Source organism: Paracoccus sp. IB05, from assembly GCF_016405985.1.
In the GTDB taxonomy this organism is placed as follows: Bacteria; Pseudomonadota; Alphaproteobacteria; order Rhodobacterales; family Rhodobacteraceae; genus Pseudogemmobacter.
Window position 1 is genome coordinate 1 of sequence record NZ_JAEFCF010000019.1, and the last position, 56,046, is coordinate 56,046.

Here is a 56,046-nt window from a genome sequence, read left to right on the forward strand (position 1 = left end):
TGACCCGAGCCGCGAAACTCAAGCTCGCGGCGGTCCAGACCAGGGGAGCAGAGCAAGAAGCTCATACAGACCCTGTTGATCAATGTGCGAAATCGGCCTGGGCCACGAACATATTGCCCCAGGCGCGGTCGATCAGCTCGGGGGTCATCTGGTTCGGGATGCCTTCGAACTGACATATCGAGATCATCTGATCGATCAGGAAGGTCGGCTGATAATTTGCGAAATTCATGTCGATGGTCGGATATTTGACCTTCAGGAGATACATCAGCGCTTTTTCATCCAGCGGCATTTTCTTTTTGCGTGCGACCATCGCGAAGATCTTCAGGAACATCTCCTGGCTCGGGCCATTGATGATGATCTTGAAGAAGATCCGGCGCAGCGCCGCGCCGTCGAAGATCTGGTTGGGGTGGAAGTTGGTCGAGAAGATCACCAGCGTGTCGAAGGGCACGGTGAATTTCTCGCCCGATTGCAACGCGAGGATATCGCGGCTTTCCTCCAGCGGCACGATCCAGCGGTTGACGATCTTTTGCGGGGGCTCGGCCTGGCGGCCAAGGTCGTCGATGATGAAAATGCCGCCGGTCGCCTTCAGCTGCAACGGCGCCTGATAGGTGCGCGACACCGGGTTATAGGCGAGGTCGAGCATATCAAGCGACAGCTCACCCCCGGTGATCACCGAAGGCCGCTCGCAATAGACATAGCGGTTGTCGAAACGGTTCGAGGTGCGGCGCAGGCTGTTCGGGTCGTCGACCGCGGCCTCGGCTGCGGCATGGACGATCGGGTCATAGACCGAGATCACCTGGCCGGAATATTCAATCGCACGCGGCACATAGACCTTGTCGCCAATCGCCTTGCGGATTCCGTGCGAGATCGAGGATTTGCCATTGCCGGGCGGGCCATACATCAGGATCGAGCGGCCCGAAGTCACGGCCGGGCCTAAATTGCCGATCAGGTCCGGGGGCAGGATCAGCCCGCCCATACCGGCCATCAGCTGGTCACGGTTGAGCGAGATATTGCGGATCGACTGACGTTTGATCTGTTCGCCATATTGATCCAGCGGCACCGGCACCGCGCCATAATATTCCGACTGGGCCAGCGCATCCAGCGCGCGTGCCTTGCCGGCATCGGTCAGCTGATAGCCCATCTCATTGCCGGCATTGGCATGCATGGTGCCGGTCGCCTCCAGAAGGCGCTGGCTGCGGGCCAGATCGATCAGCTCCTGGGTCAGCGGCACCGGCAGCGAGATCGCCTGACTGATCCTGGAACAGAGATCAAGATTGGTGCGGAACATGGTCTTCAGCAGGATGTCGCGCAGCATGACGATGCCAATGCCGGTATCGGCCAGCGAACGCGGCGAAGGCGGTGCCTGGACGCCGGAGGTGACGCCATCTGGATTGGTCAGCTGCACATTCATCTTCCGCGCCCCTGTCTGTCTCTGTCCCACAGCCGGTCTGCGCCTTTGGCACTGCCGGAAAAGCAAAGGGCCGCCCCGGAGAGAGCGGCCCGTTATCGCAGCAGTTTGCAGGGAATAATGTCAGCCTTTGGGCAGGAAGGCGGCGAGAAGATACAAAATCAGCATCAGCGCCAGCGCGAGCCCCATCGGGAATTTCTTCGAGGACCAGCTGACCCAGTCGGGCGAGGCGCGCCGCACCAGGGGGATCATCCGCGCGATGCGCTGGCCCAGAAGGGCGGCGATCGAGCAGCCCGCATAGAGCATCGCGATCAGCCAGGGGTCGCCGCCGGAAAACACTCCGGCCATTGCGGCGCCGAATTTGGCATCCCCGGCGCCGAAAAGGCCGACCGCATTGCCGAAAAAGCCGAAGACCAGCACGATGGCCATGATCGCCCAGCCCCAGAGCCAGCTGTGCAGCCCAAGCGCCGGCCAGCCGACCACCGCATAGGCCGCGATCATCGCAAGGCAGGCATTGTTGCGGATCTTCATATATTTCAGGTCGGTGTAAGAGACCCAAAGCGCAATCGGCAGGCAGAAGGGCAGGAACCACAGGGCCTGAGTGATGGTCGGTGTTGTCATGGCTCAGTTGGTCACATTGTTGTCGAGGGCGGCAAGGCTGCGGGCTGCGGCCTCGAAATGTTGCGGATGGGTGTCGACAGCCTGCTGCAAGAGACCCTTGCCGACCGAGACATCGCCTTGTTTGATCGCGGCCAGCGCCATGGTATAGAGCAGCTCGGCCCGTTCGGTCTGGGTCATCTCGATCACCGGCAGGTCGTATTTGCGCTGTGCGGCGCGCGACATGACGAGGTTGTTTTTGGCGGTGAACATGGTCGGATCATAGATCAGCGCCTGGCTGAACAAGCGCTCGGCACCGCCAAAATCCTTGCGGGTCAGTTTCGAGAAGCCCCAGTTATTGTAGATGCCCGAGGGTTTCGTGGTCAGACCGGCCGCGATTTCATAGAAACTGTCGGCCTTTTTCCAGTTCTTGTCGCTGTCGGCGACCATGGCCTCCAGCCGGTAGCGGTCAAAGGTCTCATGGGTGGGCGGAATGGTCGCAAGCGTCGCCTTGGCCCTGGCCCATTCATTGGCGCGGATCTGCGCATCGGCCAGCATCACCTTGTCTTCGGGATTATTGCCTTCCATGGTGACGATCCGTTCCAGCACCTGGGCGGCTTCCATCGGCTTGCCGGCGCGCACCAGCGATTTGCCAAGACCGCGCATCAGATCGATCCGGCCCGGATCCTTTTGCAGGGCGCCCTGGAAATAGGCCACGGCCTCATTGGGGTCGCCGACCGTGAGCATGATGTCGTTGAGGTTCGATTCATCAATGACATTAACGTCTTTGAGCGCGCGCTGAACCTGCGCGTCGGAATTCTTCTGGCATCCGGCAAGAAGAACTGCGCCGCCGAGGCACAGTGTCACAAAAACCAGGTGGCGCATTTTGCGTCCTTTTATCTTTTACTGCCCAATTCAGGCCTGGTTCCAGCCTTTGCCCGACGCCTCAGAGCTCTGTCAGAAGGACATATTGCCCCTTCTCGCGGCGCACGAGCTGGAATTCGCCCTTTTCCTCACTGGCGTCATCATACACCCTGTTTTCTGTCCGGGCGATAGCGAGTTTCAGATTGTCGCGTATCGAGTCCGATTGGCCACTGTCCAGCGCATAGGCCTGCTGGAAGACAAGCCGCGCTTCGCCGAGCTTGCCGCGCTCCATCAGCACGACGCCAAGGTTGTTCAGGGCAGGGACAAAGGTCTCATCCTGTTTCAGCGCATTGCGCAGCACCTGTTCGGCCTGGCCGAGCCGGCCAAGCGCCAGATTGGCCGAGCCGATGGCGGAGAGCGTATCGACGCTGATCCCGTCTTCGGCGGCGGCGCGGTAATAGGCTTTCAGCGCCAGCTCCGGCTCGCCCGCCGCCATCAGGCGATGCCCGACAATCAACCCGTCTACCGCCGTGCCTTTTGGATTCACCCCGAAAGGCGTATTTCGCGACGCAGCAGGGCCGCCCGTATTTCCACAGGCGGCCAGCAGGGTCGTGATCAGCAAAACAGTGACCGAAAATCTCAAACCAACACGCTCAATCCCGATCTCACTTGCCGCCCATTTGCCCCAGCATGGTCACGATACCCCAGACCGAAGGCCCGATCAGGATAATCAGCAGCGGCGGAACTGTGAACATCATAGTTCCCAGCGTGAGCTTCGTGGGCAGCATATTTGCCTTTTCTTCGGCCCGCATCACACGCTTGTCCCGCATATCGGCAGAATAGACACGCAGGGCTTCGGCGACGGGCGTCCCGAAGGTTGCCGATTGCACCAATGTGGTCACGAAAGAGGCGACATCCGGGATGCCGACCCGGTCCGACATATCACGCAACACCTGGGTGCGTTCCTTGCCGGCCTTGACCTCCTGGGCCACCAGGTCGAATTCATCGGCGAGGGCAGGGTAGCCGGCGCGGCTTTCGCGGCCAACGCGGATGATCGACTGGTCAAGCGACTGACCGGCCTCGACGCAGACCAGCATCATGTCCAGCGCATCGGGAAAGCCCTGGATGATCTCGGTCTGGCGCTTGCCGACCCGCTTTTCGACCCAGTAGACCGGCAGGTAATATCCAAGAACCCCGGGCAGCGCGCCATATATCAGCAAGGTGGTGGTCGAGGTCTCATCGGTCGAATTGGTCAGCGCGAAGATCACAGCCAGCACCAGGCCAACAAGGCCCAGCACCATTTTGGCGGCATGGAACAGGCGCACCGCGCCTTTGTCGGGATAGCCCGCGCGCATCAGTTTCAGCCGCAGCGCAGAGAGTTCTTCGGCCTTTTGCGGCTCCAGCAGATGGGCGTATTTCTCAAGCCGGTCACCCGCGCTCATGCGGCGCAGGCGGCTTGATTTGCCAGCGTCGGCAGCCGCGTCCCGGATGCCCGCCTGGACACCAAGTTCGGCGTAACGGTCGCGCTGCTTTTTCATCATCGTCGGCAGGGCGATGAGCACCAGCACGATCCCGAGCCCGGCGATTGCGATCAGCGGCCCCAGCGGCCCGAGCAGTCCCGTCAGCACAGAGTTGATGGAGTCGAACATGATCGTGCCTCAGACCTTGATGTTGACCATGATCTTCATGAAGATCACGTTGATGATGAGGAAAGCGCAGACCACCAGCGCCGCGGGAACGAAAACCGGGGTTCCCATCACGCCGTCATAATAGTTCGGCTGGATCACGTTGATCATGATCAGCGCGAGGATCGGGAAGGCCGAGAGGAACATGCCCGACCATTTCGCCTCGGCGGTGATGGCGCGCACCTTGCGGAACAGTTTGAACCGCGCCCGCACCACTTTCGACAGCCCGTCGAGGATCTCGGCCAGGTTGCCGCCCGATTGTTGCTGGATGGTCACCGCGACGGCAAGGAAGCGCAAATCCTGGCTGTCCATCCGTTCGGCAAAGTTCTTCAGGCTTTCGGACATATCCGCACCGTAAGCGGCCTCGTCAGCGATCACCCCGAATTCGGTGCCGAGCGGGTCGGGGACCTCTTTCGAGACGATATTGACCGCCGCCGAGAACGGGTGACCGACGCGCAGAGACCGCACCATCAGGTCGATGGCATCCGGAAGCTGCTCTTCCATCAGGTTCATCCGCTTTTTGGCCTTGCCATTGACCCAGACATAGATGCCCCCCACGCCCATCCCGATGGCGGCAAGGATCCGGACCCCGAATTCGGCCGAGGTGCCGATGGTCAGCAGCAGGAAGGCCACAACCCCAAGCGCCCCCATCAGCCCGATCAGCTGCACCGGCGAGAAAGCGATATTCGCGCGCTGCGCCTTTTTGGCAAGGATCGAGTAAAGCGGGATATTCCTCGAGTTCAGGTGCTGGTTCATCTCCTTGCGGAGCTGGGCGAGCACCTCTTCGCGGTTGCCGTTCTTCTCAAGCAGCGTCAGCCGGCGCGAGATGCGGCTGTTCAGCTTGATCGATTTGCCGAAGACCGTGAGGTAGATCCCCTCGACCAGCACAAGGACGGCAACGAAGATCATTACATAGATGAGGGGCGCAATCGAAATGGTCATGGCCTGGCCTTACGCGATGGGTTCGTAGATGGATGCGGGCAGATCGAAGCCCCAGGATCGGAACCGATCCGAATGGGCCGAACGGATGCCGGTGGCGTTGAAACGGCCGATGATCTTGCCCGATGGCTCGACGCCGAGGCGTTCAAACCGGAAGATCTCCTGCATCGAGAGCACTTCGCCCTCCATGCCGGTGATTTCGGTGATCGAGGTCATGCGGCGCGAGCCGTCCTGCAGACGCGAGGCCTGGACGATCACGTTCACCGCCGAGGCGATCTGGCTGCGCACGGCTTTCAGCGGCATCTCGATCCCGGCCATGGCGACCATGTTTTCCAGACGCGAGATGCCGTCACGCGGGTTATTGGCGTGGATCGTGGTCATGGATCCGTCATGGCCCGTGTTCATCGCCTGGAGCATGTCGATGACCTCTTCGCCGCGGGTTTCCCCCACGATGATCCGGTCAGGCCGCATCCGAAGCGCGTTCCTCAGACAGTCGCGCTGCGTCACAGCGCCCTTGCCCTCGACGTTGGCGGGGCGGCTTTCCATCCGGCCGACATGGACCTGCTGAAGCTGAAGTTCCGCCGTATCCTCGATGGTCAGCACGCGTTCGGTATTGTCGATGAATGAGGACAGCGCGTTCAGCGTGGTGGTTTTCCCCGAGCCGGTGCCCCCTGAGACGATGATGTTCAGCCGCGTTGAGACGGCGGCCTGGAGATAGGCAGCCATTTCCTCGGTAAAGGCGCCGAAGCGCACGAGGTCTTCGATCTTCAGCTTTTCTTTCTTGAATTTCCGGATGGAAACCAGCGAGCCGTCCACCGCAACCGGCGGCACCATACAGTTGAACCGCGATCCATCCAGCAGTCGGGCATCGCAATAGGGGTTCGATTCATCGACGCGCCGGCCCACGGCGGACACGATCTTGTCGATGATCCGCATCAGATGGCGTTCATCCCGGAAGGTGATGTCCGACAGTTCCAGCTTGCCACCGCGTTCGACGAAAACGCGGAAGGGGCCGTTCACGAGAATATCGTTGACGGTCTCGTCCTTCAGCAGAGGCTCCAGCGGACCAAGCCCCATGACCTCGTCATAAAGCTCCTGCACCAGGATGGCGCGGTCACTGGTGTTCAGCGCGACGGAAAGCTCATCCAGCGCCTCGGAGGTCTGGGTCGAGATCTCTGATTTCAGGCTTTGCTCGGAGGCATGTTCCAGCGCCGAGAGGTTCAGGTTTTCCAGGAGGCGTTTGTGGATCTCAAGCTTGAGTTCCATCATCCGGTTGCGGCGTTTGGCCTCTTTATCGACCTGTGCGGCCTCGGCCGGCGAGGCTCGTCCGCCCATCATCGAGGTCGGGCGCGTCACCTTGACGGTGCCGGCGGCGGTGGCTGCGGCGGGCGCCCTGTCCGCCGGACCGGCAGGCGCGGCGGCCTTACCCGGGGCAGCATCTTTTTTGAAACGGCTGAACATGACTGCGTGCCTTTGGGAAAAAATTACGACCGGGCGCTGGCCTGGACCCTGCTGAGCTCGAACAGCGATTTCGCGAGCTTTTGCAGTTCCTTGCGCAGCGGGTTCTTGGCAGAGCTTTCGGCCAGCGGCAGGCCGTGGTCATTGGCCTGCGTCACTGCAGCCCCGCCATCGGGAAGCTGAACCTCGATCTGGATATCAAGGCTTTCCGACATCCGCTTGACCCGCGCCTTGGCGGAAAGATCGGTAAATTTCGGCGCCTTGTTCAGCACATAGCGCAGTTTCTCATGCGGCAGCGCCTCGGCCTTCAGCGCGCGCACAAAGCGCAGGACGTTCTGCGCCGATCGCAGATCGAGATCGAGCAGCGCGAAATAGATATGGGCGCGCGACAGCACGGCTTCGGTCCAGGTCACAACCGTTTTCGGCATGTCGATCAGCACGAAATCGAAATTCGCCACCGCCATATCGATCAGCCGGCCGAGATCCTCGCCCGAGATGATATCCAGCGGCAGCATTTCGGCAGGTGCGGTGAAGACGCAAAGCCTGTCATTAAAGGTCTGCATCGACTTGATCAGCAGATCGCTGTCGACCTGGCCCGGATCGGTGAGGATCTCGAAGATCGCATCCTTGCGCGGCAGGTCGAGATAGGTCGCGATCGAGCCATACTGAAAATCGAGATCCATCAGGCAGACGCGCGGCGGGTTCAGCTTATCGGCATTGGCCAGCTCCCAGGCGAGGTTCGCCGCGAAGGTGGACGACCCCGAGCCCCCGGCCATGCCATGGATCGGCAGCACGAGGCCATTGCGACTGCCATTGGCGCGGAAGGCGGGCGCGGTGCCCGCATCCTCCACCAGAACAAGCGCATTTCCGGTTGCGGCAGGGGGGGCTGCACGGGCGGTGGCTGCCTGTGCTGCGGCGGCATTTGCTGTGGCGGCGGCTTCGGCGGTGGCAGCCGCGCGAAGGCGGCTGATCGCATCATGAAGCGCGCCATCGGGAAGCGGGTAGGGGACAAAGTCATCGGCGCCGAGACGCATCAGCTGATGCAGTCCGGTCGGGCTGAGCTGGTTCGCGACGAGGATGACATGGGTCCTGGTGGCCCGCGCCGCCCGGATCACGCCGGAGATCAGCGAGAGATCCCCTTCGTCATCGGCATCCAGCGCAATCGCAATGAATTCCAGTTCGGACGCTTCAGGCTGGTCCAGAAAGACCAGTGCATCATCGAAGCTCAGGTCGCCCCAGGCTTCGCCCATTTCCCGCTCCATCTCATCGATGAGCATCTCGAAGTTCTGCACATCGCGCGAAACAGTGCACGCCGCAATCGGTGCAGGATCTGGCTGGATTGTTGCCACGCTCGTCATCTCGCCTCACGTTTTTCTGCCCTGCGTCACGGGGGAATCTCGGGCCAGGTTTTGGCCAGACGCAGAAAGCCCCAAAGACGCCGCGCGCGGAATTGGCCGCACACCGTTCTCATTGCAGCAATTTGGCTGGCGAGTTGGGCGAGATTGGGGCCGAAATAGCGTCAATCTTTGGTCATTCGCGGTCTGCAAAGGCAAAAGGCCGGGCATAAGCCCGGCCTTTGCAATCCTGAGAAGAACCGGCCTCAGTTGTCGGAACCTGCAACTTCCGAAACGGTGCCGGTCGTGCCGCCATGATCGCGCACCGGCGATTCCCGCGAATAGGTGCGCCAGACGATCTCGGCATATTTGCCGTTCAGCACCATCGGGTTCGATTTCACAAAGCCCGATACCTCGGTGACTGTGCGGCGGTTGCGTTCTTCCGGCGCATTGGTCTGGATCAGCGGGCGCGTTTTGCCAAAGCTGACCACGGCCTGGAGGCGTGATTTCGACACGCCGCGCGAGACGAGATAGGCCACGACCGCATTGGCGCGCTGCTGTCCGAGCGTTTTATTGTAGCCTTGGCTGCCGACGAGGTCGGTATGACCAAAGACCTTAAAGCGCACTTCGGGGAACTGGCGGATGAAATTCGCCTGCCTGTCAAGGATTGCCGTCGCTTCCGGTGTCAGCTGGGCCGAGTTGAAGGCGAAGGTCACGGTATCAGGGACTTCAGCGGCAAAGCGCTGTGCCAGGGCAATGGTATAATCCATCTGACCGGTCTGGATCAGCGAATTATGCATGGTCGAATTGCCGAAATTGCCGTTATCGACCTGGGCGCCAAGCTCGCGGTTGGCGCTGGCGCCACAGGCGGCCAGCGACAACACGCAGACTGAGGCGAGGAACGTGGAGGGGGTCATGCGCATCTGCTCACTCCATCACATAGCCGTAGGAGGACGAGAAGTCCTGACGGGCAACTTCGCCGGCGGCGCCCCTGGCGGGCTTGGCCATATCGCCGTAGAGGAACATTTCGCTCTCGGTCGGGATACGGACACGGTCGGTCGGCAGGGCAAGTGCCTCGCCTCTCACCGGCGACACAAGATGCGGCGTGACGATAATCACCAGTTCCGACTGGTTTCGCATGAAATCCGTCGAACGGAACAGGGCGCCAAGGATCGGAACATCGCCGATCCATGGAACCTGGCTGGCCGAGTTGCGGAAGTCATCCTGCAAGAGACCCGCGATGGCAAAGCTTTCGCCGTCGCGCATTTCGACCGTGGTCGTGGTCTCGCGGCGTTTGAAGCCGTTGATCTGGCTGCCTGCACCGGTCGGAACCGAAACCGTGGTGTCGATCGAGCTGACAGCCGCGTTGATCTGCAGGTTGATGATGTCGCCATCCACCACATAGGGGGTGAAGTTCAGCTCGACACCAAAGGGTTTGTATTCGACGGTGATCGAATTGCCGCCGGTTCCGCCGCCATTCTGCATGACCGGGATCGGATATTCGCCACCGGCGAGGAAACGGGCTTCCTGGCCCGATAGCGCCGTCAGGTTCGGTTCCGCCAGCGTGCGGACCATGCCCTTCGATTCCAGCGCCTCAAGCAAGATACCAAGCTGGTAGGGGCCCGAGGAGAAGCCAAGGCCAAGTGCGCCCTGGGCCGCACTGGTGAAGCTTCCGCCGGGTATGTTGTTCGCGGTATTGTTCGGTCCGCCAAGGATGCCGCCGCTCCAGTTCCCTGAACTGCCGCCTGCCCGGATCGAGGCCGAAAGCCCCTTCGAAACCGACCGCTGCATCTCGGCGAAGCGTACTTTCAGCATGACCTGCTGCGTGCCGCCGACGACCATCAGATTCGAGACCCGGTCCGGCGCATAACGCCTGGCCAGATCCAGCGCGCGGTCAAGCCGTGCGGTCGAGCTGATAGTGCCCGAGAGCACGATCCCGTCATTGGCGGTCCGCACCTCGATTTTCTCGTTTGGCAGGATTTGCGCCAGGCGCTCTTTGAATTCGGCGATATCTGGGGTGACATGCACATCCACATTCGAGATGAGCTTGCCCTCCGCCGACAGCAGGGTGAGCGTGGTGCGCCCGGGTGCTTTGCCAAGAACATAGATTGTACGGTCGGAGATCGTCGAGATATCGGCGATTCCCGGATTGGCAATCGAGAGCTCCGAGAAGGGAACATCACTTTCGACAACGACCGCGCGGTTCATCGGTACATTCAACGCGCCTGATGCCTGACCTGACATCACACGCAACACTTCAGCGGAAACCGGAACGACCGACACCGCGACTGCAAGGCCGAAAATACCGGCCGCAACTTTGGTCTTCATGCTCATGTGATCTGCCCTTTCGATCACGCCTCGTTATGTGGGTCTTTGCGCCCTTACATCGTCCTAAAGTGCCGGAAGATGGATTTTTTTGCAATAATCAAACTCTTGGAGCGTTTTTCTTATGTGGATAACCTGCAACAGAGAGGCAGTTCCAGGTACACGGCTGTGACGTATCCCCCAGATGCGGTATGGTAAAGGCAGCGCTTCTGCGCGGCCTTTACCCGGTTCTCTGTTCAGTTGGTCGCGCAGGCGATCTCTTCCCTGACAACTTCGGTGCCCTTGCGGGTGGTGCGGTAGCAAGGCTGTGCGGTTTCGACGACCTGCTGAGCCTCAATGCCCAGAAGCTGATCGCGGTTGATTTCCACCTTTGCGGCATCTGAGGCGGCGGGTCCGCTGACCACTGACATCGTCAGACGTCCGGAGGCCTGTGCCTGTGCCAGACGGGCGACCTGTTCACGCGAGACCGCGACCGTGATGGTTCTGGCCGTGCCCGAGCGGGCTTCGGACTGATCGGTGGCGGAATCCACCGCGATCACGCGCATGGCGCTTTCGATAAGCTGGGTGATTTCACCCGATCCGCTGGCGCCGGTCCAGTAGATGTCGATCAGATCTTCGGGCATCACAAAGCCGGCCACACCGGAGGCGGAGCTTACGCGCACCTGGAAGGCGCTCATTCCCGGCTCAAGCTTGCCCGCGAGCCCGGCGACCTGGCCCGGTTCGGTCAGGCGCGTGCTCAGCAGAATCTCGTTGGTTTCCATCGAGCGCATTGCGAAACGCGGTTTGCTGGCGTCAGGCGGGAAAAGGACATCGCCATCGGTATAGGCCGCCGGCGGCATGAGCTTTTCCTGGACCCAGACCAGCTGGACATTGTCTTTCAGGATGCCGTCGCCATATTTCACCGGCTTTTTCAGCGCGAAGACCTGAACCAGTTTGCCGGTCTGACGCTCGCGCTCCAGGGCCGCATTCATCCTGATCTCGTTATTCTGAATATAGCCCTGCGCCATGTAGACGGCGAAGCCCGCAAGGGCGACCCCGACAATAAGGACGAGACCAAAGATAGCTCTCATAATTACCTCTCATACTGTACGTGACGGGCAGGGTCCCGGCCCGGGATCAGCGTCGCCATGGGGGCCGGGCGACCGGTCTCACCCGTTCTCGAGATTACTGGAGTCCTGCATGACATCGCCGACGATGCCCATCGTTTCCCCGATGGTGACCATCAGATTGACCAGGCCTTCGCGCGCGGGTGCGAAAAGAATGACCATATTCAATCCGACGACCGCCGCTGTCAGAACAACCCAGTCTACGGTTATTGCGCCGTTTTCATTATCGACGAAGCCAGAAACTGCCCTGCGCAAGATACGTCTCCCGAGTTGGCTGACGGCCCGATTTCCTGGCCGCTTTGAGTAAGAATTATGGTGCCCGAATGCGGCAAAATCAGGGAAATACCAAGGGAAAGCCTGGTCCGGATGGGGGTGTGCAGGGCCGTGAAAGCAGGGAATGGAACGGATTGCAGCGCGGTCGGGGGGTGAGTTTTCGCAGGCCGAACCGCGGGAGGAAGCGGCAAGCTCCGGATACTGCGCCCTTATCCGCTGTGGCAGATATACGCTCCGTTTGATCCGGACCCAGACCCTTACCTCTTGCCTTGCGGACAGGGGGGATACGGCCTGTATCATTCCGGATGATCTGAGGAAGCCGGACTTTGCGTCAGCCCCCGCCCCGGTCAGTCTGATCCTCGCAGGTCTGGCGGCTAACGTAATTCGACCGCGCCCCGGTTGGAGGCGCGGTCGTATTTCCGTGATCAGATGATCACACCCAAAGGGTCAGATCACTGACGCAGGTCAGCGCCCTGGGTCGACAGCCAGGTGCCGGTTTCGGTAACTTCGGTCGCGATCTGTGCGCCGAGGCCCGAGATGGCCGGACGGATGGCGCTCATCACGAGCAGGCCGAGACCGACGATAGCAGCGGTCAGCACAACCCAGTCAACGGTGACTGCGCCGTCTTCGTCTTTGATGAAATTCATAGCGTTCATTGGTCTGTCCCTTTCAAAAGGTGCTCAGGTTATCTGTTCATCTCCGCCACGGTGTCTGTCGGTCGGCCTCTGTTCCGGTCCGTCTCTTCCGTTCGGGATGAGTGCATATAGCCCCCGGATCGTGGCAGCTTTTGGATGAGGAGAGGGCATTTTCGCAGCAACCTCAGGGACCTGGTTAATTTCGCATTAACGTGATGTTTTTTGTGATCTTTAAACTTCTGGTTCCGTCGAATTGGATCAATTTCCGCCGGGAAACTGCGTTGCATTTCGATCAATTGGGGCAGATTTGCCTTTTTTCACCTGCTTTTCCGCTTTGCCAGAACAGTGATCTCTGCGATTCTCCCGGAAAAATAAGAAGAGCAGGCATCCGAAATGACGCGTCGAGTCTCAGGCACCCTGGCGGTGGTTCTGGTTTTGCTGGCGATTCCCGGGACCGGGCGCGCCGAGCAGGAAGATTTCACCTTCCGGAGGGTGAAGGTCGGCGACTCATTGCCCGGCAAGCGGATCACGGTGCAGATCGACCCGGTGGAACAGGCGCGCCGCCTGGCGGCGACCGCCTGGAAAGACCCGGCTTTGCAACATGAAGAGCGCCCGCTGGCCCCGGTTGAGCAGGGCAAAGACGGCGATGTCACACCCGGACCCGGCCCGAAATCGAATTACGCCTGGTATTGGGACGTGATCCCGACGGATATCAACAGCTCTGCCGGGCGTTTCCCTGACGCGATGGCGGCCCTGACCAAGGGGCCGGGGGGGGCCTCGGTGAAGGCGCCCCGGATGCAGTCGATGCAGACCATTGCCGAAACCTATGGCCGCGACATCCTGATCGCGACGGTCGGGACCGATGTCTCACCCGCGCTGGTGCTGGCGGTGATGGGGATCGAAAGCGCCGGGCGCAAGGATGCGGTCTCTTCTGCGGGGGCGGTGGGGCTGATGCAGCTGATCCCCGCGACCGCCACGCGCTTTGGCGTCACCGATTCCACCGATCCGGCGCAGAACATCAAGGGCGGTGTCGCCTATCTCGACTGGCTGCTCGATGAATTCAACAATGATCCGCTGATGGCGCTGGCGGCCTATAATGCGGGCGAGGGGGCGGTGCGCAAGAATGGCGGCGTGCCGCCCTATGCCGAGACCCGCGACTATGTGCCCAAGGTGCTCGCGGCCTGGCAGGTGGCGCAGGGCCTCTGCCAGACCCCGCCGGAACTGGTCACCGATCCTTGCGTTTTCCGCGTTTTGTCGGCGACGGGGGGCTGAGGGACGGGCGCTGAGGACCGGGCGCTGAGGTTCAGACGACGAAGAGATCGGCCCATTCCGGATGCCGGCGGCGCTGTGCGTCAACAAAGCTGCAAAGCGGCATGATGCGGTAGGTGTTCGCCTTCGCATCGGCGATCAGCGCCTCGACCAGGGCCTTGCCGGCGCCAGTGCCGCGAAAGGCATCCGGCACACCGGTATGATCGGCAGATATGAGGTCGGGCGCGCGGCGGGTAAAGGTCAGCTCTGCCACATCGCCATCCTTATAGATGACAAATCGACCGCCCTGGCCGGAGAGCTCTTTCTTGATGGTGAAATCGGCCATAGCGCTGTGCTTCCTGTTGGGTCTCGTGTCCAGATCTCAGGCAGATAAAGGTATGGCGGCGCGCGCTGTCAATCTGCGGCGCGGAGATTTTGCGGGCGATCGGGGATGCCGTGACGGTCGGGATAACAGCGGGGCTGTCGAATCGCGCCCGCCCGTGTATTGAGGCGCGACCGGCCCCGTTTGGGCCCGGGCGGACGTGGCGAAACTGGTAAACGCAGCAGACTTTGACAATTGGAGTGCCCGTGGGGAAACCTGCGGTGCAGAACCGCTCAAATTCGGGGAAAGCTAAGGGGGCAGGCCGTGAGGCAGGGCCCTATGCCAATCCCGAGCCAAGCCCCGGCGCGACTATGCCGGGGAAGGTGTAGAGACTGGACGGGTGGTGCCTGTAGCCGTTGGAGAGCCCTTTGCGGGCGACCTGGCGGCCATGGCAAAGGGACAGTCCAGCCCACGAACGCCGGGAAACCGGCGGCGGCGAAAGCCGAAGTGGGATGAAAATCTGCCTTCCGAAAGGAATTACGGGTTCGAGACCCGTCGTCCGCACCACACATCATTTTAATCCTGCGCCTCAGGGCGCCTTTTTCTTTAAATTCAAGGGGTATGCGGCCACCTTTCGATTTTTTGATTGCCTGAGATTTGATTGCCTGAGACTGGCAAAATGATGCATCCAATCCCGCACAAATCACGCCCTGTGCGTAATCATGGCTTCGATCAGAAAGTACCGAAATAAATGGCGGGCGGAAATATTCCGCCAAGGCGTTCGGAAGAGCGGTGTTTTCGCGACGAAGCGCGAGGAACAGGTTTGGGCAAGCCACCAGGAATATTCTGTTCTCCATCAGGATGAGATTGCCAGTGCGCAATCCCTCGGTGAGGTCCTGAAGCGGTACGCTGAGGAGGTCAGCCCGTCCAAAAAAGGGTGTTCTCCATGCGATGTCTGGGCCCGGGATCCATCGTGAGCCCGTATCTGCATCCTGTCGGGGAACAACCACCGGCCCAAAATCCGTAAGGCATTGCGGCTCCGGGCGAAGCGCTCCCGCGATTCCCCCATGTGACAAAACTCACAATCCATGATCCGTCTGTGGGTGATTTTCCGTGCTTGCGTGCATAGCGGCCCCGGATCTTTATTTCGCGCGAGTGGTCGCCGGAAAAGCCTCTCCAGACGCAAAGCTGCGCCTGTGGTGGGACGTCTGAGCCCTGCTCAGACCGGAACAGCCTGCATAAGGCGCCGGATACCGATCAGGCCGGCCCCGGCGCCGGCTGCCGCGTGTCTGCGGTTCCCCTGGCATCATTCCGGCGGAGATTTTTTCTCAATCCCAACCTGTCCAGCCATTCGGTAACGGAATCACAGACCTGGCGGCTCAGTTTTGTGGCGCCTGTGCCGCAATGCGGTTCGCGCCGCGCCGGATCAGATGGCAGGTCACAGCGGCGCCAGTCTGCGCCTCAAGATAGTCATGCCCGGCACCGGCGCAGAAATGCGGCAGATCGATCACCGCCATGCGGTCCGTGGTGCGCACCCGCAAAACCTCGCCGGGTTCCATCGCCAGCAGACGCTTGCGCGCTTTCAGCACGGGGAGGGGGCATAACAGCCCCTCGCAATCGAGGTCCTGGTCGTATTCTGCACTCATATGGCCGTGATAGCGGGCTGCGACAGAATGTGACAGAGGAATGCCGTCAATGTGAGCACAGAGCGGATGACGTGCCCGCCGGCTATGGCTATGAGTTTGACCATGTTTGGAATTGATCTCTTCGATGCCGGGCTTGCCCCGGCCAGTTTCGTCGCGCTGATCGCGGGGGTTTTGTCCTTCCTCTCGCCCTGCGTGCTTCCGGTCGTGCCGCCCTATCTGGCCTATATGGGCGGGATTTCCGTCGGTGAGATGAAAGAGGGAAGGGCCAGGCGCCGCATCCTCGTCCCGGCTTTGTTCTTCGTGCTGGGCCTTTCGGTGATCTTCCTGCTGCTCGGCTTCACCATGTCGGCCTTTGGTGCCTTCTTCCTGCAAAACCAGGTGATGTTCGCCCGGGTCGCAGGGGTCGTGATCTTCATTTTCGGCCTGCATTTCACCGGCATCATCCGCATCCCGATCCTTGATCGCGAGGCGCGGCTGGATGCGGGCGATCAGGGCGGATCTGCCTTTGGCGCCTTCCTTCTCGGGCTGGCCTTCGCGGCGGGCTGGACCCCCTGCATCGGGCCGCAGCTTGGCACCATCCTGTCGCTTGCGGCACAGGAGGGCTCGGTCTCGCGCGGGACGTTCCTTCTGGGCGTCTATGCGGTGGGGCTGGGGCTGCCGTTCCTGATCTCGGCCCTTTTCATCGAGCGGGCCATGGGGGTGATGAACCGCCTCAAACGCCATATGAAATGGATCGAGCGCGCGATGGGCGGCCTGCTGCTGATCGTCGGCACGATGATGGTGACCGGGGCCTTTACCGATTTCAGCTGGTGGCTCCTGAATATTTTCGAGACGCTCGGCCTGCCGGTGCCCGGCTGACCCCTTAATCCTGCCCGAATTCTCTGGCAGACTGGGGCCGGTGCCGGAAATGGGGCGCCGGAGGTGGGCATGGCGGATCAGCGACAGGGCGATATTTTCCGCCGGAAGGTATTCTACCTTCCGGGCTATGACCCGTTTCATCCGCGCCGCTACCGCGAGCTCTACCGCAAGGAAGGCACGGAACAGGCGCGGCTTTCGGGCTATGATCTGAGCCTGAAGCCGAAAAAAGCGGCCGGCCCCTATGGCTGGCGCGTCGAGGCCAGGATCGAAGGGCGCGCGGTCGAGACCGATATGGAGGTGCTGGTCTGGTCAGATATCGTCAAAGGCTCGATGTCCGAGACGATCCCGGCGACCTATCTGCAGCTTTTCCGCACCGCCTGGGCCTATATCGGATCGGGGGCGCTGTTCCGGCTGATGCGGCTCAGGAAAGGCCCGATGATCGCCGCGCTCTACCCGATTGTCTTCCTGCTTGTGCAGCTGGGCATTGCTTTGGGGCTGGCCTGGGCCGGTTTTGCGCTGGTGGCGCATCTCTTGCATTGGGCGCCGGGCCTTCCGGTCGCGGGCGCCATCCTCTGGGGCGTGCTTTATTGGTTCCGAAAGAAGGACAATAAGGTCTTTGCCTGGTATCTGATGCATGATTATGCCTATTCCGCGCAGTATAAGGGCGCCAACCCGCCTGAACTGGAAGCGCGGATGGGGGATTTCGGCAGGCAGATCCGGGCCGCGCTGTCCGGAGATTACGACGAGGTGCTGGTGATCGGCCATTCCTCGGGCGCGCATCTCGGCGTCTCGATCCTTGCCGATCTATTGCGCGCGGCCCTTCCCGCGCCACGCCCGGTTCTGTCTTTCCTGTCGCTCGGCCATGTGGTGCCGATGGTGTCCTTCCTGCCAGCCGCCACCCGCCTGCGCGCCGATCTGGCCTGGCTCTCCACCCGCGACGAGATCGCCTGGATCGACGTGACCGCGCCCGGCGACGGCTGTGCTTTTGCGCTCTGCGACCCTGTTTCAGTCTCGGTCACGCCGCCCGGGGGCAAGCGCTGGCCGCTGGTGATTTCCGCCGCCTTCACACAGACGCTGAGCCCGGCGCGCTGGCGCGCATTGAGGCGGCGCTGGTTCCGGCTGCATTTCCAGTATCTTTGCGCCTTCGACAATCTGACGGGCAGCCCCGGCGACTATGACTATTTCCGCGTGACTGCCGGGCCGCAGACGCTGGGCGCGCGTTTCAAAACCCGTCACCCGTCGAAAAGCCGCATTGAAGCCACCGTCAACCGCTATAGGAACGTGGCGTGAGCGAAGATCCCAAATCCTGCCCCTTTGCGGCGGCATCCGGTGCGCCCGTCCCCCCGAAACCCGCGGCGCGCGCCGACCGGGTTTCGCTGCTCACCTATCTGCGGCTCTTTCGGCGCGACATCCTCTCGGCCCAGCCTGCACGGCTGTACCGGGCCTGGATGGCCGAGTTCCGCACGCCCTTCTTCCGCTCCTATCTCTGCAATGACCCGAAGCTTGTCGATCTGGTGCTGAAGGACCGCCCCGAAGATTTCCCGAAATCGAACCGGATCCGGGCGGGGCTGGAACCCCTTCTGGGCAATTCCGTCTTTGTCACCAATGGCGAGACCTGGAAATACCAGCGCCGCATCATCGACCCGGCCTTCGAGGGCGGGCGGCTGCGCGACACCTTCCCCGCTATGGTGGCGGCGGGGCAGGCGGCGGTTGCCCGGATGCAGAGCCTGACCCAGGGCGGCATCGGAACCGAGGTCGAGGTCGAAGAGGAGATGTCCCATGCGGCGGCGGATGTGATCTTCCGCACGCTGTTTTCGATCCCGATCGAGCATGAGATCGCGGCCCGGGTCTTCTTTGAGTTCCGCGCCTATCAGCGCACGCAGCCGATCCTGAACTTGGCGGCCTTCCTGCCGCTGCCCCGCTGGTTCCCGCGCCTGCATCGGGGGCGCACCAGGGCCTCGGCAAAGATGATCCGCGACCTGATCACCCGGCTGACAGATGCACGGGCGGCTGAAATCACCGCAGGCACCGCGCCCGATGATCTCGCAACCAAGATCATGACCACCGCCGATCCCGTGACCGGCCAGCGCTTCACGCCGGCTGAAATGGTCGACCAGGTCGCGATCTTCTTCCTTGCCGGCCATGAGACCAGCGCCTCGGCACTTGGCTGGTCGCTCTATCTGCTCGCGCTCAGCCCCGATGTGCAGGCGCGCGTCGCGGCCGAAGTCGCCGCGCTCGGCGCTGCCCCCGATTTCAGCGCCGTGACCCGGCTGCGCTACACCCGCGATGTCTTTCGCGAGGCGCTGCGCCTCTATCCGCCGGTGCCGATGATGGTGCGGCAGAACACGCGCCCCGAGACATTCCGCGACCGTAAGGTCAAACCGGGCGCCCAGATCGTGCTGTCGCCCTGGCATATCCAGCGCCATGAGCGGCTGTGGGAAGACCCCGACGCCTTCCGCCCCGCCCGCTGGCAAACAGATTCCGGCCGCCAGTCGGCGCGCGAGGCCTATATGCCGTTTTCCGCAGGCCCCCGCGTCTGCACCGGCGCCGGCTTCGCCATGGTCGAAGGCGTCCTCCTCCTCGCGATGCTGGTTCAACGCTTCCGCTTTGACCGGATCGAGGGCGCCGACCCGGTCCCGGTCGCCCATCTCACCGTGCGTGCCGAAAACGGCATCCGCCTCCGCGTCACCCCCCGCGCATAAAAAAGGCGCCCGAAAAGAGCGCCGCTGCGAAAGATCAGACCGACTGATCACATTTTCTGTCTCAAAATATCCCGGGGGAGGCTGCGCATGGCGCAGGCGGGGGCAGAGCCCCCATACCCGGTCCGCCAGAGGCCATGACCCTCAGAGGATCTCGACCCTGTAGCCCTCGATCACCGTATTCGCGAGCAGCTTCTCGCACATCGCCTTCACATCGGCCTCGGCTGCGGTCCTGTCCGTCGCCGCCAGATCCAGCTCGATCACCTTGCCCTGACGCACGCCGTCCACACCGGCAAAGCCAAGCGCGCCAAGCGCGTGGCGGATCGCCTCGCCCTGCGGATCGAGAACGCCGTTTTTCAGCATGACGGTGACACGGGCTTTCATCGGGGCCTCCGGGCTCTGGTATTTGTCGCGCCCCTCATATCCGCGTGGCGCGACAGGGGCAATCGGATCAGTTGATCAGCGAGGGTTTCGAGACATGGGTGACATTCGAGGGCAGGACCCCGATCCGCCGCGCCAGTTCCGCATAGACATCGGACAGCGGCCCCGGCTCGGGCACCGACCCGTCGGCGCGTTCGGGCTGGCGCAGATCCCACAGCGTCATCGAATCCGGGCTGATCTCATCGGCCAGGATCAGCCGCATATAATCGCCGTCCCAGACCCGGCCGATCTCGATCCGGAAATCCATCAGCCGCACACCAACGCCCAGCATGACGCCCGAAAGGAAGTCATTCACCCTGAGCGCCAGCTCGACCATATCGTCGAGATCCTGCTGATTGCCCCAGCCAAAGGCGATGATATGCTCTTCGGTCACCAGCGGCGTCCCGAGCTTCTCATCCTTGAAGTAATATTCCACGATCGGGCGCGGCAGGCCCATGCCTTCGGGGATCCCCAGCCGGTCTGAAATGCCGCCGGTGGCGAAATTCCGCACGAGAATTTCCAGCGGAATGATCTCGGCCATCCTGACCAGCTGCTCGCGCATGTTCAGGCGGCGGATGAAATGGGTCGGCACCCCGATATTGTTCAGCCCGGCCATGAAGAATTCCGACAGCCGGTTGTTCAGCACACCCTTGCCTTCCGAGGCCGCAGAAATCGGCGCGACATTGGCGCCGCTGCCGGCTTCGGGGCCGTTTTCGTCATCCTTGAAATACTGGATCAGCGTACCCGGTTCCGGTCCTTCGAACAGGATCTTGGCCTTGCCCTCATAGACCTTCTTGCGACGTGCCATGGTGACCTTTGTACAGACAATGACGAAAGGGGCGGCTCAGCCACCCCGGAGGTTTCCCGGCCTATATCTGACCCCCCAGGCGGGGGCAAGCGCGTAGGGGCACGCGGATCAGGACATGAAGGGGGGCAGAGGGCCGGGGTCCGCGCGCGGGGGCAAGCGGCTCGCCTCCGGGCAAAACTGCCGCAGGCTTTCTTCTTGCAGGTGCCGGGGGGGATGGTCATATGGAAGCTGAGACCGTGAACCATGACCCGGACAGGGAGCTGAGAGATTACATGAGCACTTTTGACGACCGCGAAAACGCATTCGAGGCCAAATTCGCGCATGACAGCGAGATGCAGTTCCGGGCCGAGGCGCGGCGCAACAAGCTGGCCGGCCTCTGGGCGGCAGAGCTTCTCGGCAAATCCGGCGACGAGGCCAATGCCTATGCGCTGGAGGTCGTGGCGGCTGATTTCGACGAGCCGGGCATTGAGGATGTGGTGCGCAAGCTCGCCGCCGATCTGGGGGACCGGGTGAGCGCCGATCAGATCCGCGCCAAACTGACCGAGCTTCTGCCGCTGGCCAAGGCGCAACTCCTGAACGAAGTCTGAGGACTGATTTTCTCAGGAGGCCCTGCGGCAGCGCAGAGCCGTAAAAAAGAGCGCCGCGCGGGAGATCAGTGCCCGACGCGGCGTTTTGCGTGGCGAGGGTGTCGGGAAAGCGATTGTGCGGCCTGCGGCACCATGTCAGGAACAGGATCAGCACTGCCGCCCGTGAGGCGACGCAATCTGTTAAGAAAGGGTGCCCGATGACCAATGATGCCCCGAAGAAGAATGACCTGCTGAGCCGGCTGCTGGCCGAGCGGGACTGGCTGATGGCCGATGGGGCGACCGGCACCAATCTCTTCAATATGGGGTTGGAATCGGGCGAACCGCCGGAACTGTGGAATGTCGACCGCCCCGATAATATCCGCACGCTCTACCGCAATGCGGTCGAGGCGGGGTCGGATATCTTCCTGACGAACACCTTTGGCGGCAATGCCTCGCGGCTGAAACTGCACAATGCCCAGGGCCGGGTTCATGAGCTGAACCGGGTCGGTGCGGCTTTGGGGCGCGAGATCGCCGATGCCTCGGGGCGCAAGGTGGTGGTGGCAGGCTCGGTCGGGCCGACCGGCGATATTTTCGAGCCGATGGGCACCCTGACCCATGCGCTCGCGGTCGAGATGTTCCATGAGCAGGCCGAAGGGCTGAAGGCCGGCGGCGCCGATGTGCTCTGGGTCGAGACCATCTCGGCGCCCGAAGAATACCGCGCGGCGGCCGAGGCTGCGAAACTTGCGGGCATGCCCTGGGTCGGGACCATGAGCTTTGACACGGCAGGCCGCACCATGATGGGGGTGACCTCTGCGGCGATGGCAGAGCTGGTCGAAAAACTCCCCGAGGCGCCGCTGGCGTTTGGCGCGAATTGCGGGGTCGGGGCGTCGGATCTGATGCGCACGGTGATGGGCTTTATCGCGACCGGTACGACGCGGCCGGTGGTGGCCAAGGGCAATGCCGGGATCCCGAAATATCACGACGGCCATATCCATTACGATGGCACGCCCGAGCTGATGGGCGTCTATGCGGTGATGGCCCGCGATGCCGGGGTGAAGATCATCGGCGGTTGCTGCGGCACCATGCCCGGGCATCTGAAAGCGATGCGGCGCGCGCTGGAAGACACGCCGCGCGGCCCGGCGCCGAGCCTTGAAGATGTGGCGGCAAAGCTGGGCGGGTTCTCCTCCGTGTCCGATGGCACTGATGGCGAAGGCCCGGCCAAACGGGAACGTCGCGGCCGGCGCGGCTGACAGCAGCCTGTAACGCCTGCACCCGTAACGCCGGATCAGGACATCAACGCGCCGCCAGGAAACTGGCGGCCGTTTTCTTTCCAGAAAACGGCCAAATTCCTTTCTGAAAGGAATTTGCGGCGCCTCTGGCGCCGGTCTTGCGGCAGGGTCAGCGGCGCCTGGGTTTGCCGCTCTTGCTGCCTTCTTCCGTCATCAGCCGCGCGGCCTCGGCCGCAGCGCGCAGCTCTTCAGCGATCTCGTCCGCTTCCTCGGGGTCGAAATCCAGCGGCAGTTCGATCCCGCCTTCGGCCTCGATATAGATCCGCACCATACCGGCATCGGTCGGCCCGATCTGGATATTGGCGGCGATGTCGCTTTGTTTGTTGATGCCCATGGCGGCTCAGGCTCCCGGATGAGACTTTTCTGCCCGTGAGTTTCCACCCCGCAGGGTGTCACCTGCAAGCAGTATCGCCCCTGGGCGCATAAAATGGAGGAATGGTACCGACACCCCGGCTCGAACGGGGGACCCCCAGATCCACAATCTGGTGCTCTAACCAACTGAGCTATGTCGGCACTTGGCGGTTGATTAGCGCCCGGCTGAGGATATTGCAAGGGCAGAGCGGCAGGAATTTTCACCCGGGCCAAATCAGCTCCTGCGGGGCAGGGCAGACCTCTTCCGGGCTTGCCCTGCGCCGGACCTCCGCTATTTTCGCCCCTCCTGTCTTATCGGTTTCGTCTCGGAGGATTCGCATGTCTGTCGCCCGTATTCCGGAAATCATCGCCGCCGAGATCGGGGCCCAGACCCGGCAGGTTGTGGCGGCGGTCGAGCTGCTGGATGGCGGGGCCACGGTGCCGTTCGTCGCGCGCTACCGCAAGGAAGTGACCGGCGGGCTGGACGATACGCAACTGAGGAAGCTCGAAGAGCGGCTGACCTATCTGCGTGAGCTCGAGGCGCGGCGCGGCTCAATCCTTGGTGAAATCACGAATCAGGGCAAGCTGACCGACGATCTTGCCCGTGCAATTGCCGGGGCGGTGACCAAGGCCGAGCTCGAAGATATTTACCTTCCCTATAAACCGAAGCGCCGCACCAAAGCGATGATCGCGCGCGAGGCGGGCCTGCAGGGGCTGGTCGATGCGATTCTCGCCGATCGCCGGGCCGATCCTGCGGCGCTGGCGGCGGGTTTCCTCTCGGAAGGCTTCGCGGATGCGAAAACGGCGCTGGAGGGCGCGCGTGACATCATCGCGGAACGGCTGTCCGAGGATGCCGGGCTGCTTGGTCGTCTGCGCGACCATATGCGCCGCGAAGGCCGGCTCAGCGCGAAGGTTCAGGCGGGTAAAGAAACTGCCGGGGCGAAGTTTTCCGATTATTTCGACCATAACGAATCTTTCCGCGACGCGCCCTCGCACCGGGTTCTCGCCATGCTGCGCGGCCGCAATGAAGATGTGCTGACGATTGATCTGGAAATCGACCCCGAGGCAGCCCGCGGCGAATCCCCGTCCGAGCGCGCCTGTGCGGCGGTGCTGCTGGCCTCTGGCCCGGGCGCGGGCGACAAATATCTGCGCGAGGCGGGCGCCTGGGCCTGGCGGATCAAGCTGAAAACCTCGCTGACGCTGGATCTGATGGCGGAATTGCGCGAGGCAGCCGAGGCCGAGGCGATCCGGGTTTTTGCCCGCAATCTCAAGGATCTGCTGCTGGCAGCACCGGCGGGCGGCAAGGCCACGATGGGGCTGGATCCCGGCATCCGCACCGGGGTCAAGGTTGCCGTGGTCGATGCGACAGGTAAGCTTTTGGCAACCGAGACGGTTTATCCTTTCCAGCCGAAGAACGATCTGCGCGGCGCCCAGGTGGCGATTGCGAAGCTGATCGGCAATCACGGCGTCAAGCTGATCGCCATCGGCAATGGCACGGCGAGCCGCGAGACGGAAAAGATGGTCGCCGATCTGCTCGCCCTGCTGCCCGCGGGCGCGCATAAACCGGTGAAGGTTGTGGTCTCCGAGGCGGGCGCCTCGGTCTATTCGGCCTCGGAACTGGCGGCGCGGGAATTCCCGGGGCTGGATGTGTCCTTGCGTGGTGCGGTTTCCATCGCGCGGCGCCTGCAGGATCCGCTGGCGGAGCTGGTGAAGATCGAGCCGAAATCGATCGGCGTGGGCCAGTATCAGCATGATGTCGATCAGCACCGGCTGGCGAAAAGCCTCGACGCGGTGGTCGAAGACGCGGTGAACGCGGTGGGGGTTGATCTCAACACGGCTTCAGCGCCGCTGCTCGCGCGGGTGTCGGGCGTGGGGCAGGGGCTGGCCGAAAGCATCGTGGCGCATCGCGATGCCAATGGGCCGTTCGCAAGCCGGCGCGAGCTGTTGAAAGTCGCGCGGCTCGGGCCAAAGGCCTTTGAACAGGCGGCGGGGTTCCTGCGCATCCCGGATGGGAAAGAGCCGCTGGATGCCTCCTCCGTCCACCCGGAAGCCTATGATGTCGCCCGTAAAATCGTCGCCGCCTGCGGGCGCGACATCCGCAGCCTGATGGGCGATGGTGTGGCGCTGAAACAGCTCAACCCCGGTCAGTTTGTCGATGAGAAATTCGGCCTGCCCACGGTGCGCGATATTCTCTCGGAGCTAGAAAAACCGGGCCGCGACCCGCGCCCCGAATTCAAAACCGCGACCTTTGCCGATGGGGTTGAGGAGATCAAAGATCTTAAGCCCGGCATGGTGCTGGAAGGCACGGTGACCAATGTCGCGGCCTTTGGCGCCTTTGTCGATATTGGCGTGCATCAGGACGGGCTCGTGCATGTCAGCCAGCTGGCCGACAAATTCGTCTCGGACCCGCATGAGGTGGTGAAGGCCGGGGATGTGGTCAGGGTCACCGTGGTCGAGGTTGATGTGGCCCGCAAGCGGATCGCTCTGACGATGAAGAAAGACGGCGGCGCCTCGGCGAAATCGGCGCGTGAGGAACGCGGCCCGGGCCGGGATCAGAGCCGGGATCAGGCCCGCGACCGCAGCCCGCAAAAGGGCAACCGGTCAATGTCCTCGGCGCCGCAAAACTCGGGCGGCGGCAATGCCTTTGCCGATGCGCTCAAGGGCAAATTCGGACGCTGATCCGTTGCGCGCCTGCCGCCGGGGGCGATCCCCGGCGGAACCCTTATTAAGAGATTGACCGATCACTCTGACCCCGCAGCTTTCGCGGAGGGGTCACTTGCAGCGCATCATCATCCACTGGACCGGCGGCCCGCATCAGCCGACCGGGCTTGACCTGCACCATTATCACTATGTGATCGACGGCACCGGTAAGGTTCATCCTGGGCGATTCCCGGTCGCGGCCAATGCCGGACGCCTGGTGAAAGGGGCTTACGCGGCCCATACGCTCAATTGCAACACCGGCAGCATCGGCGTCGCGCTGGCGGCGATGGCGGGCGCGGTGGAGCAGCCGTTCCGCCCCGGCAGCGTCCCGGTCACCGAGGCGCAATTGCGGGCGCTGGCGGGGCTGTGCCGCGAGCTCTGCGCGCGCTACGCCATCCCGCTCACACCGCGTACGGTGCTGACCCATGCCGAGGTACAACCGACGCTTGGCATCGCGCAGCGCGGCAAATGGGATGTGACCTGGCTGCCGGGCATGGCCGCACCCGGGCCCGCGGTCGAGACCGGCCACCGGCTGCGCGCGCTGATCGCCGCCCCGCTGCCTGCGCAAGAGACCCGCGCGCGCGGCGGCGTCATCGCCGGCATTGTCGCGCTGATCGCACGGATTTTCTCACGTCAAAACAGGAGCTTCGCATGATGGCTGTTCTGGCCCGTATTCTCGCGCGTTATGTCTCGGGGGCGCTGGTGGCTTACGGTGTGATCGATCCGGGCCTTGGGCGCGAGATGGCGCTGGACCCGGATCTGGCGCTGATGATCGGAACAACACTCGGCGGGCTGGCCGAAGCCGGCTATGCGCTGGCGGTCCGCTTTGGCTGGCAAAGATGACGGGGTGGCCGGTGGCGGCTTTCGCGCTGGTTCTGGTGCCTGTGATGGCGCTGATCGGCTGGTGGCGTGCGCGCGTGGCAGCGCGCAAGGTCGTTCAGGCGGAAAGCGAGGCGCATTCTGCGCAGACATGCAGGCAAATGGATGCGGCCGCATCTCTGGGCAATGATCCGGATGCTGCCCGTCGCTGGTTGCATGCGCGGGGCGAAGCCGGGCACTGACCCGCTTTGCGACGGCAGCAGAATTGCCCGCCAGGATCACGCAAAGGCGCTGGCGACTGAGGCCGGCAATGCGGCAGTGCTGCGCGGACAGCGCCTCATCGCGCTGATCGATGCCGCCAGCGGGCACTGAGACGACCGCGAAGCGTGAAAGTCCTGAGAAACCGCAGTCACGCCCCGGTAACCTTGCCCGGACCTGACTGTCTTCGCCCGGGCCCCTGAACGGTCGGGGGCCGCATCCCGATCAGTAAAGGCGGCGCATTCCCCCTTCGCTGCGCATCCCCGCCCAATTCCCGCCCGTTCCGGCGGCGCCGCCACACTTTGCCGCAGGCCACAGGTCCACAACCGGCAGCAGCGCAGCACAGGCCCTGCACCAGGGGACCAGATCCTCAGCCAGATCACCACCGCTTCCATTCGGCTGCGCCCGATCTTCTCCATTTCCCCCTGGCAAAAATACTCCCGCCGGAGGCAAAGCGCCCCGCAGGGGCGCCCGGCCCATTTCCCTGGCTGCAGGCAAAAACGCCCCGAAGATCACGCCCTCCGGTGACACTGGCCTCAGGCGACACTGGCCTCAGGCGTAACGGCTGATCGCGAGATCCTTCGCGTCGATCTCCGGCGCGCGCCCCGAAACCAGATCCGCCAGCACCCGACCCGAGCCGCAGCTCATCGTCCAGCCCAGCGTCCCATGGCCGGTATTGAGGAACAGCCCCTGAACCTTTGTTCCCCCGATCACCGGCGTGCCATCCGGCGTCATCGGGCGCAGCCCGGTCCAGAACGAGGCCTGTTTCGGATCGCCCCCCGGGAAGAGGTCCATCACGGAATGCTCAAGCGTCCGGCGCCGCTTCGCATCCAGCCGGTCATTATAGCCGGAAATCTCGGCCATACCGCCGACCCGGATCCGGTCGCCCAGCCGGGTGATCGCGATTTTATAGGTCTCGTCCATGATGGTCGATTCCGGGGCCCGCGCCGGATCCGCAATCGGGATGGTCAGCGAATAGCCCTTCACCGGATAGACCGGAAGTCTGATCCCCATCGGCTTCAGGATCTGTGGCGAGTAAGACCCGAGGCACACCACCACCGCATCCGCTTTCACCAGACCCTTATCGGTCTTCACGCCCGTCGCCCGCCCGCCCTCAGTCACGATATGCTCAATCGTCTCGCCCCAGCGGAAGGTCACGCCCTTTTCCGCCGACAAAGCCGCCAGAGCAGTGGTGAATTTGAAGCAATCCCCGGTCTCGTCAAGCGGCGTGCGCAAGCCGCCCACGATCCGGTCTTTCACATGGGCGAGGCCGGGCTCCACCGCGATACAGCCCTCCGGGTCGAGCAGCTCGCAGGGGATGCCATCCGCCTTCAGCGCCTTCACATCCTTGGCCGAGGCCTCCAGCTGCGCCTCGGTGCGGAACAGCTGCAGCGTGCCCTTCATGCCGTGATCATATTGAATCCCGGTCTCCTGGCGGATCTGGGCAAAGCTCTCGCGCGAATAATCCGCGATCCTGAGCATCCGGCTTTTGTTGATCGCATAGCGCGAGGCGGTGCAGTTCCCGAGCAGTTTGAACAGCCAGCCGATCATCGCCGTGTCGATCTTCAGCTTCAGGATCAGAGGGGCATGTTCCATCATCACCCATTTGATCGCTTTCAGGGGGATCCCCGGCGCGGCCCAGGGGCTGCAATAGCCAAACGACACCTCGCCCGCATTGGCGAAAGAGGTCTCCAGCGCCGGTCCGTCCTCGCGGTCGATCACCGTGACCTCATGGCCGGCCTTGGCCAGATACCAGGCCGAGGTGATGCCCACGACCCCGCCCCCAAGAACGATGACTTTCATTCTGATCTTCCCCTGCTGCCGGCCCCGATCCTGCGCGCGATCCTGGGGGGCCTGGCCATGATGCCGATTTTTCCCGATGCTCGTTGATCATTGATCGAATGTCCTGTTGATTGACGCAATATTCTGCGATTATTTGGCTATCAGTGAAACAATCGGGCGGCAGGCGCAATTTTATGTCAGAGATCGACCGGATTGACCGCACCTTGATTCGAGCGCTCCGCCGCGATGCCCGCATGTCCAATGTCGCGCTGGCGGCAGAGGTTGGGCTCTCGCCCTCGGCCTGCCTGCGCCGGGTGCGTCTGCTGGAAGAAAACGGCACCATCCGCGGCTATACGGCGCTGGTAGCGGGCCCTGCCTCGGAAAGCCGCCATGTGGTGATCGTGCGGATCAGCCTCTCGCGCCAGACCGAAGAGATCCTGAACGCCTTTGAGGCCGAGGTCCGCAAACATCCCGAGATCCGGCAATGCTGGCTGATGACCGGCGAAGAAGACTACCTTCTCCATCTCGAGGCCGAAAACCCCGGCGATTATGAGCGGATCCATAAAGAGATCCTCTCGCGCCTGCCGGGCGTCACCCGGATCAATTCCAGCTTCGCCATTCGCAGCGTCATCTGACAGCGCGCTCGCGCGCGTATGGACGCGTATGGACGCGTATGGAGATGTATCAGGAGAGCTGTGTCAGTCCATGCGCCCCGCCTGGCTCAGCGCGGGTTTGCACCTCTGCGGCGGGGAGGGGCCGGATTGCGGCGAATTTGCGGCGGATCCCCGGCAAAAACCCTGCACCGGTGCAGATGATTCGCAGATTTCCCCGGGGTCAATGTTGCTCAGGAGAGCGTTAATACTTCGAAACCAGCTTACTGATCAGCCTTTGGCAACGCGACATCACAAGAGGAACACAATCTCTTTTGCTTTTCGGGACAAGGTTAATTCACGCCGGAGTTGTTGCGGGCTGTTCCGTTTCAGGCAACAAATCCAGGGCATCTGACCGGATTCAGGCGCTTCTGCGCAGAGATTTCGAAAGTTCTTGGCGAATTCTACTGAAATTTTCTGAAACTCTGACCGGATCTGTCGCCGGTATGGAAACAATTGTCCTGTCGAAAATGGCCGCCGGCTCGCCTTGTGGGACTGGTTCTGGCCTGCGGATGAACACCTTTTTGCCGCAATCTGCCCCTTTTCCGCTTCACTCCGGGGCAAAGCAAAGCTAGATATTGATTGTCAGCTGCAAGACGTATGGGCCGTGGGGGCGGTCGTATGTTGGTGGTGTGCCGCAAGGCACCAGAGTGGTGACGAGAGTGCTGCCGATACCGGTAATCCGGAATCCCGCTTTTGCGGGTAAGGTCTTTTGCAGGCCGGCATCCCCTCATCCCATCCACCTCCATTCGACGGGTTCGCTCGGTATTTCCGTGCGATTGTGCCCGTTGCAGGAGTTTACGACGACCATTTCGGGTCGTTTCTGGATGGGATTTGCGGCGACGGATTTCGTTGTCGGGATGTACGAGGATCTGAGATGCCTGTTATCGCGCTTTACACCTTTGAAGAACCGACGACGCACCTCATCCGTGACGAAGCCCCTTCGCATGGCGAGCAGAATGGTGGCCTGACCGGCGGGGCGACCGTCAGCGGCGGCAACCTCAATCTGGACGGCCAGACCGGCTATGTGAAATTCGATCCTCACATGGATTTCCAGCTTTCGAGCGGCACCGTCGGCATCAGCTTTACCCCGACCGCCAGCCCGCTGAGCGACAATCAGACTGTTGTGTCGCGCGACACCGCCGGCGATTACGAGGGCAGCTTCCGCATCGAGGTTACCCCGGATGGCGCGGTGATCGTGACCAGCGAAAGCGGTTCGGGCGACACTGTTTACACCACCGGCCCTGGGTTCTTTACGTCCGGCGACACCATCGACCTGACCTTCTCCTGGGATCAGGGCGGTGCCGGCGGCCAGCTCAATGTCACCAATACCACCACCGGCGGCGTCAGCTCGCAGCCGACTTCGCCTGATGTGACCCTGGTGATGGCCGATTACGGCCAGCCCTGGATCCTCGGCGGCGGCCAGGAAACCACCACCGACCCGCTGAACCCCGATGTCACCAGCCATTTCGAAGGCACGGTCGGCCATTTCTGGGTCTCGGACAGCGTTGACAACCATCCGGTCGGTGAGCCGCCGGTTGCAAATCCCGACATCGCCGAGGTGGATGAGGATGGCGTGGTGGATATCGACGTCCTCGCCAATGACAGCGATCCCGAGGGCGGCGCCCTGACCGTGACCAGCGCGAGTGCCGGCAATGGCACCGTTGAGATCGGCGACAATGGCGTGCTGACCTATCGTCCGAACCCCGATTTCAACGGCGAAGACACCATCACCTATATGATCACCGATCCGGACGGGATGACCGCCTCGACCACGGTGACGGTGACGGTGCATCCGGTGAATGACGATCCGGTGGCGAATGACGACTTTGCCTCGACCACCGGCAGCACCCCGGTCGTGATCTATCCGCTGACCAATGACACCGATGTCGATGGCGACACCCTGTCACTGGTTGGGACGCCGACCTCGCCCAATGGCACGGTCGAGCTGCTGCCCGATGGTGGCATCCGCTTTACGCCGAACCCGGGCTTCACCGGCACCGCCGAGATCGGCTATGACATCTCGGACGGCAATGGCGGCACCGATACCGCGACGATCTTCGTCACCGTCAATCCCGGCACCGGCCGCGATGGCATCATCACCGGGACCGATGGCGATGATCTGATCGGACCTGGCTATATCGATGCCGATGGGGATGAGGTCGATGCCGGTGACGCGATCATCCCGGGCGATGGCCCGGATGATGACCGTATCTATGCCGGCGCGGGCAATGACACCGTGCTCGCGGGGGCAGGCAATGACACCGTTTACGGTGGCACCGGCGATGATCAGCTTTACGGCGGATCGGGCAATGACCTGCTCTATGGCGGCGAGGGCGACGATATCCTGTTCGGCGGCACCGGCGACGACACGCTTTATGGCGGGGCAGGTGACGACACTCTGTTTGGCGGTGCCGGCGCGGATCAGCTGTTCGGCGGCGAGGGGCATAATGTCATCTTCGGCGGCGCCGGAAATGACACAATCACCCTGAGCGGCGGCGGCGACACGGTTTTCGGTGGCGCAGATCGCGACACGATCATTGTCGAGAACCAGGGCGCCGGGACCGGCAGCTATATTGACGGCGGCGAAGAGGGCGACGATTACGACACGCTCGACCTTTCGGGTGCCGGGCCGCTGCGCATCGATTATGACCCGGAGAATCCGGAAAATGGCCGCGTCCATTTCCTGGACCGTGACGGCAATGAGGTCGGCCATCTCGACTTCCGCAATATCGAGAATGTCATCCCCTGCTTTACCCCCGGCACGCTGATCGCGACGCCGCGTGGTGAGGTGCCGGTCGAGGAGTTGCGCGCCGGTGACCGGGTGATCACCCGCGACAATGGCATCCAGGAAATCCGCTGGATCGGTGAAAAGGCCCTGACCGGGCAGCAGCTGCGCGTCGAGAGCCATCTGCAGCCGGTTCTGGTCAAAGCGCACAGCCTCGGCAATGGCCTGCCCGAGCGTGACATGCTGGTCTCGCCGAACCACCGTCTGCTCGTCGCCAATGACCGCACCCAGCTTTACTTCGACGAGCATGAAGTGCTGGTCTCGGCCAAGCATCTTGTGGGCGCGAACGGCATCCATCAGATCGAGTCGATCGGTGTCAGCTATATTCACTTCATGTGTGACCGCCACGAGGTCGTGCTGTCGAACGGTGCCTGGACCGAAAGCTTCCAGCCCGGCGATTACACGCTGAAAGGCATGGGCAATGCGCAACGCAACGAGATCTTCGAACTCTTCCCGGATCTGAAGACCGAAGAAGGCCTCGGCAATTACCATGCTGCCCGCCGCACCTTGAAAAAGCATGAGGCGAAACTGCTCGCCCGCTGAGCCCTGAAGGCCCGGCACCACGGTTTATGCAGCGACTCCGGCGGATCAATCCGCTGGACGAGAGGAAAAGGGCTCCGCTTGCGGGGCCCTTTTTCTTTTGCGCAGCAGATTTTCGGGGGCGGGGGCTTCAGACAGGGGCCGCCGATCCGGAAGCCGCAATGAAAAAGAGGGGCCGGAAATCCGGCCCCAGTCTCAGGGGTTCAATTAGGGGAGGGAGGCGATTTCGCGGCGCTTTTGCGCCCGCGATCACGCGCGCCAGAACGGCTTTGCGACTTCGCTGTCGCGTGTCACCGGGGCCATGCCGATATCGCGCAGCAGGTGATCATCCAGCCGGGCCAGCGACAGGCGTGTGCGCTTTCGGCTCTGCCACCGCGCCAGACCTCGGCCAATTGTGACCAGCAGGCGCGATACCGGCGGCAACCGGTCAAGCCGCGACAAAGGCGCAGGGCGGGAGGGGGCGGATTGCCAGGTCATTTCTGTTATGCCTTGTATTGGTACAATCTGGCTGATATGCTACAAAAAGAAATACAATAGCCAAATATCAATCACCAGAGCTACATTGTGCCGGATACAAGATGGTCTCCTGATCTCAGCGCCTGGGCTGGCCCGAAATATCTCGGCCTCAGCCGCGCGCTTCGCGATGCAATCCGTGCGGGCGATCTGCCGCCGGGCACACAATTGCCCACGGTTCGCGATCTGGCCTGGCGCCTGTCTCTGACGCCGGGCACCGTGGCGCGGGCCTATCAGATCTCGACGCAAGAGGGGCTTTTGGAGGCCACGGTTGGCCGCGGCACCTTTGTTGCCTCCAGTCAGCCGCGGCTCGGGCCGACACAGCCGCTTTACACCGAACGTCTGCCGATGCGGGTCGGCGCCATCGATATGCGGCCGCCGCAGGTGCCCGAGGTCGGCCAGGCCGAGGCCTTCCAGGAGGCGCTGACCACCATGGCCGCCGGCACCGCGCGCGGCTGGACCGATTACACCAGCCAGTCGGGGGAATATGCCCTTCGGACCGAGGTCCTGCGCTGGATGGGGGACCGGATCCTTGGCCCGGCGACGGCGGATGACATCATGCTGACCCATGGCGGGCAGAATGCGGTCGGGCTGATCTTCGATTGTTGCCTGCGGGGCGACCGGCCGGTGGTGGTTCTGGAAGAACTCGCCTATCCGGGCTTCCGTTATGCCGCGCGCTCGGCCCGTGCCGATGTTGTGGCGGTCGAGATCGACGAATATGGCGTCATCCCCGAGGCGCTGGAGGCGGTCTGCCGCCGGCACGGACCGCAGGTGCTGTGCCTGACGTCTGAGGCGCAAAATCCGACGACCGGCAGGATGCCGGTGGAGCGGCGGATGCAGATTGCGCGCATCGCTCGCGATTATGATCTGCAAGTGCTTGAAGATGATTGCTATTCCGTTGCAGAAAGCGATCTTCCCACCCTGCGGGCCCTGGCGCCGGAACGGGTCTGGCTGGTCGGCAGCATCTCGAAAACCGTCTCGGCAGCGATGCGCTTTGGCTTTGTGATCTGCCCGGCGGGGATGGGCGAGGCGGGGCGGCTGTCGGCCCAATACGGCTTTTTCGCCCTGGCGCGGCCGGTTTCGGATCTGATGCTGCATCTGTTTCGCTCGGGCGCTGCCGAAGAGATCCGGGCGAAGGTCCAGGCCGAGTTTGCCCATCGCATCCAGGTCGCCGTCAACCGGCTGGGCGGCTATGATCTTTCCTGGCAGCCCGGCGTGCCCTTTGTCTGGCTGAACCTGCCGCAGGGCTGGCGCGCCTCGTCCTTTTCGCGCATGGCGGAATCCGAGGGCGTCATGGTGCGCTCGGCGGATGAATATGCGCTGGTGGGCGGGCGGGCGCCACATGCGATCCGCCTTGCTATCCCGGGCGCCTTGCCGCTTTGCGATTTCGAGCTGGGCCTTGACCGGCTGGCGGCTTTGCTGGCCAATCCGCCCTCGGCACTCGCAGTCTGAAGCGGGCAGTCTGAAACGGCTGGTCTGAAATGCATCGCCTGGCGCGCACAAGTGTTGCTCTGCGGACTCGGATCGTGATTTCGGGGGGTTACAGGCGGCTCTTCATGTTGACGGCGCGGGCCTGACATTGTCCCATGCTGAAAAGAGCAGCAAAAATGAGATCTCGAATGGGACAGCAGGCCATTTTCCACGCCCCGCGCGGGTGTTCCGATTTCCTGGGCTGGCGCCGTCGCGGCGATGCGGTTGAGGTGGTTTACGATGACGGTGCAGCCCGTCACATGATCTGGCGCGTCGAGGCGGGCGAGGGCTTTGAAGAGCAGCTTTCCGATGCGCTTCAGGTCGCGGTGGAACAGCCGCGTATCGTGCTCGCCCTTTATGCCGAGCTGAATAAACGCGCCATAGCCGTAGAAATGATCAGAGGCTGACCAGAGCGCCGCCGCCCAGCCGGGCGGCGCAACTTTTTTTGGCAGCTTCCCTTGCCTTCGCATCTGCAGGCTTGCATGAAAGCCAGAGCGGCGTCAGTATTTTGATCAAACAGACGTCGGCAGGAATCCGGCAAATCCGGGGGTAAAGGTGCAATCAAAATCCTCTGAGGCACGCACGGGCTGGCTGCTGATTGCGCCCCCGGCACTGGTGACGTTTCTCTTGCTTGCGGCACCGCTGGCAACCGTTCTGGTCTATTCGGTGCTGACCGGCTCGCGCGGCGCGGTCAGCCTGCCGCTCACCGGCGAAAATTATCTCCAGGTGCTGACACGGCCGCAATATCACATCGTGATGCTGCGCTCGCTGAATGTCTCGGTGCTGGTGACGCTGGCCACGGTGCTGCTGGCCTATCCGATCGCCTATTTCGTCAGCTTCCATGTGCAGCCGTCGAAAAAGTCGCTCTGGCTCTTTCTGATCACCATTCCGTTCTGGACCAGCTATATCATTCGCGTCGCACTCTGGCGCACCATTCTGGGCTATGACGGCATCGTCGACAGCTCGCTGATGGGGCTGGGGATCATGGATACGCAGCTCAATGTGCTGCAATATGGCGTGACCTCGATCATCATCACACTGGCCCATGCCTATGCGCCTTTCGCGGTGCTGCCGATCTTTGTGAGCCTGGAAAAGGTTGACCGTTCGCTGCTGGAGGCCGGCCAGGATCTGGGCGAAAGCAAATGGCGCACCTTCCTGCGCGTCACCCTGCCTTTGTCGATGCCGGGCGTGATCGCGGCGGTGCTGATCGTCTTTATCCCGACCGCCGGCGACTATGTGACGCCCGAGCTGATCGGGGCGGGCAAAGTGCCGATGGTGTCGAATTTCGTGGAAACACAGCTGCTTAAATCGCGAAACTTTGCAATGGGTTCGGCGCTGGCGGCGAGTGCGATGATTGCGGTGGCGATTATCAGCGTGGGCTTCCTGCTGTTGAACAAGCGCTTTATCGGAGGCCGGAAATGACCAAAGCCCCCGGCCTTAAGATCTATGCGATCCTCTATCTGGCGTTCCTTTACGGCCCGATCCTCGTGCTGCCGCTCTTTGCCTTCAACAATGCAGCGGTGGTGTCTTTCCCGCTTTCAGGATTCACCACCAAGTGGTTTTCCGAGATGTGGGCCGATCCGAACCTGTGGAAGGCGCTGAAGAACAGCCTGATCATTGCGCTCTCAGTCGCCACGCTGTCGACCATTCTGGGGCTCTTCGCGGCGCGGTCTTCGGTGCGCTATCAATGGCCGCTCAAGGCGCCGGTGATGGGCTTTATCATGCTGCCGCTGGTCTTGCCCGAGATGATCGTCGCGATGTCCTTGCTGATCGTGCTGATGGCGATTGGCATTCCTTTGTCGATCTTCACGGTGATCCTTGGCCATCTGCTGATCTGCACGCCGTTTTCCGTGGCGCTGCTGACTTCGGCCTTCCAGTCACTGGACCGCTCGCTGGAAGAGGCGGCGCTGGATCTGGGCGAGACCCCGGCCTCGACCTTCCGGCTGATCATCCTGCCTTTGGTGATGCCGGGGATCCTGTCTTCCTTCCTGATCACCTTCACCATCTCGATCGACGAATTCATTGTCGCGAACTTTCTCGGCTCGGGCCAGCCGATCCTGTCGGTCTATATCTTCGGCCAGTTCCGGTTCCCCGCGAAAGTGCCCTCGATGCTGGCTCTGGGGACGATCCTTGTCGGGCTTTCCATCTGTCTTCTCGCAATCGCTGAATATTTCCGTCGCCGCGGCATCGCCAGGACCGGTGGCAAGGATTCCGGAGGCTTCCTGTAATGAGCGCTGATAAACGCCCGACCATGATCGAGTTTCGGGATATCCAGAAATACTACGGCGATTACCACGCATTGCGGGGCATCAACGGGACGATCCGGGCGGGCGAGTTCTTCTCGCTGCTCGGGCCATCGGGCTGCGGTAAGACCACGCTCCTGCGCACGATTGCCGGGTTTGAGGGCATCGATTCCGGCGCCGTGCTGATCGACGGCAAGGATATGAGCTCGGTTCCCGCGAACCTGCGGCCGACCAATATGGTGTTCCAGAGCTACGCGATCTTCCCGCATATGTCGGTGGCGGAAAACGTGGCCTTCGGGTTGCGCCGCGATCCGCGCAGCAAGGCCGAAAAGGCGGCTGCCGTGGAAGAGGCGCTCGAGATGGTCGGCCTCAAAGGCTATGGTGGTCGCGCGGCCCATGCGCTGTCTGGCGGTCAGCGGCAGCGGGTCGCGCTGGCGCGGGCGCTGATCCTGAAGCCGAAGGTTCTGCTGCTCGACGAGCCGCTTTCCGCGCTCGACAAGAAGATGCGCGAACATATGCAGGTCGAACTGATCAAGCTGCAGCGCCAGGTCGGGATCACCTTCATTCTGGTGACACATGACCAGGAAGAGGCGCTGGTGATGTCCGATCGCATCGCGGTGATGTTCGAGGGTCAGATTGCGCAGCTCGCCGATCCGGAAACCCTCTACCGCCGCCCGAACAGCCGCAAGGTCGCGGATTTCATCGGTACGATGAATTTCATCCCCTGTGAGATCCTCTCGGAACAGGGCGGCCGGTTCGAGGTCGAGGCCAAAGGCCTCGGCCGCGTGATGCTTGAAGCCGATCAGGCGCCGGCGCCGACCGGCGAGGGCAGCCCGGTTGTGGGGCTGCGCCCCGAGACGCTGACCATGCTCTACCCGGGGCAAACGGCGGATGATCGGTCGGTCAAAGGAAAGATCGACGAGGTGATCTATTTCGGCGATATGACCTATTACGATGTGTTCATTGGTGAGACCGATGTCGAGGTGCGTCTGTCGATGCGCAACACGCCTGGCCGTCCGGTTCTGGATGTGGGGACCGAAGTCGAGCTCGCCTGGTCGCCCTCGGCGCTTGTGCTCTTCCGCTGATCGGTTCCCCCGCTTGCGCGGGGGAAGGCCTCCGGCGGGGATATTTAAGAGACAGAAAATGGGAGCAATTATTTTCTGTCTCTAAATATCCCGGGGTGTGAGGCGAAGCCTCGAGGGGCAGGGCCCCTCTTCCCGGCTGGCCCTAGCTGTCCGGCGGCAGGATACCGAGGCCACGCAGATAGATCCCGACCGAGGCCTCGAGCAGGTCTTCGGGCGTATAGGGCAGGCTGCCGCCATTGCCGCGCAGGAAAAGCTCCACGATGCCGTGGCTGGTGGCACGGATATGGGCGGCGACCATGGTGGCGGGCGGGCGCCGGACAGCAGGGAGCGCGGCGAGCAGCGTTTCGGCGGCGTGTTCCATGATCCCGCGCGCGCGGGTGGCAATCAGCGCAAGGTCCGGATGGCTGGCCGGTTGCAACCCGCTTTCAAACATCGCCTGGTAATGGCCGGGATATTTGCGCGCGAAGGCCAGATAGGCGCGCCCGATCGCTTCAAACCCTGCCAGCGCAGAGGGACGGCCCTCATTCCAGGCATATTCCAGCAATGCCGCGAAAATCCCAAAGCCCTGATGCGCCACTTCGGCGATCAGGTCGTCGCGGCCGGCGAAATGGCGATAGACGGCCGCCGGGGTCACATCGGCGGCTTTGGCGGCCTCGGAGAGGGAAAAGCCCTGCGGGCCATTGGCCGCGATCAGGTCCAGAGCGGCATCGATCAGCGCCTGACGCAGATTGCCATGGTGATAGCCGCGTTTCGTGCTCATGGTCCGATCCGTTCCGGCCGCATCAGCCGCGTGGCATCAGCTCGGGGCCACCGCTGATAGCCGGGTCTATCGCGCCGATCACGGCTTCGTCTTTGCCCTTGTAATCGACACGGCTCAGCACCTGACGGATCGCCGCGAGCCTGGCGCGCCGCTTGTCATCCGACAGGATCACGGTCCAGGGGGCATGAGAGGAATGGCTCAGCGTCAGCGTCTCGGCGATGGCTGCGGAATAATCCTCCCATTTCGCGAGGCCCTCGATATCGACCGGGGAGAGCTTCCACTGTTTCAGCGGATCCTGTTCGCGCTCGATGAAGCGGCGAAGCTGTTCGGCGCGACCGACCTCAAGCCAGAGCTTGATCAGAATGACGCCCTCATCGACCAGCATATGTTCAAATTCAGGGACCTGGCGGAAGAAGGTGGCGCGTTCCGCATCCGAGCAGAAGCCGAAGACCTTCTCGACCACGCCGCGATTATACCAGCTGCGGTCGAACAGCACCATTTCGCCTTTCGCGGGCAACCAGTCGATATAGCGCTGGAAATACCACTGGCCCTTTTCGCGGTCAGACGGCGCCGGCAGCGCCACGACATTGGCGACGCGCGGGTTCAGGTTCTCGCGAAACCGCGCGATGGTGCCGCCCTTGCCGGCGGCATCGCGGCCCTCGAAGATCACCACAATGCGCTTGCCGGTGGCTTTCACATCGGCCTGGAGCCGGACGAGCTGGCGCTGCAGCCCCTCCATTGCCGTATCATAGTCTTTGCGGCCCATCTCTTCGGCATAGGGAAAGCCGGGGGTCAGGATGTCGTCCTTGCCGGCTTTCCCGATGGCCTCGCGGATTTCTTTCGGGGCCTCTTTGCGGAAATAGCGGCTGATCGCGCCGTCAAAGGGCAGGTCGGGCTTGTCTTCGGCCATGGCGCTTCTCCTCGCTCAGCCGCCGATATCGCGCATGTCGAAGGGCGTGTGCTGATAGATCTCGTTGATCCAGTTACCGTAGAGCAGATGCGCATGGCTGCGCCAGCGGTTGCGTGGCTGCTTTGTCGGATCATTGCCGGGATAGTAATGCGAGGGCACATTGATCGGCGTGCCATTGGCGATATCGCGATCATATTCCTGCTTCAGCGTGTCATTCTCATATTCGAAATGGTTGAAGATATAGAGAGCGTTCAACCCGGAATCTTCCACGAGGCAGGGCCCCGTCTGATCGCTGTCGAGCAGGATCTTCATCCCGTCGACGCCTTCGATCTCGTCGCGTTTCATTTCCGTCCAGCGCGAGACCGGCACGAAACAATCATCCGAGAAGCCGCGCAGATAGGGCGAGGCCGGGGCGACGTTTTCATGCAGGAAACAGCCGAAGGCCTTTTTTTCCAGCATATGTTTCTGCACGCCGTGGAAATGGTTGATCATCGCCATGCCGCCCCAGCAGACGCCGAAGGTGGAATGGACATGGGTCCGGGACCAGTCGAAGACCTCACGCAGCTCGTCCCAATAGGTGACCTGATCGAAATCGAGATGTTCGATCGGGGCGCCGGTGATGATCAGCCCGTCGAATTTCTCCTCTCTGACCGCCTGGAAGGGGCGGTAGAAGGTTTCCATATGTTCGGCGGCGGTGTTTTTCGTCTGATGCTCGGTCATGCGGATCAGCGAAAGGTCGATCTGCAGAGGCGTCGCGCCGATCAGCCGGGCGAACTGGTTCTCGGTCTGGATCTTTTTCGGCATCAGATTCAACAGTCCGATTTTCAGCGGCCTGATATCCTGCCGCGCCGCCCGTTCAGGCGACATGACCATGACGCCTTCGTCTTGCAGGACGGAATAGGCGGGCAGGGTCTCGGGCAGGGTGATCGGCATGGTCTGTCCTTGGTATGATGCCAGCTGGGCTGTGGTGGTCAGGCTGCGCCTGTCTTGCGGTCGATCGCGCGGGCGATCATCGCGTCAAATCCATCCGGGCCGGAAACGTCAGCGACCTCTTCGGCAGTGACGGTGACGCCCCATTCGGCCATGGCGGCATAGCGTGGCTGGCGATGGGCGAGGGCCTTCGCATAGGTCCAGCGCACGAAATGGTCAGGGTCGCATTCGTCCTCGCCGAGCTTGTATTCCGCACGGTAGTCTTCCCACATGCGGGTGAGGAAATCGGGCTGGTAATACATCGGCTTTGGGGCGCGGTCAAAGCGGCGGACCAGTTCCTCGGTATGGGCATCAGAGCCCTTGATCCAGACCATCAGGAGCGTCTGGCTGAGCTGCGTCATCACCGGGTCTGTTTCATCCCAGGGGTTCACCACTTCGCAGATCGATCCGGAGGTGTCGCAGATGAAATTCCGGTAGCCATAGAGGTCATTGGCGCGGGCGATGAAGGGTCTGGTATCCAGTGTCGCCGCGATCTCGGCGCCGCGATGCTGGTCCTGGCGCAGCATATATTCGGCAAAGGGCAGGCCGCCCCTGGCCGCATCGCCGGGCTTGCCGAGATAGGTCGAAAGCGGCGCCAGGTTGTTGAAGGTGATGTTCGAGGCGATGAAGACGGAATCCGACATCAGGAGTTCGCGCAGGAGCGGCACCTTCATCGCTTCGCGTTTGAAGTTGTCGGCGATATATTCGCCCATATAGCGGGTGCCGATGCGGTAATCGACCGAGTAATGGAACCAGCCGCCCTGATCGGCCGGGGCCGCGCGCAGCATATTCGACAGATGCGTCTTGCCCAGACCCGACATGCCGAACAGGAGAACCTGCTTGTTCGGGGCTTTGAGATAAGCCGCGCCGGATGGGTAAAGCATGTCGGACCTCTTTGCTCGGATCCGGTCTGAGATAATCCCGCGCGGCGGGGCACGCAATGGCAAAGGGCGGGGCAGCGTGAGGCGCGCCCGGGATGGGGCTGGTCAGAGGGGGCCGCCTTTGCACTGGCCATCGAGGCCAGCGCAAAGGCTGCTGCCGCGCGCCGCTGACCCCGGGCGCCCTGCTCGGGGCTGGCCTCCGGGCCTTATGGGACAGGTATCCCCGCTCATTTTGCGGCAGGGCGGCCTCAACCCGCTGCCGTTCCGGCCTGGGTCAGGAACCGGGGCCCGGGGCATTTCCGGTCTTCGGGATCCAGTCGAGAAAGGCCTGCAGGCCCAGCCCCATTTTCTTGCCCCGCTTGCGGCGAAACAGGACAGGCACCTCGAGGCCGTTTCGGACATTGGTGAATTTCAGCGCCACAAGGCTGCGCGTCTTGAGCTGTTTTCTGATGGCCGAGGCCGGGATATTCGCCCAGCCCAGCCCTTGTTCGGCCATTGCGGACATCTGGTAAAGCGTGCCCACCTTCCAGAGCTGCGCCGCGATCAGCGTGCTGCGGGTTTCAGGCGGACCATATGGGCTGGCACTGATGATCTGGCGATGGCCCTGCAGGGCCTCAAGCGTCAGCCCCTGCTGGCGGGCCAGGGGATGGTCCGGCGCGACCACGGCCACGATGGTTTCCACCCAGAGCCCCGTCACCGCCTCATCCATGCTGATCGTGCGGTCGGCATAGCTCAGACAGCCATCAATCTCATCCCGGGCCAGCGCCCGCAGAATATCGGATTGCGGCGCAGTGATCAGATTGACCCGCAACAGGGGATATGTGTCCGACAGCCGCCGCAGCGGCGAAAGGATATTCTCCATCGGCAGGTCTGAAGAAATCCCTAAAGTCAGCTCGCTTTCCAGCCCCCCGGCCATAGCGCCAAGCCGTTTGTTGATCGCGGCGATATCGGCCACAACCATGCGGGCATCCGCCAGCACCGCCTGCAGCCTTTCGCTGGGCAGCGCCTCGCGGCCACTGCGGTCAAAGAGGGCAAAGCCCAGATCGGCCTCGAGGCCGGCAACCATCATGCTGATGGCGGCGGGCGTGCGGCGCAGGCGTCTGGCCGCCGCCGAGAAGGATCCCTCGTCGACGATGGCCAGCAAAAGGCCAAGCTGTTCTCCGGATATCATCGCGCACCGTTAAGGAAAACTTAAATGAGCTTATTTGCCCTGTCAGTATTCATTACAGTATCAGGCTGTAAAACTGAAGCTATGAGGCAAGACTATGCAAGGCTGGAAACGCCGCGTCACCTATCTCGGGCTGTTTGAGGCCACTGCGATCCTGATTTCATCGACCTTCCTCAGCTATGTCAGCGGCAAGAGCGGTGCGCATAGCCTTGCGCTTTCGATGATGATCACCACAACGGCCATCACCGTGAATTTCTTTTACAATCTGGCCTTTGAAGCCTGGGAGGTCCGCCAGGTCAGACGCGAACGCACCGTTGCGCGGCGCGTCCTGCATGCTCTTGGTTTCCAGATCTGCCTGGTCACCCTGCTGATTCCGCTGATCGCCTGGTGGTTCGAGGTCTCGCTGATCGAGGCGCTTTTGATGGATATGGCCCTGATCGTCTTCTTCCCGATCTATACGATGATCTTCACCTGGGGCTTTGACCTGGTGTTCGGGACGCCGGCGCATTTGCTGCAAGAGGCATAAAGCAGCGACCGCCGGCGCCCCTGGCCAGGATGCCTGGACATCCTGGAGCGCGGCGCGATGCCAGCCTTGCGTACAGCGCTATCGGCCCGTATCCGTTGCGCGCTGCATGTGGTGAGAGCGCCCGGCCGGGAGAGGGAGATATCCCCTGCGGCAGCCACCCAGGGTATTTCGGTCGGCTTGGCGCGGAGGAATCGATGCCATATGATCCGCGCCAGGCGAAGGAATATAAATGCGTAAGCTGAAATGTAGCGGTTGCGGCGGCGCGCTGACGCTGGTGACCACGGCCGAGGGACATGTTGTCGGTAAATGCGGCAATTGTGGATCTGACCATGTGATCGATGCCAGAGCGCGGCAGCATGTCGTGGTCGAGCATCGCTTTGCCGAAGCTGGCCGTCCGGCCAATGCGCCCGCTGTCAGCGGTCGGAGACGTCTGATCGGGGCCGGCCTTGGGGTGGCCGGGGTTCTGGCACTTGCGCCGATCCTTGGGCGAACAATCTTTGACCCGACAGCGCGGTCCCCGGATCCGCAATCACCCTTCCGAGAGATCTTCAACGTTGGCGGAGAGGGGGCCGCGCCCGGGCAGTTCCGCGATACGCCGTTTGATGTTGCGGTCGACAGCCTTGATCGCGTGCTCGTGCGCGACAATGGTGACCGCTATTACATTTTCGGGCCCGATGGCCGCTTTCTGAATAATTACCCCAGACCAACCGGCACCTCTGGCCGTTTCGTCGTGCTTTTGCCGGGCGGCGATCTGATCATGAGCGATCAGCGCAGGTTTTTCCGTGTCGATATGGAAAGCGGAGAGATCAAAGAGACTGTTCCCGCGCCCGAAGAAATTGATGAATGGAGCAATGGCGCAGCGGAATGCGTGACACCTGCGGGCGGTATCGCCCTTTACCGGGTGCCCGATAGCCTGAACCCGGACCGCCGCTCTATGGGGTATGGCACCAGCGCGCCGGGCCGCGATGTTGTGATCTTTCTGGATCGCAACCTGCGCGAGACCCGTCGCCTGAGCGATCTTTTGCCCCAGGCCATTGCTGCGGATCCGATGATCAACCTGGCCGCCCAACCGGTCAGTATTGCCGTGAACGGCAATGGCAGCATTTTCATCTATGTGATCCCGGGGGACGATCACGACAACCGCACCGGGGTCTTCGAATTCAACGCCGAAGGCCGTTTTCAGCGCCGTATCGCGGTGACGCAAAAGTTCAGCGGCTCGATCACTATGGCGCCAGATGACAGCCTCTGGGTGCAAGACAGCTGGATGAGCGAGCTGCAGCATATCACCGCCGAAGGGGTAAAGACCTGTGAGACGGCAGGCCTTGGTCGCAACCGGGGAGAGGCGCCAGGAAACATATATTCGGTGGCGGCTTACCGCGATGGCAGCCTTGCCATGGTTGGTGGAGGTCGGCTGATCCGGGCCGCGCTTGTCAAAGCCGATCACCAGGCATGACAGCGACAGCCGTAACGGGGTGCTGCAATCATGAGCAGATCAATGCCCCCTTCTCTGGATCGGTGCTGCGGTGATTGCCGCCGGGTCCTCGTCGTTTTAACTCTGAAAGCCGCCGTCTTGCGGTTGAAAGGTTACTCTAGAGGTTAACGTCGACACCAAAGATGCGCCCTCGGCTATGCGTCTCGAGAGCAGAGCTGCCTTGCATCGTGGCGACTATCTTGCTGGGCCACGATATTCGCCATGTGGATTGGCCAGAGGGCTGCAAGAACGCGAATGACATCCTGGTCCTCCAGGGCGAGGGCGCGTATCGCACAATACCTCTCCGACGCCAGGCGGGTTGGCAGGTGGTTTTCACCCGCTTGGCGTGATCACACAGGCTAATATCACGGAGGCCAATATCACACAGGCCAATATCCGGGCTGGTTCTGTCCGCCCGGATATCATGCCTGCACCAGGGGGGGCCCCCGGCCTGTCCCCGGAGGTCCGGGCAGGGGGCGGACCTCCGGAGACCGCGGCCTCAGAAGTCCCAGTCTTCGTCTTCGGTGGCAACCGCCTTGCCGATGACATAGCTCGAACCAGAGCCCGAAAAGAAGTCATGGTTCTCGCTGTCAGGTGACAGCGCCGCGAGGATCGCCGGATTGACCTCGCAGACCGAAGGCGGGAACAAAGCCTCATAGCCAAGGTTCTGCAGTGCCTTATTGGCGTTGTAATGCAGGAAGGCCTTCACGTCCTCGGTCAGACCGATGCCGTCATAAAGCTCTTCCGTATAGCGTTGCTCGATCTCATAAAGGTCGAACATCAGGGCAAAGGCGAAATCCTTCAGCTCTTCGCGCTTCGCTTCGGTCAGTTTCTCCAGACCGCGCTGATACTTATAGCCGATGTAATAGCCATGCACCGCCTCGTCGCGGATGATCAGGCGGATCAGGTCGGCGGTATTCGTGAGCTTCGCACGGCTCGACCAGTACATTGGCAGATAGAAGCCGGAATAGAACAGGAAGCTCTCCAGGAAAACGCTGGCGATCTTGCGCTTCAGCGGATCTTCCCCGGCCTTGTATTTCTCCAGAATGATGCGGGCCTTGGCCTGGAGATGCGGGTTCTCCTCCGACCAGCGAAAGGCATCGTCAATCTCTTTGGTCGAGCAAAGCGTCGAGAAGATCGAGGAATAAGACCGCGCATGGACCGATTCCATAAACGCGATATTGGTCAGACAGGCCTCTTCATGCTGGGTCACCACATCGGGCATCAGCGAGATCGCCCCAACCGACGACTGCACCGTATCCAGCAGCGTCAGCCCGGTGAACACCCGGATTGTGAGCTCGCGCTCTTCGGGCCTCAGCGTCGACCAGGACTGCACATCATTCGACAGCGGCACTTTCTCCGGCAGCCAGAAATTCACCGTCAGCCGGTTCCAGACCTCCAGGTCCTTGTCATCCTGCAACCGGTTCCAGTTGATCGCCTTGAGAATGGTCTTGGGCACAACATGATCCTTCACGGCGAAGGCTCCCCTCATTTTCTGTCTCTAAATATCCCACGGGGGTCCGGGGGTGTGAAACCCCCGGCGCGCAGCCCGTAAACCTTACAGCGTGCAGGAAACGCAGCCCTGCACTTCGGTCCCTTCCAGCGCGGTCTGGCGCAGCCGGATGTAATAGATCGTCTTGATGCACTTCTTCCAGGCATAGATCTGCGCTTTGTTGATGTCGCGCGTGGTGGCTTCGGCCGGGAAGAACAGCGTCAGCGACAGGCCCTGATCGACATGTTCGGTCGCCGCCGCATAGGTGTCGATGATCGCTTCCGGCCCGATCTCATAGGCATCGCGGTAATATTCCAGGTTCTCATTCGACATGAAGGCGGCCGGGTAATAGACGCGCCCGATCTTGCCTTCCTTGCGGATCTCGATCTTCGCCACGATCGGGTGGATCGAGCTGGTCGAGTTGTTGATATAGGAAATCGACCCGGTCGGCGGCACGGCCTGGAGGTTGCGGTTGTAAAGCCCGCTCGCCATGACATCGGCTTTCAGCGCTTCCCAATCCGCGCGGGTCGGCAGCGTCACCCCCTCAAACAGTTCGGTGACCTTCTCCGAAACCGGCAGCCAGTCGCGCCCGGTATATTTGTCAAAGAACGAGCCATCGGCATATTTCGACTTGTCGAAATCCCTGAAACTTTGCCCATGCTCGCGCGCCAGCAGGTTCGAGGTGCGGATCGCGTGATAGGCAATGGCTGCGAAATAGACAGAGGTGAATTCGACACCTTCGGGTGAGCCGTAATGCACGAGCTCGCGCGCGAGGTAGCCATGCAGGTTCATCTGGCCCAGCCCGATGGCATGGCTCTCATCATTGCCGCGCCGGATCGAGGGCACTGCATCAATCGCCGACATTTCCGACACGGCGGTCAGCGCGCGCACGGCCGCTTCGACGGTCTTGCCCAGATCCGGGCCGTCCATCGCTGCCGCGATGTTCAGCGAGCCGAGGTTGCAGGAAATATCCGTGCCAAGATGATCGTAGCTCAGATCCTCGTGGAAGGTCGACGCCTCATTGACCTGCAGGATTTCCGAACAGAGGTTCGACATGGTGATGCGCCCGTGGATCGGGTTCGCCTTATTCACCGTGTCTTCGAACATGATATAGGGATAGCCGGATTCGAACTGGATCTCGGCGATGGTCTGGAAGAACTCGCGCGCGTTGATCTTGCGCTTCTTGATGCGCTTATCGTCGACCATCTCGTCATATTTCTCGGTGACCGAGATTTCCGAGAAGGGCACGCCGTAAACCTTCTGCACGTCATGCGGCGAGAAGAGATACATATCCTCGTTGTTCTTCGCGAGCTCGAATGTCACATCCGGGATCACCACGCCAAGGCTCAGCGTCTTGATGCGGATCTTCTCATCGGCATTCTCGCGCTTGGTGTCGAGGAAGCGCAGGATGTCCGGGTGGTGGGCGTTGAGGTAAACCGCGCCGGCCCCCTGACGCGCGCCAAGCTGGTTCGCGTATGAGAAGCTGTCTTCCAGAAGTTTCATCACCGGGATGACGCCGGAGGACTGATTCTCGATCCCTTTGATCGGGGCGCCGGCCTCACGCAGGTTGGTCAGCATCAGCGCCACGCCACCGCCGCGCTTCGACAGCTGCAGCGCCGAATTGATCGACCGCCCGATCGATTCCATATTGTCTTCAAGCCGCAGGAGGAAGCACGAGATCAGCTCGCCGCGCGACATTTTTCCTGCGTTGAGGAAGGTCGGCGTTGCGGGCTGGAACCGGCCCGAAAGGATCTCGTCCATGAAGGACATCGCCAGCGCCTCATCGCCGCGCGCAAGCGCCAGCGCAACCATGACCACGCGGTCCTCGTAACGCTCGAGGAAGCGCTGACCGTCGCGGGTCTTCAGCGTATAGGAGGTGTAATATTTGAACGCGCCGAGGAAGGTCGGGAAGCGGAACTTCTTCTCATAGGCGGCATCCCAGATCTGGCGCTGGAAGTTGCGCGAATACTGATCCAGCACATCGGGCTCGTAATAGCCTTCATCAACCAGATAGCGCAGCTTCTCGTCCAGATTGTGGAAAAAAACCGTGTTCTGGTTCACATGTTGCAGGAAATATTGCTTCGCCGCCATGCGGTCGGCGTCGAAGCGGATTTTGCCCTCTCCGTCATAGAGGTTCAGCATCGCGTTCAGCGCATGGTAGTCCAGCGCCGGCTTCACGCCATTGTCGAGCATTCCATCCCCCAGAATAGATCAAGCCCGCGCCGGACGCGGGCGATGTCGGTTTCCGTGCCGGCCAGCTCGAAGCTGTAGAGAACCGGCACATTGCATTTACTGGCGATAACCCGGCCCGCAAGGGCGTAGGTCTGGCCGAAATTTCGGTTGCCCCCGGCGATCACACCGCGCAGACCGGCGCGCCGGTCGGGGTCATTGAGAAAGCGGATCACCTGTTTCGGGACCGCACCGCGCCCCTCGCCATCGGCGAATGTCGGGCAGATCAGAACGAAATCCCCGCCCGGATCCGGCATAGGATCCTGCGGGGATATTGGGATACGCAGCGCCGTGCCATAGCGGCCGGCGCTGACTTCTTCCAGGCGCGTGACGAAACGCAGGGTATTGCCCGAGGCAGAAGAGAAAAAGACGAGCCCGGGCACGGACACCCCCTCAGCTGGCGAGGCGGCCGATCATATCGGGACGAAAGCCCGCCCAATGCGCGTCACCGGCGATGACGACAGGGGCCTGGCGATAGCCGAGCGCCACAACGCGGTTCATCGCATCGGCATCTTCGGTCAGATCGATAATGGAATAGGACAAGCCTTTGGCATCGAGCGCACGGGTGGTTGCGGTGCACTGAACGCATGCGGGTTTGGAGTAAACGGTGATGGTCATTGCCTGATCCTTCTACTGTCCCATGTGGCTGCGGTTCGCTGAGAAACGGCCAGCGGAACGCTTCCGCCGGGTGATATCCTCGCGCCCGTCGCACGGTTTTGTTGCCTTCACTTTGCCCTGGGATCCTGCCGCGGCTCTGGTCTTCCCGAAGGTTTCCCCCCGGGATTTCCCCTGGCCGTTCCTGCCGCTGGCTGCGCCCGGAAATGCCCCGGTTTCCCCCGGATTTCGGACGCGTCGCAGGCTGCAGGTTTGTTCCCGGAACATCTGCATATTGATCCCCGATTTGCTCTGCTGTCAACATCTTGTGTTATTGAAATGCTACCCGTGACCGGAACGACTCAGAGTTGAAAAGCCTCTGAAATCAGAGGAAATCGTTGTTTTGCCGGGGCGGCGGGGGGGAAATGTGTGCCTCTAAACCCACAGATCCGGGCTGCGCAAAATATCGCCTTGCACAATATCCAGGAGCAGGGGCGGCCCCTGGTCGTGCCGCGTCGTGGACAGAATGGTGCACATCTCTGGGGATAAGCCGGTTGACCCAGCGGAAGGCAGTGCAGGCGCCGGTCGCGCCCGCCGGGTCGTCACCAAATTGATTCGAAGGCGGCAGGGCCCGGGGCAGGAGCCGGGGGGCAGGAGCTTGGGGGGCAGTTCCTGGTTCGCGGTGTTTCAGGCAGCCGGGGCGGACGGGGGGGCGGACGGGGGGGCGGGCGGGATGGAATAGGTCATATTCGCCCGCGCCACCGGATCCTCGACCCCGTCCGAGAAGATCAGCGCATCCGCCACCGCCAGCACGCGGCCAAGTTTCAAAAGCCGCACATCGCAGTAGAGCCCGCGCCCGGCGGCCGGCTTGCGCATGAAATCGATGGAACATCCCGTGGTGACCGCCAGCGCCACCGGCCCGATCCTCGACAGGATGGCCAGGTAGACCGCCACATCGGCGAGGGCGAACATCGTCGGGCCGGATACGGTGCCACCCGGGCGCAGATGGCGCTCGGCCACTTGCAGCCGCAGCCGGATGCCCTGATCGGTCACCGCATCCACGGTGAAATCCGACGCCACCTGGCCGAAATCGCGGGTGACAAATTCGTTCAGCGCGGCTCTGTCCATCAGGATCGGTTTCGCCATCGGTGTTCTCCCATATCTGCGCGCGGTGACCGGCGGGGAGAGTAGCTGTCTCAGACGCACCGGCAAGGCTGCCGATGCGTTATTCTCTGTCAGGCCGCGCCGCCCTCAGACCTCGACCGAGATCTTGCCCATCGGGTTCGAGCAACAGGCGAGGATCCAGCCCTCGGAAATCTCGTCATCCGAAATGCCGCCATTATGGACCATATGCACATCGCCTGCGGTCTTTTTCACCTTGCAGGTGCCGCAAAGGCCGAAGGTACAGCCCGAGGGAATGTTCAGCCCGGCGCGTTTCGCCACTGCGAGCACGGTATCGGTCTCGGAACAGGGCGCGGTCACGTTTGATGCGGCGAAGGTGATCTGCGCGCCGGCCTCGGAATCGGGAATCACATCGTCGATCACCGGGGCATCGGCTTCCGTCGACACCGGTGCACCGAAGCTTTCCTGATGGTAATGTTCCATATCGAAGCCGAGCGAGACCAGCATGTCGCGCACCGCCTGCATGAACGGCTCCGGCCCGCAGCAAAACACCTCGCGCTCCAGATAATCCGGCGCCATCAGCCCAAGCATGATCTGGCTCAGCCGGCCCTGATAGCCAGTCCAGGTCTGGAACGGGTCGCTCTCCTCGACGGTAAAGCGCAGCTTCAGCCCCGGCACACGGTCCGCAAACCCTTCGAGCCGCTTGCGCAACAGGATTTCGGATGGCCGCTTTGCCGCATGGACGAAGACGATATCGGGCATCTCGCCCGAATCCCAGGCCCAGGTCGTCATCGACATCATCGGCGTGATGCCCGATCCGGCCGAAATAAAGAGATGCTTCTTTGCCGGATGCCGGTGCGAGCTGAAGATCCCCGCCGGGCCGTAAGCCTTGATCTTCATCCCCGGCTTCAGGTGATCGAGCATCCAGCGTGTGCCGATCGAGCCCGCCTGGGCTTTCACCGTGACCGAGATCGACAGCGGTCGCGACGGCGAAGACGAGATCGTATAGGTGCGCTGGACATTGCCCCTGGCGCCTTTTTTCGGATCAACCGGCAGGTCGAGCGTCACGAACTGGCCCGGCTGATAATCGAACCAGGCGCCCGAGGGCGCGCGGAAGGTGAAGGTGGCGGTATCCGGCGTCTCGGGCACGACCATGGCGCATTCAAGATGCTCCGCATCATCCCAGGGCTTCGCAGACCAGTTAAGTTGTTGCTTTCCCATTTTTTATTCCGCCGCCAGTGCCGGGCCGGTGCCGGAAACGGGGCCAAGGCGTTGCGTCATGATGCCCGTATACCAGTCGATGAATTGCATCACCCCTTCTTCCTGGATCGGGGAATAGGGTCCGGGCTCATAGGCGGGAGAAAGAATGCCCTTCTGGTTTTCCTCGACCACCTGGCGGTCTTCGTCATTGGTGTTGAGCCAGACGCGGGTGAGGGTTTCGAGATCATAATCGACGCCCTCGACCGCATCCTTATGGACCAGCCAGTTCGTGGTCACTTGCGTCTCGGTCGGGCTGATCGGCAGGATGCGGAAGACGATGGCGTGATCACCGAGGAAATGGTTCCAGCTGTTCGGGTAGTGGAAGAACAGAAGGCTGCCGGCATCGTTGAAGGGCATGGTGCCCATGCGTTTCGCCACCGCCGCCTTTGTCGACATCGTATAGCTTTCGGCGCCGTTCAGCAGGGGAATGCGGGCGAGCCGCCATTGCATCTGCGGATGGTTGGTAAAGCGCGAGGGCAGGCCCGCCGCCTCGCAGCGCTTCCAGTGTTCGATAATGTCGGGCGAGGCCGAATCAGGCCCCTCCATCGCCGTCATACGCGGGTTGTCGGAGTAAGTCCGGCACAAAGACGGGTGCGCGCCGCCGCAATGATAGCATTCGCGGTTGTTCTCGATCACCAGTTTCCAGTTGCCGTTTTCGACGATGGTCGAGCTGAAAGCGACCTTTGCATCGGCAAGCCCCGAGGGGGCCAGATACGACATCAGCTTCGGCGCGAGGTCGGAAATGGGAGGGGGCACTTCGGCGAGACAGATAAAGACCATGCCGCCAAGATCGACACAGTGCACCTTCTTCAGCCCGAATTTCGAGGGGTCGAAATCCTCGCCCATATCGCGGGCGAAAATAAGCTTGCCCTCGAGGTCATAGGTCCATTGGTGATAGGGGCAGACAAGGTTCGTCGTCGCGCCATTGGTCTTCGCGCAAAGCCGCTGACCGCGATGGCGGCAGACATTGTGGAACGCGCGGATGCGATTATCTTTGCCCTTGATGATCACCACCGGATAGGCGCCGATCTGCAGCGTGGCAAAGGCGCCGGGTTTCTCCAGCTCGCAGGCCGGAATGGCGAAGAGCCATTCACGATACCACAGATGCTGAAGATCCGCCTCCAACACCCCGGGATCACAATATAAATCGCGCTCTAAGGCATAGCCGCTCTGGCGTGCCAGCAGGCGGGAAAGGGTTTCGGACTGGCTCAGCATCTGCTGTCCTTCGCGTTAGCCCGGGCGTGCCGCACAGGCAGGTTTGATGTGCGGTGGACAACAGGCGGCGAAGGGCCCGCGCGGGGATGGACCCGCGAGCCGCTTGCCGCTTCGCCGCCCACCGCGGCTCGACATCTCGTGCAAGGCTGGTTTCCGGGCTTGGCGAGCGGTCTTTTCAACCCTGGTCGCGACACCTTCCCGGGCTCCTCCGCCCAGTGGTCCTTGTCGCGCCTCTCAGCCTCTACCGTTGCGGGGGCAGCGCCGGCTTTGGCCCCTTGCAGGACCGCACCGGCTTCCCAATTCTCCGCTGTCGCCAGCGGCACCTTGCGAGGCTGAATTGATCACAGTGCGGCGGGCGGGATTGTCTGTTTGCGACATGTCGCAAAGCGGAACAGACAGCGGCCCCGTAAGCAGCCTCATTCGCGCAGAAAGCGGGATTTTGCCGGTTGCCAAACGAAAACGCGGCGCTTAACGATTGGGCAACTTACTCGTTGGGGTGTCCCGGGAAACCGGGGCTGAGAGGCCGCAAGGCTAACCCATCGAACCTGATCCGGTTCATACCGGCGGAGGGAACGGGTGGTCTGATCGTGTCTCTGGTGGCCCGTTGTGGCCTGCCCGGGCACCAGTCTCCCCAAATCTTTTCGCCGGTCATTGGGGGCATGATGACGGCGATAGCTTTGACCATAGCGGGGTCTGATTCCGGCGGCGGCGCAGGGATCCAGGCCGATCTCAAGAGCTTTGCGGCGATGCGCGTTTACGGCGCCAGCGTGATCACTGCGATCACGGCCCAGAACACAAGGGCGGTGACCGCGGTGATGGCACTGCCGCCCCGGATGGTGCGGGCGCAGCTGGAGGCGGTGTTCGATGATCTTGCCGTGGGCGCGGTGAAGATCGGGATGCTCGGGGATCCGGAACTGGTCGCGACCGTGGCGGCGGCGCTGAAGGGGCGCGATCTGGCTCTGGTGGTTGATCCGGTGATGGTGGCAAAATCCGGTGACCGGTTGCTCGCAGCCGAGGCTGTCGCAGCACTGCGCGAGGCGCTTTTGCCGCTCGCGACGGTTTTGACCCCGAACCTGCCCGAAGCGGCCGATCTACTGGGCGAGGCCCCGGCCAGCAGCCATGAGGCACAGGAAATGCAGGGGCGCGCGCTCCTGGCGCTTGGGCCGGCCTGGGTGCTGATGAAAGGCGGTCATGCCGCAGGGGAAGAGTGTCGCGATCTGCTGATCGGCCCTGAGACGCATGTGTTCACGGCAGAACGCCAGCAGACCAAAAATACGCATGGCACAGGATGCAGCTATGCCGCAGCGATTGCGGCGGGGCTGGCGCAGGGGATGGCTGTCCCCGATGCGGTGGCGCGGGCGCATTGCTGGCTCCAGGGGGCGATCCAGGCGGCGGATGCGCTGCAAATCGGTTCCGGCCATGGGCCGGTGCATCATTTCCACGCGCTCTGGCCGCAATCATGAGCCGCGTCCATATCCTCGGGGCCGGTGTCATGGGCCTTGTGATGGCCAGCGAGCTTGCCGCGCGCGGTCATGCGGTCACGATCTCGGACCCGGCCGGCGGCTCCGGGCCGCAGGCCTGTTCCTGGTGGGCCGGTGGAATGCTGGCGCCATATTGCGAGGCGGAATCGGCAGAGGAACCGGTTGAACGGCTCGGGAGCGGTGCGGCCGCCTGGTGGCAATCCCATACCGGGCTGGTCACCGGGGCCGGGACGCTGGTTCTGGCCGACCCGCGTGACCGGGGCGATCTGGCGCGCTTTGCGCGGCTGACCAAAGGGCACCAGGCCATTGGCGGGGACGGGATCGCGCAGCTTGAGCCCGATCTGGCAGGCCGTTTCCGCGAGGGGCTGTTCTTCAGAACCGAAGCGCATCTCGCCCCGCGCGCGGCACTTGGCGAACTGGCCCGCCGGCTCGCGGCCCGGGGGATCGTGGTGACGCCCGGGCCGTCAGAGGCGCCGGTTACCATCGACTGCCGGGGGCTCGCAGCGCGCGACAGCCTCAGCGATCTGCGCGGTGTGCGCGGTGAGATGCTGCTGATCCGCTGCGAGGGCGTGAGCCTTTCGCGCCCGGTCCGCCTGCTGCATCCGCGTATCCCGCTTTACATCGTGCCGCGCGGCGACGGGCATTTCATGCTTGGCGCCACGATGATCGAAAGCGGATGGCGCGGGCCGGTCACGCTGCGGTCGATGATGGAACTGATGGCGGCGGCCTGGACGATCCATCCCGGTTTTGGTGAGGCCGAGCTGGTCGCGACCGGTTCTGACGCGCGCCCCGCTTTCCCCGACAATCTGCCCCGGATCCGGCGCCGGGGGGATGTGATCTTTGCCAATGGTCTCTACCGCCACGGGTTCCTCCTCTCGCCCGCCTGCGCACGGATGGTGGCGGAACATCTCGAGACCGGCGCGCAGCCCGAGTTCATGGATGAGGTGAGGATATGAGAGTTTTCGTGAATGGAGAGGCAAGGCAGACCGGGGCGACAACCCTGGCCGCTTTGCTGGAGGAACAGGGCTTTGGCCCGGCGGTGGCGACTGCGGTGAATGAGGTCTTCATCGCCAAAGCCGCGCGGGCGGCAACAGAAATACAAGAGGGCGACCGGGTCGAGGTTCTCGCCGCCATGCAGGGGGGCTGAGATGCCGGTATTCTACGGGACTGCTGTTGAAAGCGCGCTGATGCTGGGCACGGCGCAATATCCCTCGCCGAAGATCCTGGAAGAAGCGTTTCGCAGCTCTGAGGCCGGGATCGCCACGGTCTCTTTGCGCCGTGAAGAGAGAGGTGGCGGTGACTTCCGCGCGCTTGTGGCAGATCTTGGCGCGAAGATCCTGCCCAATACCGCCGGCTGCCATACGGTGAAAGAGGCCGTGACCACGGCCCATATGGCGCGTGAGCTGTTCGCAACCGACTGGATCAAGCTCGAGGTGATCGGCCATACCGATACGCTGCAGCCCGATGTATTCGGCCTTGTTGAAGCCGCCCGCATCCTGATTGCCGACGGGTTTAAGGTCTTTCCCTATACGACCGAGGATCCTGGCGTCTGTGCGCGGCTGGTCGAGGCCGGCTGTGAGGTGCTGATGCCCTGGGGGGCGCCGATCGGCTCGGGGCGGGGTCTGATGAACGAATATGGGCTGCGCGTGCTGCGGGCAGAGTTTCCCGATCAGGTTCTGGTGGTCGATGCCGGGATCGGGCTGCCCTCCCATGCGGCGCGGGCGATGGAGCTGGGCTTTGATGCGGTGCTTCTGAATACGGCGGTGGCGAAGGCCGGCGATCCGGCGCGGATGGCCGGGGCCATGGCCGGGGCGATCCGGGCGGGCAGGATGGCATATCTCGCGCAGCCGATGGAGCCACGCGATATGGCCGCGCCCTCGACACCCGTGCTGGGGAGGGCGTTTCTCGCATGACCCTGCCACGCTTTTACCCGATCTTCGACTCCGCTGCCTGGCTTGCACGGATGCTGCCGCTTGGGGTCCGGCTGGTGCAGCTGCGGGTCAAGGATCGCAGCGAGGACGAGACGCGTCTTGAGATCCGCGCAGCGCAGGCTTTGTGCCGCGCGCATCAGGCGATCCTTGTGGTCAATGATCACTGGCAGATCGCAATTGAAGAGGGCTGTGACTGGATCCATCTCGGGCAGGAGGATCTTGAGACCGCCGATCTGGAAGCGATCCGGCGGGCCGGGCTGCGGCTCGGTATCTCGACCCATGACGAGGCGGAACTGGCGCGCGCGCTGGCGCTGGGCCCGGATTACATCGCACTGGGGCCGGTCTGGCCAACGATCCT

Annotated in this window: 56 protein-coding genes, 1 tRNA gene and 2 riboswitches (1 of these 59 only partly in view); of the genes, 24 read left to right on the top strand and 33 right to left on the bottom strand. The window is 62.3% G+C overall.

Going from position 1 to position 56,046, the window contains the following annotated elements; all coding sequences use genetic code 11:
• Positions 1-79 precede the first annotated feature (79 nt).
• From JC607_RS13315 to JC607_RS13375, 13 genes are all read right to left on the bottom strand, one after another.
• Complete coding sequence (locus JC607_RS13315) at positions 80-1,411, bottom strand: ATPase (RefSeq protein WP_198837414.1); 1,332 nt, start codon at positions 1,409-1,411, stop codon at positions 80-82.
• 120 nt (positions 1,412-1,531) lie between these two features.
• On the bottom strand, positions 1,532-2,029 hold the full coding sequence (locus JC607_RS13320; protein WP_198837415.1) for a prepilin peptidase: 498 nt from the start codon (positions 2,027-2,029) through the stop codon (positions 1,532-1,534).
• A 3-nt stretch (positions 2,030-2,032) separates the two neighbouring features.
• A complete protein-coding gene (locus JC607_RS13325; RefSeq protein ID WP_198837416.1) occupies positions 2,033-2,890 on the bottom strand; it encodes a lipopolysaccharide assembly protein LapB in 858 nt (285 codons plus the stop codon).
• Between the two features lie 61 nt (positions 2,891-2,951).
• Positions 2,952-3,512, bottom strand: coding sequence for a tetratricopeptide repeat protein (locus JC607_RS13330; protein WP_198837417.1), 561 nt, complete (start codon positions 3,510-3,512; stop codon positions 2,952-2,954).
• Between the two features lie 22 nt (positions 3,513-3,534).
• Positions 3,535-4,518 carry a type II secretion system F family protein gene (locus tag JC607_RS13335; RefSeq protein ID WP_198837418.1) on the bottom strand — a complete coding sequence of 328 codons (984 nt, stop codon included), beginning with the start codon at positions 4,516-4,518 and terminating at the stop codon, positions 3,535-3,537.
• A gap of 9 nt (positions 4,519-4,527) precedes the next feature.
• A complete protein-coding gene (locus tag JC607_RS13340; protein WP_198837419.1) occupies positions 4,528-5,496 on the bottom strand; it encodes a type II secretion system F family protein in 969 nt (322 codons plus the stop codon).
• A gap of 9 nt (positions 5,497-5,505) precedes the next feature.
• Complete coding sequence (locus JC607_RS13345) at positions 5,506-6,954, bottom strand: CpaF family protein (RefSeq protein WP_198837420.1); 1,449 nt, start codon at positions 6,952-6,954, stop codon at positions 5,506-5,508.
• 23 nt (positions 6,955-6,977) lie between these two features.
• Positions 6,978-8,309, bottom strand: a complete 1,332-nt coding sequence (locus JC607_RS13350; RefSeq protein ID WP_198837421.1) for a pilus assembly protein CpaE — start codon at positions 8,307-8,309, stop codon at positions 6,978-6,980.
• Positions 8,310-8,551: 242 nt separating this feature from the next.
• A complete protein-coding gene (locus JC607_RS13355; RefSeq protein WP_198837422.1) occupies positions 8,552-9,208 on the bottom strand; it encodes an OmpA family protein in 657 nt (218 codons plus the stop codon).
• A gap of 4 nt (positions 9,209-9,212) precedes the next feature.
• Positions 9,213-10,619: a type II and III secretion system protein family protein gene (locus tag JC607_RS13360; protein WP_198837423.1), complete on the bottom strand. Its 1,407-nt coding sequence runs from the start codon at positions 10,617-10,619 to the stop codon at positions 9,213-9,215.
• 227 nt (positions 10,620-10,846) lie between these two features.
• Positions 10,847-11,680 carry a Flp pilus assembly protein CpaB gene (cpaB, locus tag JC607_RS13365; RefSeq protein WP_198837424.1) on the bottom strand — a complete coding sequence of 278 codons (834 nt, stop codon included), beginning with the start codon at positions 11,678-11,680 and terminating at the stop codon, positions 10,847-10,849.
• 78 nt (positions 11,681-11,758) lie between these two features.
• Positions 11,759-11,971, bottom strand: a complete 213-nt coding sequence (locus JC607_RS13370; protein WP_198837425.1) for a hypothetical protein — start codon at positions 11,969-11,971, stop codon at positions 11,759-11,761.
• 470 nt (positions 11,972-12,441) lie between these two features.
• Positions 12,442-12,645, bottom strand: a complete 204-nt coding sequence (locus JC607_RS13375; protein WP_198837426.1) for a Flp family type IVb pilin — start codon at positions 12,643-12,645, stop codon at positions 12,442-12,444.
• A 372-nt stretch (positions 12,646-13,017) separates the two neighbouring features.
• Here JC607_RS13375 and JC607_RS13380 point away from each other — a divergent pair, with 372 nt between their 5' ends.
• A complete protein-coding gene (locus tag JC607_RS13380) occupies positions 13,018-13,896 on the top strand; it encodes a lytic transglycosylase domain-containing protein (RefSeq protein ID WP_198837427.1) in 879 nt (292 codons plus the stop codon).
• A gap of 31 nt (positions 13,897-13,927) precedes the next feature.
• On the opposite strand, the gene JC607_RS13385 is transcribed toward JC607_RS13380, so the two are convergent.
• Positions 13,928-14,218, bottom strand: a complete 291-nt coding sequence (locus JC607_RS13385) for a GNAT family N-acetyltransferase (RefSeq protein ID WP_198837428.1) — start codon at positions 14,216-14,218, stop codon at positions 13,928-13,930.
• Positions 14,219-15,573: 1,355 nt separating this feature from the next.
• The gene (locus JC607_RS13390) at positions 15,574-15,840 is read right to left on the bottom strand and encodes a sulfurtransferase TusA family protein (RefSeq protein ID WP_198837429.1); all 267 of its coding nucleotides are present in this window, start codon (positions 15,838-15,840) and stop codon (positions 15,574-15,576) included.
• Positions 15,841-15,942: 102 nt separating this feature from the next.
• On the opposite strand from JC607_RS13390, the gene JC607_RS13395 reads away from it, so the two are divergent.
• The 3 genes from JC607_RS13395 (at position 15,943) to JC607_RS13405 (ending at position 19,400) form a co-directional block, all read left to right on the top strand.
• Positions 15,943-16,698: a cytochrome c biogenesis CcdA family protein gene (locus tag JC607_RS13395; protein ID WP_198837430.1), complete on the top strand. Its 756-nt coding sequence runs from the start codon at positions 15,943-15,945 to the stop codon at positions 16,696-16,698.
• 69 nt (positions 16,699-16,767) lie between these two features.
• Positions 16,768-17,988, top strand: coding sequence for a hypothetical protein (locus JC607_RS13400; protein ID WP_198837431.1), 1,221 nt, complete (start codon positions 16,768-16,770; stop codon positions 17,986-17,988).
• On the top strand, positions 17,985-19,400 hold the full coding sequence (locus JC607_RS13405) for a cytochrome P450 (RefSeq protein WP_198837432.1): 1,416 nt from the start codon (positions 17,985-17,987) through the stop codon (positions 19,398-19,400). Before JC607_RS13400 ends, JC607_RS13405 begins: the two co-directional genes overlap by 4 nt.
• A gap of 141 nt (positions 19,401-19,541) precedes the next feature.
• On the opposite strand, the gene purS is transcribed toward JC607_RS13405, so the two are convergent.
• Both purS and JC607_RS13415 read right to left on the bottom strand, forming a co-directional pair.
• Positions 19,542-19,781: a phosphoribosylformylglycinamidine synthase subunit PurS gene (gene purS, locus JC607_RS13410; protein ID WP_198837433.1), complete on the bottom strand. Its 240-nt coding sequence runs from the start codon at positions 19,779-19,781 to the stop codon at positions 19,542-19,544.
• Positions 19,782-19,848: 67 nt separating this feature from the next.
• Positions 19,849-20,625: a phosphoribosylaminoimidazolesuccinocarboxamide synthase gene (locus tag JC607_RS13415; RefSeq protein WP_198837434.1), complete on the bottom strand. Its 777-nt coding sequence runs from the start codon at positions 20,623-20,625 to the stop codon at positions 19,849-19,851.
• Positions 20,626-20,897: 272 nt separating this feature from the next.
• Between JC607_RS13415 and JC607_RS13420 the strand changes: the two genes are divergently transcribed.
• Both JC607_RS13420 and bmt read left to right on the top strand, forming a co-directional pair.
• Positions 20,898-21,212, top strand: a complete 315-nt coding sequence (locus tag JC607_RS13420; protein ID WP_198837501.1) for a DUF1476 domain-containing protein — start codon at positions 20,898-20,900, stop codon at positions 21,210-21,212.
• A 197-nt stretch (positions 21,213-21,409) separates the two neighbouring features.
• On the top strand, positions 21,410-22,441 hold the full coding sequence (gene bmt / locus JC607_RS13425; RefSeq protein WP_198837435.1) for a betaine--homocysteine S-methyltransferase: 1,032 nt from the start codon (positions 21,410-21,412) through the stop codon (positions 22,439-22,441).
• Positions 22,442-22,589: 148 nt separating this feature from the next.
• Here bmt and JC607_RS13430 read toward each other — a convergent pair whose 3' ends face one another.
• Both JC607_RS13430 and JC607_RS13435 read right to left on the bottom strand, forming a co-directional pair.
• Complete coding sequence (locus JC607_RS13430; protein ID WP_198837436.1) at positions 22,590-22,814, bottom strand: DUF6324 family protein; 225 nt, start codon at positions 22,812-22,814, stop codon at positions 22,590-22,592.
• Between the two features lie 102 nt (positions 22,815-22,916).
• Positions 22,917-22,993 (bottom strand) — tRNA-His (locus JC607_RS13435).
• Between the two features lie 177 nt (positions 22,994-23,170).
• Here JC607_RS13435 and JC607_RS13440 point away from each other — a divergent pair.
• The 4 genes from JC607_RS13440 to JC607_RS13455 all read left to right on the top strand — a co-directional run bounded on the left by JC607_RS13440 (position 23,171) and on the right by JC607_RS13455 (position 26,592).
• Positions 23,171-25,510: a Tex family protein gene (locus JC607_RS13440; RefSeq protein WP_198837437.1), complete on the top strand. Its 2,340-nt coding sequence runs from the start codon at positions 23,171-23,173 to the stop codon at positions 25,508-25,510.
• Positions 25,511-25,607: 97 nt separating this feature from the next.
• Positions 25,608-26,186 carry a peptidoglycan recognition family protein gene (locus tag JC607_RS13445; RefSeq protein WP_198837438.1) on the top strand — a complete coding sequence of 193 codons (579 nt, stop codon included), beginning with the start codon at positions 25,608-25,610 and terminating at the stop codon, positions 26,184-26,186.
• Complete coding sequence (locus tag JC607_RS13450; RefSeq protein ID WP_198837439.1) at positions 26,183-26,374, top strand: hypothetical protein; 192 nt, start codon at positions 26,183-26,185, stop codon at positions 26,372-26,374. The genes JC607_RS13445 and JC607_RS13450 overlap by 4 nt, the downstream gene beginning before the upstream one ends.
• A complete protein-coding gene (locus JC607_RS13455) occupies positions 26,371-26,592 on the top strand; it encodes a hypothetical protein (RefSeq protein ID WP_198837440.1) in 222 nt (73 codons plus the stop codon). Before JC607_RS13450 ends, JC607_RS13455 begins: the two co-directional genes overlap by 4 nt.
• A gap of 568 nt (positions 26,593-27,160) precedes the next feature.
• Here JC607_RS13455 and JC607_RS13460 read toward each other — a convergent pair.
• A complete protein-coding gene (locus tag JC607_RS13460) occupies positions 27,161-28,489 on the bottom strand; it encodes a D-amino acid dehydrogenase (protein ID WP_370584807.1) in 1,329 nt (442 codons plus the stop codon).
• 95 nt (positions 28,490-28,584) lie between these two features.
• Here JC607_RS13460 and JC607_RS13465 point away from each other — a divergent pair, with 95 nt between their 5' ends.
• A complete protein-coding gene (locus JC607_RS13465) occupies positions 28,585-29,025 on the top strand; it encodes an Lrp/AsnC family transcriptional regulator (protein WP_198837442.1) in 441 nt (146 codons plus the stop codon).
• Positions 29,026-29,917: 892 nt separating this feature from the next.
• Positions 29,918-32,371, top strand: coding sequence for a Hint domain-containing protein (locus JC607_RS13470; RefSeq protein WP_198837443.1), 2,454 nt, complete (start codon positions 29,918-29,920; stop codon positions 32,369-32,371).
• A 246-nt stretch (positions 32,372-32,617) separates the two neighbouring features.
• On the opposite strand, the gene JC607_RS13475 is transcribed toward JC607_RS13470, so the two are convergent.
• Positions 32,618-32,845, bottom strand: a complete 228-nt coding sequence (locus JC607_RS13475) for a DUF1127 domain-containing protein (protein WP_198837444.1) — start codon at positions 32,843-32,845, stop codon at positions 32,618-32,620.
• An 87-nt stretch (positions 32,846-32,932) separates the two neighbouring features.
• Between JC607_RS13475 and JC607_RS13480 the strand changes: the two genes are divergently transcribed.
• From JC607_RS13480 to JC607_RS13500, 5 genes are all read left to right on the top strand, one after another.
• Entirely contained in the window at positions 32,933-34,333 is a 1,401-nt protein-coding gene (locus tag JC607_RS13480; RefSeq protein ID WP_198837445.1) for a PLP-dependent aminotransferase family protein, read from the top strand.
• 167 nt (positions 34,334-34,500) lie between these two features.
• On the top strand, positions 34,501-34,758 hold the full coding sequence (locus JC607_RS13485; RefSeq protein ID WP_198837446.1) for a hypothetical protein: 258 nt from the start codon (positions 34,501-34,503) through the stop codon (positions 34,756-34,758).
• 148 nt (positions 34,759-34,906) lie between these two features.
• Positions 34,907-35,773 (top strand): ABC transporter permease, encoded by an 867-nt coding sequence (locus tag JC607_RS13490; protein WP_198837447.1) that lies wholly within the window; start codon positions 34,907-34,909, stop codon positions 35,771-35,773.
• Positions 35,770-36,579, top strand: a complete 810-nt coding sequence (locus JC607_RS13495; protein WP_198837448.1) for an ABC transporter permease — start codon at positions 35,770-35,772, stop codon at positions 36,577-36,579. The genes JC607_RS13490 and JC607_RS13495 overlap by 4 nt, the downstream gene beginning before the upstream one ends.
• Positions 36,579-37,679, top strand: a complete 1,101-nt coding sequence (locus JC607_RS13500) for an ABC transporter ATP-binding protein (protein ID WP_198837449.1) — start codon at positions 36,579-36,581, stop codon at positions 37,677-37,679. The genes JC607_RS13495 and JC607_RS13500 overlap by 1 nt, the downstream gene beginning before the upstream one ends.
• A gap of 142 nt (positions 37,680-37,821) precedes the next feature.
• On the opposite strand, the gene JC607_RS13505 is transcribed toward JC607_RS13500, so the two are convergent.
• The 5 genes from JC607_RS13505 to JC607_RS13525 all read right to left on the bottom strand — a co-directional run bounded on the left by JC607_RS13505 (position 37,822) and on the right by JC607_RS13525 (position 42,370).
• On the bottom strand, positions 37,822-38,439 hold the full coding sequence (locus JC607_RS13505) for a TetR/AcrR family transcriptional regulator (protein WP_198837450.1): 618 nt from the start codon (positions 38,437-38,439) through the stop codon (positions 37,822-37,824).
• Between the two features lie 22 nt (positions 38,440-38,461).
• Positions 38,462-39,349: a polyphosphate kinase 2 gene (gene ppk2, locus JC607_RS13510; protein ID WP_198837451.1), complete on the bottom strand. Its 888-nt coding sequence runs from the start codon at positions 39,347-39,349 to the stop codon at positions 38,462-38,464.
• A gap of 15 nt (positions 39,350-39,364) precedes the next feature.
• Positions 39,365-40,282, bottom strand: a complete 918-nt coding sequence (gene metA / locus JC607_RS13515) for a homoserine O-succinyltransferase (RefSeq protein WP_198837452.1) — start codon at positions 40,280-40,282, stop codon at positions 39,365-39,367.
• A 38-nt stretch (positions 40,283-40,320) separates the two neighbouring features.
• Complete coding sequence (locus tag JC607_RS13520) at positions 40,321-41,202, bottom strand: ATPase (RefSeq protein ID WP_198837453.1); 882 nt, start codon at positions 41,200-41,202, stop codon at positions 40,321-40,323.
• Between the two features lie 271 nt (positions 41,203-41,473).
• Positions 41,474-42,370, bottom strand: a complete 897-nt coding sequence (locus JC607_RS13525; RefSeq protein WP_198837454.1) for a LysR family transcriptional regulator — start codon at positions 42,368-42,370, stop codon at positions 41,474-41,476.
• 94 nt (positions 42,371-42,464) lie between these two features.
• On the opposite strand from JC607_RS13525, the gene JC607_RS13530 reads away from it, so the two are divergent.
• Both JC607_RS13530 and JC607_RS13535 read left to right on the top strand, forming a co-directional pair.
• Positions 42,465-42,893, top strand: a complete 429-nt coding sequence (locus tag JC607_RS13530) for a PACE efflux transporter (RefSeq protein ID WP_198837455.1) — start codon at positions 42,465-42,467, stop codon at positions 42,891-42,893.
• A 229-nt stretch (positions 42,894-43,122) separates the two neighbouring features.
• Positions 43,123-44,346, top strand: coding sequence for a hypothetical protein (locus tag JC607_RS13535; RefSeq protein ID WP_198837456.1), 1,224 nt, complete (start codon positions 43,123-43,125; stop codon positions 44,344-44,346).
• A gap of 517 nt (positions 44,347-44,863) precedes the next feature.
• On the opposite strand, the gene nrdF is transcribed toward JC607_RS13535, so the two are convergent.
• From nrdF to JC607_RS13570, 7 genes are all read right to left on the bottom strand, one after another.
• Positions 44,864-45,856, bottom strand: coding sequence for a class 1b ribonucleoside-diphosphate reductase subunit beta (gene nrdF / locus JC607_RS13540; protein WP_198837457.1), 993 nt, complete (start codon positions 45,854-45,856; stop codon positions 44,864-44,866).
• A 66-nt stretch (positions 45,857-45,922) separates the two neighbouring features.
• Complete coding sequence (nrdE, locus tag JC607_RS13545; RefSeq protein ID WP_198837458.1) at positions 45,923-48,049, bottom strand: class 1b ribonucleoside-diphosphate reductase subunit alpha; 2,127 nt, start codon at positions 48,047-48,049, stop codon at positions 45,923-45,925.
• Entirely contained in the window at positions 48,031-48,468 is a 438-nt protein-coding gene (gene nrdI, locus JC607_RS13550) for a class Ib ribonucleoside-diphosphate reductase assembly flavoprotein NrdI (protein ID WP_198837459.1), read from the bottom strand. The genes nrdE and nrdI overlap by 19 nt, the downstream gene beginning before the upstream one ends.
• A 10-nt stretch (positions 48,469-48,478) precedes the next feature.
• Positions 48,479-48,703: a glutaredoxin-like protein NrdH gene (gene nrdH, locus JC607_RS13555; protein ID WP_092896774.1), complete on the bottom strand. Its 225-nt coding sequence runs from the start codon at positions 48,701-48,703 to the stop codon at positions 48,479-48,481.
• 663 nt (positions 48,704-49,366) lie between these two features.
• The gene (locus JC607_RS13560) at positions 49,367-49,825 is read right to left on the bottom strand and encodes a PaaI family thioesterase (RefSeq protein ID WP_233092899.1); all 459 of its coding nucleotides are present in this window, start codon (positions 49,823-49,825) and stop codon (positions 49,367-49,369) included.
• 105 nt (positions 49,826-49,930) lie between these two features.
• Positions 49,931-51,022, bottom strand: coding sequence for a hybrid-cluster NAD(P)-dependent oxidoreductase (locus JC607_RS13565; protein WP_198837460.1), 1,092 nt, complete (start codon positions 51,020-51,022; stop codon positions 49,931-49,933).
• A 3-nt stretch (positions 51,023-51,025) separates the two neighbouring features.
• Positions 51,026-52,276, bottom strand: coding sequence for an SRPBCC family protein (locus tag JC607_RS13570; RefSeq protein ID WP_198837461.1), 1,251 nt, complete (start codon positions 52,274-52,276; stop codon positions 51,026-51,028).
• 126 nt (positions 52,277-52,402) lie between these two features.
• A riboswitch (cobalamin riboswitch) is annotated at positions 52,403-52,618 on the bottom strand.
• A 140-nt stretch (positions 52,619-52,758) separates the two neighbouring features.
• Positions 52,759-52,865, top strand: a riboswitch (TPP riboswitch).
• 73 nt (positions 52,866-52,938) lie between these two features.
• On the opposite strand from JC607_RS13570, the gene thiD reads away from it, so the two are divergent.
• The 5 genes in view from thiD to JC607_RS13595 are tightly spaced (at most 1 nt apart) and all read left to right on the top strand, a layout consistent with a single transcriptional unit that may run on beyond the window.
• Positions 52,939-53,739, top strand: coding sequence for a bifunctional hydroxymethylpyrimidine kinase/phosphomethylpyrimidine kinase (thiD, locus tag JC607_RS13575; RefSeq protein ID WP_198837503.1), 801 nt, complete (start codon positions 52,939-52,941; stop codon positions 53,737-53,739).
• The gene (locus tag JC607_RS13580) at positions 53,736-54,713 is read left to right on the top strand and encodes an FAD-dependent oxidoreductase (protein WP_198837462.1); all 978 of its coding nucleotides are present in this window, start codon (positions 53,736-53,738) and stop codon (positions 54,711-54,713) included. Before thiD ends, JC607_RS13580 begins: the two co-directional genes overlap by 4 nt.
• A complete protein-coding gene (gene thiS / locus JC607_RS13585) occupies positions 54,710-54,904 on the top strand; it encodes a sulfur carrier protein ThiS (protein ID WP_198837463.1) in 195 nt (64 codons plus the stop codon). The genes JC607_RS13580 and thiS overlap by 4 nt, the downstream gene beginning before the upstream one ends.
• Position 54,905: 1 nt before the next feature.
• Positions 54,906-55,670 (top strand): thiazole synthase, encoded by a 765-nt coding sequence (locus tag JC607_RS13590; protein ID WP_198837464.1) that lies wholly within the window; start codon positions 54,906-54,908, stop codon positions 55,668-55,670.
• Positions 55,667-56,046: the 5' portion of a thiamine phosphate synthase gene (locus tag JC607_RS13595; RefSeq protein WP_198837465.1), read on the top strand. The gene runs 217 nt beyond the window's last position; the window shows 380 of its 597 coding nt (coding positions 1-380); its start codon is at positions 55,667-55,669; its stop codon lies beyond the right edge, outside the window. The genes JC607_RS13590 and JC607_RS13595 overlap by 4 nt, the downstream gene beginning before the upstream one ends.

Coding starts and splice junctions, on each gene's coding strand:
- JC607_RS13315 (WP_198837414.1), bottom strand. CDS start 1,411: ATGAATGTGCAGCTGACCAATCCAGATGGCGTCACCTCCGGCGTCCAG.
- JC607_RS13320 (WP_198837415.1), bottom strand. CDS start 2,029: ATGACAACACCGACCATCACTCAGGCCCTGTGGTTCCTGCCCTTCTGC.
- JC607_RS13325 (WP_198837416.1), bottom strand. CDS start 2,890: ATGCGCCACCTGGTTTTTGTGACACTGTGCCTCGGCGGCGCAGTTCTT.
- JC607_RS13335 (WP_198837418.1), bottom strand. CDS start 4,518: ATGTTCGACTCCATCAACTCTGTGCTGACGGGACTGCTCGGGCCGCTG.
- JC607_RS13340 (WP_198837419.1), bottom strand. CDS start 5,496: ATGACCATTTCGATTGCGCCCCTCATCTATGTAATGATCTTCGTTGCC.
- JC607_RS13345 (WP_198837420.1), bottom strand. CDS start 6,954: ATGTTCAGCCGTTTCAAAAAAGATGCTGCCCCGGGTAAGGCCGCCGCG.
- JC607_RS13350 (WP_198837421.1), bottom strand. CDS start 8,309: ATGACGAGCGTGGCAACAATCCAGCCAGATCCTGCACCGATTGCGGCG.
- JC607_RS13355 (WP_198837422.1), bottom strand. CDS start 9,208: ATGCGCATGACCCCCTCCACGTTCCTCGCCTCAGTCTGCGTGTTGTCG.
- JC607_RS13360 (WP_198837423.1), bottom strand. CDS start 10,619: ATGAGCATGAAGACCAAAGTTGCGGCCGGTATTTTCGGCCTTGCAGTC.
- cpaB (WP_198837424.1), bottom strand. CDS start 11,680: ATGAGAGCTATCTTTGGTCTCGTCCTTATTGTCGGGGTCGCCCTTGCG.
- JC607_RS13375 (WP_198837426.1), bottom strand. CDS start 12,645: ATGAACGCTATGAATTTCATCAAAGACGAAGACGGCGCAGTCACCGTT.
- JC607_RS13380 (WP_198837427.1), top strand. CDS start 13,018: ATGACGCGTCGAGTCTCAGGCACCCTGGCGGTGGTTCTGGTTTTGCTG.
- JC607_RS13385 (WP_198837428.1), bottom strand. CDS start 14,218: ATGGCCGATTTCACCATCAAGAAAGAGCTCTCCGGCCAGGGCGGTCGA.
- JC607_RS13390 (WP_198837429.1), bottom strand. CDS start 15,840: ATGAGTGCAGAATACGACCAGGACCTCGATTGCGAGGGGCTGTTATGC.
- JC607_RS13395 (WP_198837430.1), top strand. CDS start 15,943: ATGTTTGGAATTGATCTCTTCGATGCCGGGCTTGCCCCGGCCAGTTTC.
- JC607_RS13400 (WP_198837431.1), top strand. CDS start 16,768: ATGGCGGATCAGCGACAGGGCGATATTTTCCGCCGGAAGGTATTCTAC.
- purS (WP_198837433.1), bottom strand. CDS start 19,781: ATGAAAGCCCGTGTCACCGTCATGCTGAAAAACGGCGTTCTCGATCCG.
- JC607_RS13415 (WP_198837434.1), bottom strand. CDS start 20,625: ATGGCACGTCGCAAGAAGGTCTATGAGGGCAAGGCCAAGATCCTGTTC.
- JC607_RS13420 (WP_198837501.1), top strand. CDS start 20,898: ATGAGCACTTTTGACGACCGCGAAAACGCATTCGAGGCCAAATTCGCG.
- bmt (WP_198837435.1), top strand. CDS start 21,410: ATGACCAATGATGCCCCGAAGAAGAATGACCTGCTGAGCCGGCTGCTG.
- JC607_RS13430 (WP_198837436.1), bottom strand. CDS start 22,814: ATGGGCATCAACAAACAAAGCGACATCGCCGCCAATATCCAGATCGGG.
- JC607_RS13440 (WP_198837437.1), top strand. CDS start 23,171: ATGTCTGTCGCCCGTATTCCGGAAATCATCGCCGCCGAGATCGGGGCC.
- JC607_RS13450 (WP_198837439.1), top strand. CDS start 26,183: ATGATGGCTGTTCTGGCCCGTATTCTCGCGCGTTATGTCTCGGGGGCG.
- JC607_RS13455 (WP_198837440.1), top strand. CDS start 26,371: ATGACGGGGTGGCCGGTGGCGGCTTTCGCGCTGGTTCTGGTGCCTGTG.
- JC607_RS13465 (WP_198837442.1), top strand. CDS start 28,585: ATGTCAGAGATCGACCGGATTGACCGCACCTTGATTCGAGCGCTCCGC.
- JC607_RS13470 (WP_198837443.1), top strand. CDS start 29,918: ATGCCTGTTATCGCGCTTTACACCTTTGAAGAACCGACGACGCACCTC.
- JC607_RS13475 (WP_198837444.1), bottom strand. CDS start 32,845: ATGACCTGGCAATCCGCCCCCTCCCGCCCTGCGCCTTTGTCGCGGCTT.
- JC607_RS13485 (WP_198837446.1), top strand. CDS start 34,501: ATGGGACAGCAGGCCATTTTCCACGCCCCGCGCGGGTGTTCCGATTTC.
- JC607_RS13495 (WP_198837448.1), top strand. CDS start 35,770: ATGACCAAAGCCCCCGGCCTTAAGATCTATGCGATCCTCTATCTGGCG.
- JC607_RS13500 (WP_198837449.1), top strand. CDS start 36,579: ATGAGCGCTGATAAACGCCCGACCATGATCGAGTTTCGGGATATCCAG.
- JC607_RS13505 (WP_198837450.1), bottom strand. CDS start 38,439: ATGAGCACGAAACGCGGCTATCACCATGGCAATCTGCGTCAGGCGCTG.
- ppk2 (WP_198837451.1), bottom strand. CDS start 39,349: ATGGCCGAAGACAAGCCCGACCTGCCCTTTGACGGCGCGATCAGCCGC.
- metA (WP_198837452.1), bottom strand. CDS start 40,282: ATGCCGATCACCCTGCCCGAGACCCTGCCCGCCTATTCCGTCCTGCAA.
- JC607_RS13520 (WP_198837453.1), bottom strand. CDS start 41,202: ATGCTTTACCCATCCGGCGCGGCTTATCTCAAAGCCCCGAACAAGCAG.
- JC607_RS13525 (WP_198837454.1), bottom strand. CDS start 42,370: ATGATATCCGGAGAACAGCTTGGCCTTTTGCTGGCCATCGTCGACGAG.
- JC607_RS13530 (WP_198837455.1), top strand. CDS start 42,465: ATGCAAGGCTGGAAACGCCGCGTCACCTATCTCGGGCTGTTTGAGGCC.
- JC607_RS13535 (WP_198837456.1), top strand. CDS start 43,123: ATGCGTAAGCTGAAATGTAGCGGTTGCGGCGGCGCGCTGACGCTGGTG.
- nrdF (WP_198837457.1), bottom strand. CDS start 45,856: ATGAGGGGAGCCTTCGCCGTGAAGGATCATGTTGTGCCCAAGACCATT.
- nrdE (WP_198837458.1), bottom strand. CDS start 48,049: ATGCTCGACAATGGCGTGAAGCCGGCGCTGGACTACCATGCGCTGAAC.
- nrdH (WP_092896774.1), bottom strand. CDS start 48,703: ATGACCATCACCGTTTACTCCAAACCCGCATGCGTTCAGTGCACCGCA.
- JC607_RS13560 (WP_233092899.1), bottom strand. CDS start 49,825: ATGGCGAAACCGATCCTGATGGACAGAGCCGCGCTGAACGAATTTGTC.
- JC607_RS13565 (WP_198837460.1), bottom strand. CDS start 51,022: ATGGGAAAGCAACAACTTAACTGGTCTGCGAAGCCCTGGGATGATGCG.
- JC607_RS13570 (WP_198837461.1), bottom strand. CDS start 52,276: ATGCTGAGCCAGTCCGAAACCCTTTCCCGCCTGCTGGCACGCCAGAGC.
- thiD (WP_198837503.1), top strand. CDS start 52,939: ATGACGGCGATAGCTTTGACCATAGCGGGGTCTGATTCCGGCGGCGGC.
- JC607_RS13580 (WP_198837462.1), top strand. CDS start 53,736: ATGAGCCGCGTCCATATCCTCGGGGCCGGTGTCATGGGCCTTGTGATG.
- thiS (WP_198837463.1), top strand. CDS start 54,710: ATGAGAGTTTTCGTGAATGGAGAGGCAAGGCAGACCGGGGCGACAACC.
- JC607_RS13590 (WP_198837464.1), top strand. CDS start 54,906: ATGCCGGTATTCTACGGGACTGCTGTTGAAAGCGCGCTGATGCTGGGC.